Source organism: Aeromonas popoffii (assembly GCF_000820025.1).
GTDB classification, from domain to species: Bacteria; Pseudomonadota; Gammaproteobacteria; order Enterobacterales; family Aeromonadaceae; genus Aeromonas; species Aeromonas popoffii.
Window position 1 is genome coordinate 4,462 of the sequence record NZ_CDBI01000062.1, and the last position, 57,671, is coordinate 62,132.

The 57,671-nt window shown below is 57.9% G+C and carries 52 protein-coding genes, 4 tRNA genes and 1 pseudogene (1 of these 57 running past the window's edge); 42 read left to right on the top strand and 15 right to left on the bottom strand.

Features of this window, described 5'->3' with window-relative positions; translation table 11 throughout:
- Positions 1–317: extracellular solute-binding protein (locus tag BN1129_RS13080; protein ID WP_244463060.1), on the bottom strand; the 317-nt coding region annotated here is incomplete at its 3' end.
- Between the two features lie 398 nt (positions 318–715).
- Between BN1129_RS13080 and BN1129_RS13085 the strand changes: the two genes are divergently transcribed.
- Both BN1129_RS13085 and pyk read left to right on the top strand, forming a co-directional pair.
- Positions 716–2,053: an MFS transporter gene (locus BN1129_RS13085; protein ID WP_042037103.1), complete on the top strand. Its 1,338-nt coding sequence runs from the start codon at positions 716–718 to the stop codon at positions 2,051–2,053.
- A gap of 67 nt (positions 2,054–2,120) precedes the next feature.
- Positions 2,121–3,599 (top strand): pyruvate kinase, encoded by a 1,479-nt coding sequence (pyk, locus tag BN1129_RS13090; RefSeq protein WP_042037105.1) that lies wholly within the window; start codon positions 2,121–2,123, stop codon positions 3,597–3,599.
- 28 nt (positions 3,600–3,627) lie between these two features.
- Here pyk and BN1129_RS13095 read toward each other — a convergent pair whose 3' ends face one another.
- The 5 genes from BN1129_RS13095 to BN1129_RS13115 all read right to left on the bottom strand — a co-directional run bounded on the left by BN1129_RS13095 (position 3,628) and on the right by BN1129_RS13115 (position 4,788).
- Positions 3,628–4,140, bottom strand: a complete 513-nt coding sequence (locus tag BN1129_RS13095) for an RICIN domain-containing protein (RefSeq protein ID WP_042037106.1) — start codon at positions 4,138–4,140, stop codon at positions 3,628–3,630.
- Positions 4,141–4,326: 186 nt separating this feature from the next.
- A tRNA-Pro gene (locus BN1129_RS13100) sits at positions 4,327–4,403 on the bottom strand.
- Positions 4,404–4,478: 75 nt separating this feature from the next.
- Positions 4,479–4,564, bottom strand: a tRNA-Leu gene (locus tag BN1129_RS13105).
- Positions 4,565–4,584: 20 nt separating this feature from the next.
- Positions 4,585–4,660 (bottom strand) — tRNA-His (locus BN1129_RS13110).
- 51 nt (positions 4,661–4,711) lie between these two features.
- Positions 4,712–4,788, bottom strand: a tRNA-Arg gene (locus BN1129_RS13115).
- 257 nt (positions 4,789–5,045) lie between these two features.
- Here BN1129_RS13115 and BN1129_RS13120 point away from each other — a divergent pair.
- The 5 genes from BN1129_RS13120 to gorA all read left to right on the top strand — a co-directional run bounded on the left by BN1129_RS13120 (position 5,046) and on the right by gorA (position 13,350).
- The gene (locus BN1129_RS13120) at positions 5,046–5,636 is read left to right on the top strand and encodes a TetR/AcrR family transcriptional regulator (protein ID WP_042037108.1); all 591 of its coding nucleotides are present in this window, start codon (positions 5,046–5,048) and stop codon (positions 5,634–5,636) included.
- Complete coding sequence (locus BN1129_RS13125) at positions 5,633–6,739, top strand: efflux RND transporter periplasmic adaptor subunit (RefSeq protein WP_042037110.1); 1,107 nt, start codon at positions 5,633–5,635, stop codon at positions 6,737–6,739. Before BN1129_RS13120 ends, BN1129_RS13125 begins: the two co-directional genes overlap by 4 nt.
- 15 nt (positions 6,740–6,754) lie before the next feature.
- On the top strand, positions 6,755–9,835 hold the full coding sequence (locus tag BN1129_RS13130) for a multidrug efflux RND transporter permease subunit (RefSeq protein WP_042037112.1): 3,081 nt from the start codon (positions 6,755–6,757) through the stop codon (positions 9,833–9,835).
- Between the two features lie 121 nt (positions 9,836–9,956).
- The gene (locus tag BN1129_RS13135; RefSeq protein WP_209418510.1) at positions 9,957–11,924 is read left to right on the top strand and encodes an ATP-binding protein; all 1,968 of its coding nucleotides are present in this window, start codon (positions 9,957–9,959) and stop codon (positions 11,922–11,924) included.
- Positions 11,925–12,000: 76 nt separating this feature from the next.
- Positions 12,001–13,350, top strand: coding sequence for a glutathione-disulfide reductase (gene gorA, locus BN1129_RS13140; RefSeq protein ID WP_042037115.1), 1,350 nt, complete (start codon positions 12,001–12,003; stop codon positions 13,348–13,350).
- A 500-nt stretch (positions 13,351–13,850) separates the two neighbouring features.
- Here the strand turns inward: gorA and BN1129_RS13150 are convergent, their stop codons facing one another.
- Positions 13,851–14,765: a LysR substrate-binding domain-containing protein gene (locus BN1129_RS13150; protein WP_042037119.1), complete on the bottom strand. Its 915-nt coding sequence runs from the start codon at positions 14,763–14,765 to the stop codon at positions 13,851–13,853.
- Positions 14,766–14,941: 176 nt separating this feature from the next.
- Between BN1129_RS13150 and BN1129_RS13155 the strand changes: the two genes are divergently transcribed.
- The 6 genes from BN1129_RS13155 to BN1129_RS13180 all read left to right on the top strand — a co-directional run bounded on the left by BN1129_RS13155 (position 14,942) and on the right by BN1129_RS13180 (position 24,289).
- Complete coding sequence (locus tag BN1129_RS13155; protein ID WP_042037121.1) at positions 14,942–15,718, top strand: SDR family NAD(P)-dependent oxidoreductase; 777 nt, start codon at positions 14,942–14,944, stop codon at positions 15,716–15,718.
- Between the two features lie 783 nt (positions 15,719–16,501).
- A complete protein-coding gene (gene kdpA, locus BN1129_RS13160; RefSeq protein WP_042037122.1) occupies positions 16,502–18,184 on the top strand; it encodes a potassium-transporting ATPase subunit KdpA in 1,683 nt (560 codons plus the stop codon).
- Positions 18,184–20,241 (top strand): potassium-transporting ATPase subunit KdpB, encoded by a 2,058-nt coding sequence (kdpB, locus tag BN1129_RS13165; protein ID WP_042037123.1) that lies wholly within the window; start codon positions 18,184–18,186, stop codon positions 20,239–20,241. Before kdpA ends, kdpB begins: the two co-directional genes overlap by 1 nt.
- 60 nt (positions 20,242–20,301) lie before the next feature.
- The gene (locus BN1129_RS13170; RefSeq protein WP_042037124.1) at positions 20,302–20,811 is read left to right on the top strand and encodes a potassium-transporting ATPase subunit C; all 510 of its coding nucleotides are present in this window, start codon (positions 20,302–20,304) and stop codon (positions 20,809–20,811) included.
- A gap of 119 nt (positions 20,812–20,930) precedes the next feature.
- Entirely contained in the window at positions 20,931–23,519 is a 2,589-nt protein-coding gene (locus BN1129_RS13175) for a sensor histidine kinase (RefSeq protein WP_042037126.1), read from the top strand.
- Between the two features lie 86 nt (positions 23,520–23,605).
- Positions 23,606–24,289, top strand: coding sequence for a response regulator (locus BN1129_RS13180; protein ID WP_042037128.1), 684 nt, complete (start codon positions 23,606–23,608; stop codon positions 24,287–24,289).
- A 4-nt stretch (positions 24,290–24,293) separates the two neighbouring features.
- Here the strand turns inward: BN1129_RS13180 and BN1129_RS13185 are convergent, their stop codons facing one another.
- Positions 24,294–25,421, bottom strand: a complete 1,128-nt coding sequence (locus BN1129_RS13185; RefSeq protein ID WP_042037129.1) for a multidrug effflux MFS transporter — start codon at positions 25,419–25,421, stop codon at positions 24,294–24,296.
- Positions 25,422–25,513: 92 nt separating this feature from the next.
- On the opposite strand from BN1129_RS13185, the gene BN1129_RS13190 reads away from it, so the two are divergent.
- Entirely contained in the window at positions 25,514–26,338 is an 825-nt protein-coding gene (locus BN1129_RS13190) for an AraC family transcriptional regulator (protein ID WP_042037131.1), read from the top strand.
- Here BN1129_RS13190 and BN1129_RS13195 read toward each other — a convergent pair.
- Positions 26,268–26,501, bottom strand: coding sequence for a hypothetical protein (locus BN1129_RS13195; protein WP_042037132.1), 234 nt, complete (start codon positions 26,499–26,501; stop codon positions 26,268–26,270). The two genes, BN1129_RS13190 and BN1129_RS13195, sit on opposite strands and share 71 nt — an antisense overlap.
- Positions 26,502–26,793: 292 nt before the next feature.
- Between BN1129_RS13195 and BN1129_RS13200 the strand changes: the two genes are divergently transcribed.
- Complete coding sequence (locus tag BN1129_RS13200) at positions 26,794–28,047, top strand: valine--pyruvate transaminase (RefSeq protein WP_042037133.1); 1,254 nt, start codon at positions 26,794–26,796, stop codon at positions 28,045–28,047.
- 56 nt (positions 28,048–28,103) lie between these two features.
- Here BN1129_RS13200 and BN1129_RS13205 read toward each other — a convergent pair whose 3' ends face one another.
- Together BN1129_RS13205 and BN1129_RS13210 are read right to left on the bottom strand one after the other, a co-directional pair.
- Positions 28,104–28,541 carry an Hsp20 family protein gene (locus BN1129_RS13205; RefSeq protein ID WP_042037134.1) on the bottom strand — a complete coding sequence of 146 codons (438 nt, stop codon included), beginning with the start codon at positions 28,539–28,541 and terminating at the stop codon, positions 28,104–28,106.
- A 92-nt stretch (positions 28,542–28,633) separates the two neighbouring features.
- Positions 28,634–29,047 (bottom strand): Hsp20 family protein, encoded by a 414-nt coding sequence (locus BN1129_RS13210; RefSeq protein WP_042037136.1) that lies wholly within the window; start codon positions 29,045–29,047, stop codon positions 28,634–28,636.
- A 282-nt stretch (positions 29,048–29,329) separates the two neighbouring features.
- Between BN1129_RS13210 and BN1129_RS13215 the strand changes: the two genes are divergently transcribed.
- The 4 genes and pseudogenes from BN1129_RS13215 (at position 29,330) to BN1129_RS13230 (ending at position 31,616) form a co-directional block, all read left to right on the top strand.
- A complete protein-coding gene (locus BN1129_RS13215; protein WP_042037138.1) occupies positions 29,330–30,100 on the top strand; it encodes an MBL fold metallo-hydrolase in 771 nt (256 codons plus the stop codon).
- 179 nt (positions 30,101–30,279) lie between these two features.
- Positions 30,280–30,399 (top strand): annotated as a pseudogene (locus tag BN1129_RS24495) (GlxA family transcriptional regulator); the annotation flags it as partial.
- 65 nt (positions 30,400–30,464) lie between these two features.
- Positions 30,465–31,169, top strand: a complete 705-nt coding sequence (locus BN1129_RS13225; protein WP_042037141.1) for a helix-turn-helix transcriptional regulator — start codon at positions 30,465–30,467, stop codon at positions 31,167–31,169.
- 69 nt (positions 31,170–31,238) lie between these two features.
- Complete coding sequence (locus tag BN1129_RS13230) at positions 31,239–31,616, top strand: VOC family protein (RefSeq protein ID WP_157013391.1); 378 nt, start codon at positions 31,239–31,241, stop codon at positions 31,614–31,616.
- 119 nt (positions 31,617–31,735) lie between these two features.
- Here BN1129_RS13230 and gyrB read toward each other — a convergent pair whose 3' ends face one another.
- The 4 genes from gyrB to dnaA are packed head-to-tail and all read right to left on the bottom strand — an operon-like array spanning position 31,736 to position 37,745.
- Entirely contained in the window at positions 31,736–34,150 is a 2,415-nt protein-coding gene (gene gyrB, locus BN1129_RS13235; protein WP_042037145.1) for a DNA topoisomerase (ATP-hydrolyzing) subunit B, read from the bottom strand.
- Positions 34,147–35,250, bottom strand: coding sequence for a DNA replication/repair protein RecF (recF, locus tag BN1129_RS13240; protein ID WP_042037146.1), 1,104 nt, complete (start codon positions 35,248–35,250; stop codon positions 34,147–34,149). The genes gyrB and recF overlap by 4 nt, the downstream gene beginning before the upstream one ends.
- 2 nt (positions 35,251–35,252) lie before the next feature.
- Complete coding sequence (dnaN, locus tag BN1129_RS13245; RefSeq protein WP_005319542.1) at positions 35,253–36,356, bottom strand: DNA polymerase III subunit beta; 1,104 nt, start codon at positions 36,354–36,356, stop codon at positions 35,253–35,255.
- Between the two features lie 18 nt (positions 36,357–36,374).
- A complete protein-coding gene (gene dnaA, locus BN1129_RS13250; protein WP_042037147.1) occupies positions 36,375–37,745 on the bottom strand; it encodes a chromosomal replication initiator protein DnaA in 1,371 nt (456 codons plus the stop codon).
- Between the two features lie 311 nt (positions 37,746–38,056).
- Here dnaA and BN1129_RS13255 point away from each other — a divergent pair, with 311 nt between their 5' ends.
- The 23 genes from BN1129_RS13255 to glmU all read left to right on the top strand — a co-directional run.
- Entirely contained in the window at positions 38,057–38,815 is a 759-nt protein-coding gene (locus BN1129_RS13255) for an amino acid ABC transporter substrate-binding protein (RefSeq protein WP_042037148.1), read from the top strand.
- Positions 38,816–39,484, top strand: coding sequence for an amino acid ABC transporter permease (locus tag BN1129_RS13260; protein WP_157013389.1), 669 nt, complete (start codon positions 38,816–38,818; stop codon positions 39,482–39,484).
- Positions 39,485–39,496: 12 nt separating this feature from the next.
- Positions 39,497–40,231, top strand: coding sequence for an amino acid ABC transporter ATP-binding protein (locus BN1129_RS13265; RefSeq protein ID WP_042037150.1), 735 nt, complete (start codon positions 39,497–39,499; stop codon positions 40,229–40,231).
- A 270-nt stretch (positions 40,232–40,501) separates the two neighbouring features.
- The gene (gene rpmH / locus BN1129_RS13270) at positions 40,502–40,636 is read left to right on the top strand and encodes a 50S ribosomal protein L34 (RefSeq protein ID WP_005307156.1); all 135 of its coding nucleotides are present in this window, start codon (positions 40,502–40,504) and stop codon (positions 40,634–40,636) included.
- Positions 40,636–40,995, top strand: a complete 360-nt coding sequence (gene rnpA, locus BN1129_RS13275) for a ribonuclease P protein component (RefSeq protein ID WP_042037151.1) — start codon at positions 40,636–40,638, stop codon at positions 40,993–40,995. The genes rpmH and rnpA overlap by 1 nt, the downstream gene beginning before the upstream one ends.
- Entirely contained in the window at positions 40,962–41,210 is a 249-nt protein-coding gene (gene yidD, locus BN1129_RS22605) for a membrane protein insertion efficiency factor YidD (protein ID WP_010635605.1), read from the top strand. Before rnpA ends, yidD begins: the two co-directional genes overlap by 34 nt.
- Positions 41,211–41,215: 5 nt before the next feature.
- On the top strand, positions 41,216–42,862 hold the full coding sequence (gene yidC / locus BN1129_RS13280) for a membrane protein insertase YidC (RefSeq protein ID WP_042037152.1): 1,647 nt from the start codon (positions 41,216–41,218) through the stop codon (positions 42,860–42,862).
- 99 nt (positions 42,863–42,961) lie between these two features.
- Complete coding sequence (mnmE, locus tag BN1129_RS13285; protein WP_042037154.1) at positions 42,962–44,323, top strand: tRNA uridine-5-carboxymethylaminomethyl(34) synthesis GTPase MnmE; 1,362 nt, start codon at positions 42,962–42,964, stop codon at positions 44,321–44,323.
- A 540-nt stretch (positions 44,324–44,863) separates the two neighbouring features.
- On the top strand, positions 44,864–45,313 hold the full coding sequence (gene mioC, locus BN1129_RS13290; protein ID WP_042037155.1) for an FMN-binding protein MioC: 450 nt from the start codon (positions 44,864–44,866) through the stop codon (positions 45,311–45,313).
- A gap of 509 nt (positions 45,314–45,822) precedes the next feature.
- Positions 45,823–47,712, top strand: coding sequence for a tRNA uridine-5-carboxymethylaminomethyl(34) synthesis enzyme MnmG (gene mnmG, locus BN1129_RS13295; RefSeq protein WP_042037157.1), 1,890 nt, complete (start codon positions 45,823–45,825; stop codon positions 47,710–47,712).
- A gap of 21 nt (positions 47,713–47,733) precedes the next feature.
- On the top strand, positions 47,734–48,360 hold the full coding sequence (rsmG, locus tag BN1129_RS13300) for a 16S rRNA (guanine(527)-N(7))-methyltransferase RsmG (protein WP_042037192.1): 627 nt from the start codon (positions 47,734–47,736) through the stop codon (positions 48,358–48,360).
- A 26-nt stretch (positions 48,361–48,386) separates the two neighbouring features.
- Positions 48,387–49,190, top strand: coding sequence for a ParA family protein (locus BN1129_RS13305; RefSeq protein WP_042037160.1), 804 nt, complete (start codon positions 48,387–48,389; stop codon positions 49,188–49,190).
- A complete protein-coding gene (locus BN1129_RS13310) occupies positions 49,187–50,095 on the top strand; it encodes a ParB/RepB/Spo0J family partition protein (RefSeq protein ID WP_042037161.1) in 909 nt (302 codons plus the stop codon). Before BN1129_RS13305 ends, BN1129_RS13310 begins: the two co-directional genes overlap by 4 nt.
- Positions 50,096–50,285: 190 nt before the next feature.
- Positions 50,286–50,693 (top strand): ATP synthase subunit I, encoded by a 408-nt coding sequence (locus BN1129_RS13315; protein ID WP_042037162.1) that lies wholly within the window; start codon positions 50,286–50,288, stop codon positions 50,691–50,693.
- Positions 50,694–50,701: 8 nt separating this feature from the next.
- On the top strand, positions 50,702–51,481 hold the full coding sequence (gene atpB, locus BN1129_RS13320) for a F0F1 ATP synthase subunit A (protein ID WP_042037163.1): 780 nt from the start codon (positions 50,702–50,704) through the stop codon (positions 51,479–51,481).
- Positions 51,482–51,520: 39 nt separating this feature from the next.
- Positions 51,521–51,748: a F0F1 ATP synthase subunit C gene (atpE, locus tag BN1129_RS13325; protein ID WP_375134736.1), complete on the top strand. Its 228-nt coding sequence runs from the start codon at positions 51,521–51,523 to the stop codon at positions 51,746–51,748.
- 57 nt (positions 51,749–51,805) lie between these two features.
- Complete coding sequence (atpF, locus tag BN1129_RS13330) at positions 51,806–52,276, top strand: F0F1 ATP synthase subunit B (protein WP_042037194.1); 471 nt, start codon at positions 51,806–51,808, stop codon at positions 52,274–52,276.
- A gap of 13 nt (positions 52,277–52,289) precedes the next feature.
- Complete coding sequence (gene atpH, locus BN1129_RS13335) at positions 52,290–52,823, top strand: F0F1 ATP synthase subunit delta (RefSeq protein ID WP_042037165.1); 534 nt, start codon at positions 52,290–52,292, stop codon at positions 52,821–52,823.
- A 15-nt stretch (positions 52,824–52,838) separates the two neighbouring features.
- Positions 52,839–54,380 (top strand): F0F1 ATP synthase subunit alpha, encoded by a 1,542-nt coding sequence (gene atpA, locus BN1129_RS13340; RefSeq protein WP_042037166.1) that lies wholly within the window; start codon positions 52,839–52,841, stop codon positions 54,378–54,380.
- Positions 54,381–54,423: 43 nt separating this feature from the next.
- Positions 54,424–55,290, top strand: coding sequence for a F0F1 ATP synthase subunit gamma (gene atpG / locus BN1129_RS13345; protein WP_042037167.1), 867 nt, complete (start codon positions 54,424–54,426; stop codon positions 55,288–55,290).
- Positions 55,291–55,323: 33 nt separating this feature from the next.
- Positions 55,324–56,712 (top strand): F0F1 ATP synthase subunit beta, encoded by a 1,389-nt coding sequence (atpD, locus tag BN1129_RS13350; RefSeq protein ID WP_042037168.1) that lies wholly within the window; start codon positions 55,324–55,326, stop codon positions 56,710–56,712.
- Between the two features lie 18 nt (positions 56,713–56,730).
- A complete protein-coding gene (locus tag BN1129_RS13355) occupies positions 56,731–57,159 on the top strand; it encodes a F0F1 ATP synthase subunit epsilon (RefSeq protein ID WP_042037169.1) in 429 nt (142 codons plus the stop codon).
- 94 nt (positions 57,160–57,253) lie between these two features.
- On the top strand, positions 57,254–57,671 hold the start of the coding sequence (gene glmU, locus BN1129_RS13360; RefSeq protein WP_042037170.1) for a bifunctional UDP-N-acetylglucosamine diphosphorylase/glucosamine-1-phosphate N-acetyltransferase GlmU. Its footprint extends 944 nt past the window's final position; the window shows 418 of its 1,362 coding nt (coding positions 1–418); the start codon lies at positions 57,254–57,256; the stop codon falls past the right edge of the window.

Below are 57,671 nucleotides of genomic sequence, written 5' to 3' on the forward strand. Positions count from 1 at the left end.
CGGTTATACATGATACCGCTGCTGGAATATCCGACGACCGCCACTTTATTACTTAATCCCAGGGTATGCGGATTCAGCCAGTCTGGGGGAATAGTGGCGTTCGGCAAGGGGGCCAGCAAACCCGCCTTATCCAGCGTGTTAAAAAAAGTCGGCGACGATGACATGATAATATCAACGGGAGGCGCATCCGCCTCCGTTAATAATCGCAAGGATGGAGTGGTACGCCGATAAATAACCTCGACCCGGATTTCCGGATATTGTTCGGCAAAACCGTCGATCACCGCCCTGACCGGCGTCTCCGAGAAGGAGGTAAGCACGGTCAATGACGCGGCCTGAATGGATCTGAATGGCAACATCACCACGACCAAGCAGAGGGGAATCAGTCGGCAAAATAGTGGCATAGGGTGTCTGTCGGCTCGCTATCAATGTCAGATTATGTGCTGCACATCTAATATTCGGCACATGATAATATTTTATTAAATGGGGGGGTGAGCCAGTTCTGACTCATATCGCCCTGTCGGGATCACTATTGTTATTCATTGAATATCGATAGGACAGTCTGAATATGTCACTTTTGACTCATGACCCCCTTATGGTTGAGTCAGTGTTGACCCATATCTGACATTTTGCCGCCTGAAATTCTCCCTTCATATGATGGCAACCGCTATCAGAACTTCCTCTGAAACCATGCTGCCACATATAAACGGAGAACGACATGTTCAACTTTTTCAAGACGCGAGCAGACTTGCCGGTCATGGATGCCTCGCCCGATAAAATCCGCTCCATTTACCGCAAGTACCAGTGGCAGGTTTTCCTGGGACTGGTGCTGGGTTATGCCATGTTTTACGTGGTCAGAATGAGTCTTAATGTTGTCAAGAAACCCCTGCTGGATGCCGGCATAGTGACGCTGGAGGAACTGGGGGTCATAGGCTCCGCCTTCCTGTTCACCTACGCCGTCGGCAAGTTCTCCAATGGCTTCCTCTCCGATTACGCCAACATAGGCCGCTTCATGTCGGTCTCCCTGGGACTGTCATCCATCTGTACCATCCTGATGGGTATGAACACCGCGACCTTCTTTCTGGTACTGATGTGGGGTCTGAATGGCTGGTTCCAATCCGTTGGCTCGGCGCCTTCCTGCGTCTCCATCTTCCAGTGGTTCTCACCCAAGCAACGGGGTTCCGTCTATTCGATATGGGGTGGATCACGCAACATAGGGGAAGGTATCTCCTGGATCCTGACCGCCACCGTCGTCAGCTACTTCGGTTGGCAAGCAGGTTTTATCGGGGCAGGTATTGCCTCTCTGATTGCGGCTCTGTGCATGTTCCTGGTACTGAAGGATCGCCCACAGACTTATGCCCTGCCGGAGCCCGCTGTCGCCTTTGGTGAGCAGGCCGAAATCGCCAAGAAAGTGGAGCCGGCCGAGATCCGCCGCGCCCAGCTGTTCATCCTCAAGCAGCCCACCGTCTGGCTCATCGCCGCAGCCTGCGCCTGCATGTACATGTCCCGCTACGCCATGAGCTCCTGGGCCGTGCTCTACCTGCAAGAACAGAAAGGTTACAGCCTGATCGATGCCGGTTTCGCCATGTCGGCCTACCCCATCGCCGGCTTCCTCGGTGCCATCCTGGCCGGGGTTATCTCTGACAAGATCTTCAACGCCAACCGCCACATCCCGACTCTGCTGTACGGTCTGGCCAACATAGCCGGCATGTGCCTGATGTTCTGGGGCCCGCAGAGCCGCATGATGGACGCGGTCGCCCTCGCCCTGATCGGTTTTGCTATCGGTGGTCTGGTGGTGTTCCTGGCCGGCCTGACCGCCTGTGACCTGATGCCCAAAACGGCCGTGGGCGCCGTGAAGGGATTCATAGGCCTCTGTTCCTACATCGCCGCCTCCGGCCAAGAGCTGGTCTCCTCCGCGCTGATCAAGACCAGCGTGATCGATGGCGTAACCCACTATGACTTCAGCAGTGCCCAGTACTTCTGGCTGGGAGCCTCGGTGGTCTCCATGCTGCTAGCGCTGACGGTGTGGAACGCCAAGAAAGTTGTCAACTACTGATACATGCCCAAGAAAAGGGTGGTCTGGTGACCACCCTTTTACTTTGTTGTCACAACAGGAGAACCCCATGCGCAAGACCAAAATCATCGCCACCCTGGGCCCGTCAAGCTCCTCCGCCACCATGGTGGAGCAGCTGATCCTGGCGGGAGCCAACGTCTTTAGGCTGAACTTTTCCCACGGCAGTCCGGCGCAACACCTGGCACTGGCAGCACTGATCCGCACCACGGCGGCGCGCCTCAATACCCACATCGGCATTCTCGTGGATCTGCAGGGCCCCAAGATCCGCATAGCCAGCTTCACCGCGGGCAGCATCCAGCTGCAGACGGGAGAATCCTTCGTACTCGATGCCGAGCTCAATGACAGGCAGGGCGACCAATATCGGGTCGGGATCGACTACCCGGCGCTGGTGAACGAGGTGTACCCGAGTAATATCCTGCTGTTGGACGATGGCCGTATCCAGCTCAGGGTGGAACAGATCGAGGGGATGCACATCACGACCCGCGTGCTGGTAGGCGGCATATTGTCGAATCGCAAAGGCATCAATGTGCTGGGCGGCGGCCTCAGCGCCCCGGCGCTGACCGCCAAGGATAGGGAAGATATCCTGACTGCCCGTCAACTCGACGCCGACTTCGTGGCCATCTCGTTTCCCCGCTGTGCCGCCGATCTCGACGAGGCCAGGGCACTCATTCGTGCCACCGGCAGCAAGGCGGCCATCGTCGCCAAGGTCGAGCGGGCAGAGGTGGTCGCCTCGGTCGAGGCCATGGACGAGATCATCCACGCCGCCGACATCATCATGGTGGCCCGTGGCGATCTGGGGGTGGAGATCGGGGATGCCAGACTGCCCGGCGTACAAAAGAAGCTGATCAAGCGCTGCCGCGCGCTCGGTCGCCCCGTCATCACAGCGACCCAGATGCTGGAGTCGATGATCGGCAACCCCATGCCCACCCGGGCCGAAGTACTGGATGTGGCCAACGCGGTCATGGATGGGACGGATGCGGTGATGTTGTCGGCCGAGTCGGCGGCTGGGCTCTATCCGGTAGCAGCGGTCGAGGCCATGGCCCGCATCGCACTGGGAGCCGAACAGGAGATGGAGCCCATACCACCACGCTGGCGCAGGGGCACCAGCCAGACAGAGCAGTCCGGCCACTGTATGGCACTGGCCGCCATGACCTCCGCCTTCAGCCAGGACAGCGCCTGTGGTATCGCCGTACTGACCCGCCGGGGAGATGCGGTCATCGCCATCTCACGGGGCGGTCTCAACAACCCTATCTGGGCACTGTCAGACAACGGCCAGCTGCTCAATCAAATGGCGATTTTGCGCGGCGTCAGGCCGATCCACTATCTGGATAGCGACCCCCAGCACCATCACAGCCAGCTGATAGACACATTGCACCGGGCCGATCAGCTGAAGGGGATCCACTCCCTGCTGATCAGTCGCCTCGACTCGCTCGAGGGGTCTGGCCATGAGGATGTCTGTCGCCTGGTGCCATTGCCCGTTACGATACACCGGCCAGAACACCCCATCACTGCCGCTCATTCACACTGAGGGGAGCCACTCTTCTACCTCAAAAGCCTCACCAGATGAGGCTTTTGAGGTTCAGCTGATCCAGAACACTTGTTTCACTCTTCCATTCGAAGCTCTGGTTGGCGCCGCCGTAACACTCCGCCAGCCGCAGCGGTGTGCCGGGCTTGTGACGGCGCCCGGCGACGTCCAGACATAGCTCGACCTTGCTGTTGAACAGGCGATCCGCCTGCCACTGCCATTGACGACTCTCGTCCTGACACTCCGTCATGACGAGATCATTCCCCTCTTTGGCCACCAGACAACGCTGCTGGAGCTGCAAGGCGCCGGCATCCCAGCTGAACTGCTGGCGGGCAGTCTGGTCGCAAGGCTGGGTGATCAGTTGATCCCGGGTATTTAATGCCACGCAGAAACCACCGCTGGTCACCAGGGTGGAGGGGGCATTGGCAGCCTGCCTGGGCACGGCGCCCATCAGGATCTCATCCGGCTTGGGTTTGAACGAACAACCGCAGAGGGTCACGACAACAAGCGCCAGCGTGCTGACGCGAACGAGATTAGGGTGCATATGACATGTTGGCCTGAAATGTGTTCAATGATGCCCACTTGCTGCGGGTCTGGGGCCCAGCATACCCGAAGCCGCGGCGAGAAAGTGCCAACAGAAGTGTAAACAGACGTGACAAGAAGTAACGAAAGGAGAGGTGGCAAACGCCAGAAAGCGAAAAACCCCGCCTAAGCGAGGTTTTTCTGAATATGGTCGGTGATAAAGGATTCGAACCTTTGACCCTCTGGTCCCAAACCAGATGCGCTACCGGGCTGCGCTAATCACCGAGACAATTTTCTTTACTTAAGTACTCTAAAGCACAAAGACAATCACGTTTGATCATCCTCGTCATACAGCAAGTATGGTGCGAAGAGAGGGACTCGAACCCTCACACCCGGGGGGCACTAACACCTGAAGCTAGCGCGTCTACCAATTCCGCCACCTTCGCATACCTGACAAGCTGTAAAATGGGGTGGCTGATGGGGCTCGAACCCACGACAACCGGAATCACAATCCGGGACTCTACCAACTGAGCTACAGCCACCACAGCTGTTTTCGTTCCACAACAACGCCCGTTTAACTGGCGCACGTTTTATGGTGCGCCCGACAGGATTCGAACCTGTGACCTCTGCCTCCGGAGGGCAGCGCTCTATCCAGCTGAGCTACGGGCGCTACGCTGTCGAACGGGGCGCATTATTGATGATGGGAGCATACTTGTCTACACTTTTTTTCCTGCCTTGAATCAACCGCTTGTTTTTCCATCGCTTATGACTGTTTTATGCCATTTTTCCTTCATTCAGGCTGGATCCAGTCCTCGACTGTTACTTTATCCCCCCACAAGAGTGGCCAAGCGCGCAGCAGCACTTGACTTGCCTCAAGGCAACCCTAAAATGAATGAACGTTCATTCAGCCGTTGCGATAATTGAGTCATGGACAAGAAAGAACGCATTTTCAATGCGGCGCATGAAATACTTGGCGAGCAGGGTTTCCACGGGCTATCCATTGCCATGGTGGCCAAGAAAGCCAAGGTCGCGGCGGGTACCATCTATCGCTACTTCAGCGACAAAGATGATCTGATCCGCCAGCTCTATCAGCACACCATACTCCAGTGTCATCCACTGGTCATGGAAGGGGTGCAGATAGAGGAGATGTCGTTTCAGCAATTTCGGCGATTGTGGCTCAACATCCACGCCATTTTTGCCGACGATCCCAACGCGCTCAAATGCAAGCTGCAGTATGAGAGCTCTCCACTGGGAGCCGAACTGGAGAAAGACCCGGTCATCATAGCCGCCTGGGCACCTCTGGATCGCTTCTTCGAACGGGGACGTGAACAAGGTCTGTTTATCGATCTACCCGTCCGGGCATTGCAGGTGCTGAGCCTGGATTGCGTGGGAAGTCTGGCGTTGCAACGCCAGGTTCATCACTTTGAACTAACGCAAGAACAGCTGGAAGCCGTCATCATGGCTAGCTGGAATGCCATTTTAAACCCCCATTTTTCGACCTCAGGAGCCTGTTCATGAAAAAGTGGATGGCCATCATGTTGCTGATAGCGCTTGCCCTGTTTGGCAGCGTCATCGGCTTCAATATGTTCAAGCAGAAGAAGATTGCAGAGTTCATGGCCAACCGGCCTGAACCCGAGTTCCCGGTGACCTCCATGGTGACCAAGGCGCAGGATTGGGTACCGACCATAGAAGCGATCGGCTTCATCGAACCGAACCAGGGGGTGACACTGTCCACCGAGCTGGCGGGCACCATCGATGCCATCACCTTCGAATCCGGCAAGCCGGTCAAGGCGGAGCAGCTGCTGCTGAGCCTGGACTCCAGTGTGGAGAAGGCCAATCTGCGAGCCTCCCAGGCCAAGCTGCCGGCGGCACGCGCCAAATACGAGCGCTTCCAGAACCTTTTCAAGAAGAGCTCCATCTCCAAGGATCAGCTGGATGATGCCGAAGCCAGCTACCGCTCGCTGGAAGCCGATATAGAGAGCCTGAAGGCGACCATAGCCCGCCGTGAAGTCCGCGCCCCCTTCAGCGGTGTGGTCGGCCTGCGCAACGTCTTCCTCGGCCAGTACCTGCAACCGGGTACCGATATAGTGCGGCTGGAAGACACCAAAGTGATGCGTTTGCGCTTTACCGTGCCCCAGACCGACATCTCGAACATCACCCTGGGCCAGATCATCAAGATCAACGTGGATGCCTATCCCCAGACCCAGTTTGACGGCTACATCACCGCCATCGAACCGGCCGTCAACTACCAGAGCGGCCTGATCCAGGTACAGGCTAACATCCCGAACAACGAGGGTCAGCTCCGTTCCGGCATGTTTGCCCGCGCCAGCATCATAATGCCCACGGTGAAAGAGCAGATTGTGATACCGCAATCGGCCATCACCTTTACTCTGTATGGCGAAAACGTCTATGTCATCCACGAGGTGGACGGCATGAGACGGGCCAAGCAGGTCGTGGTCAAGGCGGGAGAACGTCGCGGCAATGACGTACATGTGCTGTCCGGTATCAAGGCCGGGGACGAGATAGTGTTGTCGGGCCAGGTTCGCCTGAGCAACGACACCAAGGTGCGCGTTGTCGAAAATGATGCCCTGGCCGTTCCGGCACAAACCCCGATGCTGTAAGCGCGGAGATCTGCAATGCGATTTACTGACATATTCATAAAACGGCCTGTGCTGGCGATCTCGCTCAGCTTCCTGATCGCCCTGCTGGGCTTTCAGGCCATCTTCAAGATGCAGGTGCGGGAATACCCCGAGGTCACCAATACGGTGATCACGGTCAGCACCAGCTACTACGGTGCCAGTGCCAACCTGATCCAGGGCTTCATCACCCAACCGCTGGAGCAGGCGGTGGCGCAAGCCGACAACATCGACTTCATGACCTCCTCCAGCCAGCTGGGCAGCTCCACCGTGACGGCCTTCATGAAGCTGAACACGGATCCGAACGCCGCGCTGTCGGACATACTGGCCAAGGTCAACTCGGTGCGTTCCCAGTTGCCGAAAGAGGCGGAAGACCCCTCGGTTACCTCCTCCACCGGCTCCACCACGGCGGTGCTCTACCTCGGCTTCACCAGCCCGGAGCTGAACTCCAGCCAGATCACCGACTATCTGGAGCGAGTCATCAAGCCGCAGCTGTTTACCGTGGGCGGCGTGTCCAAGGTAGATCTCTACGGCGGTGTCGAGTTTGCCCTGCGGGTATGGCTGGATCCGGCCAAGATGGCGGCCTTCAACCTGACCTCAAGCGACGTGATGACGGTGCTCAACAGCAACAACTATCAGTCGGCCACCGGTCAGGCGACGGGTTACTTCACGCTGTTCAACGGCAATGCCGAGACCCAGGTCAGCAACATAGAGGAGCTCAGGCGACTGGTGGTTGCCACCCGTGATGGCAATGTGATCCGCCTCTCCGACATCGCCAAGGTGACGCTGGAGAAGAGCCACGACATCTACCGGGCCAGTGCCAACGGCCGCGAAGCCGTGGTCATGGCGGTCAACGCAGCCCCGACGGCCAACCCCATCAACATTGCCCACGATGTGCTGGCACTGCTGCCGAGCCTGAAGAGCAATATGCCGAGCACCATGCAGGTCAACGTGCTCTATGACTCCACCATTGCCATCAACGAGTCTATCCACGAGGTCATCAAGACCATACTGGAAGCGGCTGCCATCGTACTGGTGGTGATCACCCTGTTCCTCGGTTCGTTCCGGGCTGTCATCATCCCCATCATCACAATTCCGCTCAGTCTCATCGGCGTGGTGATGATGATGGACCTGTTCGGCTTCTCGATAAACCTGATGACCCTGCTGGCCATGGTGCTGGCGATCGGTCTGGTGGTGGATGACGCCATCGTGGTGCTGGAGAACGTCGACCGCCATATCAAGCAGGGGGAGGAACCCTTCCGGGCCGCCATCATAGGGACCCGCGAAATAGCCGTGCCGGTTATCGCCATGACGGCCACCCTGGCCGCCGTGTATGCGCCGATCGCCCTGATGGGAGGCATCACCGGCTCCCTGTTCAAGGAGTTCGCGCTGACCCTGGCGGGAGCGGTATTCATCTCCGGCATCATAGCGCTGACCCTGTCACCCATGATGTGCGCCAAGATGCTCAAAGCCAACGAGCAGCCGGGCAAGTTCGAGCGCACTGTGCACCACCTGCTGGATCGGATGACAGAACGCTACGGCACTATGCTGCACGCCGTAATGCAGAAGCGCATCGTGGTCCTGGTGTTCGCCGTCATCGTATTCGGCAGCCTGCCGCTGCTGTTCAAGTTCATCCCGAGTGAGCTGGCACCGGCGGAAGACAAGGGCGTCATGGCGGTGCTGGGTACTGCGCCCTCCAACGCCAACCTGGACTACATCGAAAACACCATGGCGGACGTGAACAAGATCCTGGATGAGCAGCCGGAAATCGCCTACTCCCAGGTCTTCTCCGGGGTATTCAACGCCAATCAGGCATTTGGTATCGCCTCTATGGTGCCCTGGAGCCAGCGTGAAGCGAGCCAGAAAGAGGTGCTGGATCGGGTCGCCGGACTGGTGAAGGACATCCCCGGGATGGCCATCACCACCTTCCAGTTCCCTGAACTGCCGGGTGCATCGAGCGGCTTGCCGATCCAGTTCGTCATCACCACCCCGAACAGCTTCGAGAGCCTGTTCCTGATCGCCAGCGAGATGCTGGCGGCCACCCAGGCCAATGGCCAGTTCGTCTATTCGAATCTCGATCTGAACTACGACTCCGCCACCATGAGGATCAAGATCGACAAGGACAAGGCAGGTGCCTACGGCATCACCATGCAGGACATAGGCATCACCATGGGCACCATGATGGCGGACGGTTACGTCAACCGCATCGACCTGGATGGCCGCTCCTACGAGGTGATCCCCCAGGTCGAGCGCAAATACCGTATGAACCCGGAATCCATGAAGGGTTACTACGTGCGTGCGGCCGACGGCAGATCCATCCCGCTGGGTAGCCTTATCAACATCGAAGTCGTGGGCGAGCCCCGTGCCCTGCCCCACTTCAACCAGCTGAACTCCGCCACCATCGGCGCCGTACCGGCACCGGGTGTGGCCATGGGGGACGCGATCAACTGGTTCAAGACCACAGCCGAAGAGAAGCTGCCGCAAGGCTATCGCTACGACTTCATGGGTGAGGCTCGCCAGTTCGTGACCGAAGGCAACGCCCTCTATGCCACCTTCGCACTGGCACTGGCCATCATCTTCCTGGTGCTGGCCATCCAGTTCGAATCGGTACGTGACCCGCTGGTGATCATGGTGTCGGTCCCGCTTGCCATCAGTGGCGCCTTGATTGCACTAGCATGGGGGTTGGCCACGATGAACATCTACTCCCAGGTGGGTCTGATCACGCTCGTAGGCTTGATTACCAAGCACGGGATCCTGATCTGTGAGGTAGCGAAGGAGGAGCAGCTACTGAACGGTCTGAACCGGACCCAAGCTGTGATGCAGGCGGCCAAGGTGCGGCTGCGCCCCATACTGATGACCACGGCGGCCATGATCGCGGGCCTGATCCCGCTGCTCTACGCGGCGGGCGCAGGCGCAGCCCAGCGCTTCAGCATAGGCATAGTGATAGTGGCCGGTCTGGCGATCGGTACCATCTTCACCCTGTTCGTGCTGCCGGTGATTTACACCTACCTGGCCTCCGAGCACAAACCCTTGCCTGTGTTTGATGAATCCATTCCGCCCAAGGCGAAAGGGAGTCATTGATTACCGACTTGAATGTAAAAGGCCCCGATTCGGGGTCTTTTTTTATCCCACTAACGACACACGACATAAGTACATGAAGCAGTTAAACTAAATGGCATTATTTCCAGACCGCAAGGACGCCATGTCAGGACTTTTCTCCAAGACCGCGAGGGCCATCGGCCGTAACGGGCTCTCATACCGCCTGCTCTCCTACATTCTGGTGTGCAGTACCGTATTGGCGATGATCATTACGGTGTTGCAACTTGCCTGGGATTACCGCAAGGACGTCGCCGTCATTGAGGACAGCATCGGCCAGATCGAAGCCTCCTTCCTGCAGCCCATCGCCGCCAGTCTGTGGAACCTGGACGAGGAGCAGGTCAAGGTACAGATAGAAGGCATCATGAACCTGCCCAACATGCAGTTCGTGATGGTCAAGGAGATGCTCGGCAACTCGGAAGTGCCGTTGCTGATCCAGGGGGTGGAGCGTGAAAGCTATGACATCTCCCGCGAATTCAATCTCACCTATCAGGGTGAAGTGGTCGGCAAGCTGTTCGTCGCCGCCTCCCTCGATCAGATCTACCAACGCCTGATCGAAAAATCCGTGATCATCATGGTCACCCAGACCATCAAGACGCTGGTGGTCTCGTTCTGTATCCTGCTCATCATTTACTATCTGGTGGTCCGTCACCTCAACCGCATCGCCACCTATGCCCAGAAATTCAATCTGGATCGGCTGGCCATCGAGCTGACGCTGGAGGGGCGCCCCCTGCCCCGCAAGAAACCCGATGAGCTGGATACCCTGGTCGCCACCCTCAACCAGATGCGAACACGGCTGAACGACGAATTTGCGGCGCGCCATCAGGCGGCGGAACAGCTGCAACAAGAGCGGGACTTCTCCGCCACCCTGATCAACTCGGCCAACATGCTCATCTGTTGCATGGAACCCAACCTCACCATCGCCAGCATCAACCCGGCCGCCATACTGCTGACCGGCTACCACCAACAGGAGATTTTGCAGCACAGCTGGCTGGATCTGTTCGTCAGCCAGGAACAGCGTGAAGAGCTGGCTCTGATCCTGGCCGATCATGGATCCATTGAGGACAAAGAGATCATCATGTATGACCAGCAGGGCCATGAGCTGGTGTTGCAGTGGACCTTTGCCCCCTTCTACGAGGGCCTCAACCTCAAGTACCTGATCGGGTTCGGCTATGACATCACCCGCCTCAAGAAGGTAGAGCGGGAGATCATCTCCCTCAACGAACAGCTGGAAGGCAAGGTGGTGGAGCGAACCCGCAGCCTGAGCGACGCCAACAATCAGCTGGGCAAGGCCTACGACGACCTGAAACAGGCGCAGCAGACCCTGGTGGAATCGGAGAAGATGGCCTCCCTCGGATCGCTGGTAGCCGGGGTGGCACACGAGATCAACACCCCCATTGGCATCAGTGTGACCGCCTCCTCCTATCTGCAGGAACGGGTGGCCGACTTCAAGCTGCACATCGACTCCAAGCAGCTCTCCCGCTCCTATCTCAACGAGTTCACCGTCAATCTCGACGAGTCCATGCAGCTGCTGCAGGGCAACCTGAGGCGCGCCTCGGAGCTGATTGCCAGCTTCAAGCAGGTGGCAGTCGATCAGTCGTCCGAGGCGCGTTACAACTTCAACCTCGCCGATAACCTGCATCAGGTGGTGGTTTCCCTCGGCCACAAGCTGAAGAAGGCCCAGTGCGAGGTGGACATCCAGTGCGATTCCAAGCTGTCGATCTTCTCCTTCCCCGGCAGCTTCACCCAGATCTATTCCAACCTGATCCTCAACTCCATCAACCATGGTTTTGATGACTGGGACAAGCCGAAGAAGATCACCATCAAGGTGGAGCAGCAAGGTGAGGATCTGATGATCGACTACAGCGACAATGGCCGCGGTATCCCGCCCGAAATACTGCCGCGCATCTTCGACCCCTTTGTTACCTCCAAGCGGGGCCAGGGCGGCAGCGGGCTCGGCACCCACATCATCTACAACCTGGTGGTACAACTGCTGCGTGGCCGCATCAACTGCGTCAGTGAGCCAGGCAACGGCGCCCAGTTCCATATCCGTATGCCGATCCAACATAACTGAACGCTGGCTCTTGTGAGCCAGCCGCTTTATCCCCATCATGCTGTGATTGCATTCTTAATGAGCGGAGAACCTCGCAATGGCACAGCATTTTGACTATATCGCCATCGGTGGCGGCAGCGGCGGCATCGCCTCGGCCAACCGGGCTGCCATGTACGGCAAGAAAGTCGCCCTGATTGAAGCAAAAGAGTTGGGTGGAACCTGCGTCAACGTAGGCTGCGTGCCGAAGAAGGCCATGTGGTATGCCGGCCAGATCGCCGATGCCCTGAAATATGGCGCCGACTACGGCTTCGACACCACACTCAACCACTTCAGCTGGGCCAAACTGGTCGAGTCCCGCCAGGCCTATATTGGCCGCATCCACCAGTCCTATCAGAACGTGCTGGGCAAGAATCAAATCACTGTCGTCAAAGGATTCGCCCGCTTCGTCAATAGCAACACGATCGAGGTCAATGGCGAGCAGTACACCGCAGATCATATCCTGATCGCCACCGGTGGTCGTCCCGAAATACCCGCCATTCCCGGTGCCGAACTGGGTATAGATTCCGATGGTTTCTTTGACCTGCAAAGCCAACCCAAGCGGGTTGCAGTGGTCGGTGCCGGCTACATAGCCGTAGAGATCGCCGGCGTGATGCAGGCACTTGGCTCCGAGACCCATCTGGTGGTGCGCAAGCACGCGCCGCTGCGCAACTTCGACCCCATGATCCACGAGACTCTGGTGGAAATCATGGCGCAGGAAGGGCCCAAACTGCACACCCACGCCATCCCCAAGGCGGTGGTCAAGAACGCCGATGACAGCCTGACCCTGCAGTTGGAAGATGGTCGCCACCTGACCGTCGATTGCCTGATTTGGGCCATAGGCCGCGTTCCGGCCACCGACAATCTCAACCTCTCTGCCGCCGGCATCGCGCTGGACGAGAAGGGCTTTATCCCAAGCGACAAGTTCCAGAACACCTCCGTCGCCAACATCTATGCGGTGGGTGACAACACGGGCCGTATCCAGCTCACCCCGGTGGCCGTGGCCGCCGGCCGTCGCCTCAGTGAGCGGCTGTTCAACAACAAACCGAACGAGCACCTCAACTACGATCTGGTGCCGACCGTGGTGTTCAGCCACCCACCCATAGGCACCATAGGGCTGACCGAACCGGAAGCCATCGCCGAGTATGGCGAGAGCCAGGTGAAGGTCTACCGCAGCCAGTTCACCGCCATGTATTCGGCCCTGACCCAACATCGCCAGCCTACCCGCATGAAGCTGGTGTGCATCGGGCCGGAAGAGAAAGTGGTCGGTCTGCACGGTATCGGCTTTGCCATGGACGAGATACTGCAAGGCTTCGGCGTGGCCATGAAGATGGGGGCCACCAAGGCCGACTTCGACAACTGCGTGGCCATTCATCCCACCAGCGCAGAAGAGTTTGTTACTCTCAGGTGATTGAGTCGAAAAGCCACCCTCACATGTCATGAAATGCTGGAAATAATCCAGTCTCTGGGAACTGTCAAAGCAAAGCCGGAAATCCTACTGCCAAGAAACAGGATCCTCCGGCTTTGCCACACGACAACCGCATCAGTCGAAAATAGGTAGAGTCGCCCAAGCCCAGTTCAATGCCTGCCCTTATCCCCGAACTGATCGCCATGGCCAACCAATAACCAGCCAGCTGGTGCAATAACGTCGGGAGGATTACCTTCCAATTTAGAAACATTGAGATCTCCGTTTATTTATCGCCTCAGAAGAAAAGGTTACATGACATCGTAAATACGTACGCCTTGTGTGCACTGTCTGGATAAGGCTTAAGCGCTTACCGTTCGATGGAGGTGATTATCAGAAGATCAACGGACTTCAACACCGCATACATTCTTGCGGCTCGAAGAAGAAATTCTATGTCGTATTTGCTGGCGTGCACGGCACGTGCGTGAAACCCGTTGGGAAAAAAATCACATGTTTTCGGAGAGTACATCTTGGATAAGCCAGTCATGAAATACTTTAACTTCGCTGCGTATGACAGATTTTTGTGGCGTCACCACGTAATAGGACCATTTTAATGGCCAGCGATGCTCTGGGTGTAGCTGGGCGAGCTGCCCCGTTTCAATAAGGCTTTTCACAAGCGCATGGCGGACAATAGCAACACCGCGGCCTCCAAGTGCTGATAAGATAACTGCAGACGTGGAGTTAATATGCAGCCCGCTGTCGCGCGCTTTGGGCGCATTCAATACACTCAGAACATCTCCCCAAGATGGAAAATCAGCGCCTGGATGTGAAGTATCATCGTGAATAAGCTTTTGTGTGGAGAGCCATTCACCGCATGTCATTTTTTCTGGCGACACGATATGCGGACTGCAGACCAGTACAGCCTCTTCATCCATCAACCAGGTTTTATTCACGCCCGCCCAGTCACCCTGCCCGCAACGAATACCAATGTCTGCCTCACCATGTTGGACATCCATCAGCTTTTCCGTCACGTTAAGCCGCAGATCGATGTTTGCGTGGGTTTCTGAGAACCGGTTTAGTCGATCCATCAGCCAGTTCATTACCAAAACCTGAGAAGCAGTAATCACAACAACTGAGCGAGCCTGACGGCCGCGTAGTTTGTTCAGGCCGGTTTCCAATTTGTCCAATCCCTGAGTGATGTCCTGCAGAGCATCCCGTGCTTCGTCAACCAGCGCCAGACGCTCTTTACCTGTGCGGGTACGGTGAAGTAGCGGGTACCCGACCCAGTCCTCTAGCGACCTGACAAGCTGACCTACTGCGGCGGACGTGACGCCCAGCTCTTGGGCTGCCCTCGTAAAGCTGCCATGACGGGCTGTGGCTTCAAAAGCATGTAGCCATTTCAGTCGGTTAAGCGATCTCATTACTGACTCCTTAATTCGTTATGTCAGCAAGTATACGCCACAAAGAAAGATTTTCTTTTCCGTGTCGCAATTTCTTCTCATTCGTTAATGGCGATTCGCAGTGGCATGCTGGCCTAACACGATAAGAGGAAGACTTTCTTATCAATACACATCAAATGATTTGAAAGAGGTTAGCGATGAACGCATCTTTTACTGGTAAAAAACTGTTAGTGGTCGGTGGTACAAGTGGTATGGGTTTCGAATCGGCGAAATTGGTACTGAAAAATGGCGGCAGCGTAGTATTGGTCGGTAATCGCCAGGACAAAGCCGAGCAGGCACATCAGGCACTGGCGGTAGACGGTCAGGTATCCATCATTGTTGCCGACCTGATGAAAGAGGAAGGCATGCAGCATGTAGTAGACACCATAAACGCTGAACATAAAGACATCAGTCTGATGGTGAATGCCGCAGGTGTGTTCTTTCCGAAACTATTTACCGAGCATGAAACTGCCGATTACGATATGTACATGAACCTTAACCGCGCGACCTTCTTCATTACCCGTGATGTGGTGCGCAATATGATTGATGCAGGTATTAAGGGCGCAATCGTCAATATAGGTTCCATGTGGGCGAAGCAGGCTGTTGGCGCAACACCATCTTCCGCTTACTCCATGGCGAAAGCAGGTCTGCACGCAATGACCAAAAATTTGGCTATTGAACTGGGCAGTAAAGGTATTCGTGTCAACGCAGTTTCGCCCGCAGTAGTGTATACGCCGATTTACGAAGGCTTCATTCCGAAAGACGATGTGAAAGATGTCATGAACAGCTTCGACAGTTTCCATCCAATTGGCCGTGTGGGCACGCCGGTTGATATCGCCGAAAGCGTAGCGTTCCTGCTCTCTGACAAGACGGACTGGGTCACTGGAGCCATCTGGGATATAGACGGTGGCGTGATGGCCGGCCGTAACACCTGATAACGATGCAGCATATGGAAAGGGTCATCCGCCGTAAGTATTGACACCGAGGCGCATAAAGGAGAACGGCTGGTAAAAAAGTGCAATTGAAGCCCGCTCTGGGTGGTATAAGGGCCAAAAAGAGAGGGAGGCGTAATGCCTCCCTCTCTCTATATTGGATGCCCGCATTGAGACAAACTAACGGTTTCACCTCTAAGCCTTTCTGGCCATGCAATGACATAAATACGCAGTAAAAAACGGCTTAACTGACTGCAACAAGGCATAGGGAAGCGCTTCTGATTGCACTCACCATACAGCACCACCAAATATCACTTTACGCCGATTTTACAAATCAATTCAGCACGAATTGCCCCGATAAAGGTCCATCTGCGTTGGTTAACCCTACAACGAAACCTCGCCCAGACTGAGCCACAACGCCCCTGATAGGAAAGACTGCTCGATAAGCAACCAGAAGTCACATTAGGTTGACCATTAACTATGTTAAAAGTTAATGTCGAAATGAGTTTCGATTGGAGCAGATAAGTAGGGAGGGCATTCTCAATCACCAAGCCACTATCTGAGTCCTGCCTGTTTTTGTGCTGGCGTAGCGAATCGTTGATTTTACGCCGATTTTACGCCTGCCCCATGGCGCTTTATGGCGCCTTTACGCCTGTTTTACATACCATTTCAGCGTCAATTACACCTATGGAGTCGATATGAATTGGCTATATCTGCTGCTGGTCCTCGCCCTGCTGGGTTATCTGTTGCGTGCGTTAACACGCAGCCACGAGTGAGGAACTGAATATGTGGCAAGAAGTGATTTATCCGGTGGCCTTTGTGCTGCTAATCCTGCTGCCGGCACCTCTGCTTGGCGGCTACCTGTATCGGGTATTCGAGGGGCAGAGCCGCTGGCTGTCGCCCATAGAGCGCGCCACCCTGGCCTGCTGCGGCACGGACGGACGGGAGCAAGACTGGAAGTCCTACGCCCTCAGCCTGCTGGCATTCAACGGGGCCGGTTTCGGCCTGCTGTTCCTGATCCTGATGGCGCAAGGCCTGCTGCCCCTCAACCCGCAGCAAATGCCGGGCATGAGCTGGCAACTCGCCTTCAACACCGCGGTCAGCTTTATGACCAACACCAACTGGCAAGCCTATTCCGGTGAAGCCAGTCTCTCCTACTTCAGTCAGATGGTAGGCCTGACCACCCAGAACTTCGTCTCCGCCGCCACTGGCGCCGCCGTTGCCGTCGCGCTGTTCCGTGGTATCGCCCGCCAACAGACCACCAACCTTGGCAACTTCTGGCAGGATCTGGTGCGTTTCTGTCTCTATGTGCTGCTGCCGATGGCGCTGATCATGGCGCTGCTGCTGGTATGGCAGGGCGTGCCCCAGACGCTGTCGGCCTATCTGCCGTTCCACAGCCTGGAAGGTCAGGAGCAGCTGCTGCCACTGGGCCCTGCCGCGTCCCAGATCGCCATCAAGCAGCTCGGCTCCAACGGCGGTGGCTTCTTCGGCATCAACTCGGCTCACCCGTTCGAGAACCCGACCGCCCTGACCAACTGGCTGGAGATGGTAGCCCTGCTCACCATAGCCGCCGCCATGGTCTGCACGCTGGGTCGCTACGTGAAGGACGTGGCCCATAGTCGCGCCATCCTCACCGCCATGACCATCATGCTGGTGTTGGGCCTCTCCCTCTCCCTCTCCCAGGAGATAAAGCCGGATCCCAACCTCGCTCACCTCACCACTCAGATGGGCAACTGGGAAGGCAAGGAGAGCCGCTTCGGCCCCGTGCTCTCCAGCATCTGGAAAGTGGCGACCACGGCCGCCTCCAACGGCTCGGTCAACTCCATGCACGACAGCGCTGCCCCCCTCGCCGGCATGGTCGCCATGATCAACATGCTGCTGGGTGAAGTGGTGTTCGGCGGCGTGGGTGCCGGTATCTACGGCATGATGCTGTTCGTGCTGCTGACCGTGTTCCTGTGTGGCCTCATGGTGGGTCGTACACCCACCTATCTGGGCAAACGCCTCGGCATCACTGAGATGAAGTGGGTGGTCGCCAGCATGCTGGTGATGCCCGTCGGGGTATTGGTGATCGGTGGCGTAACCCTGCTGATGCCGAATGCCGACACCGTCATAGGTCATGAAGGCCCGCATGGCCTGTCACGGCTGATCTATGCCTACGCCTCGGCTGCCGGCAACAACGGTTCCGCCTTCGCGGGCTTTGCCGCCGCCGATAGCTGGCAGTGCATCGCCATCGCGCTGGCCATGCTGCTCGGACGCTTCGGTTACATCATCCCGGTGCTGGCCATCGCCGGCCAGCTCGCCCGCGCTCCGCGCCAGGAAACGGGTGAAGGTGACTTCCCGATCCGGGGGCCACTGTTTATTACCTTGCTGATCATCACAGTCCTGCTGATTGGCGGCCTCTCCTTCCTGCCACTGCTGGCACTGGGACCCGTGGCCGAACATCTAAGCCTGATACAGGGAGCGTTCTAATGAGCAAATCCATCTCCATGACAGCCCGCACCGAGAAGGTGAAGGCCAAAAAACAGAAATCGCAAGTCATGCAGGCAATGATTGAAGCCCTTTATCGCTTCAATCCGAAGGCGTTGTTTGGCAGCCCCATACTGTTCACCCTCTGGCTGGCTGCCGTGATGGCGACCGTGGAATCGCTGCTGGGACAACCCTTCTCCGGGGTCGCCCCCAGCCTGGCCTGGCAGCTGACCGCCTGGCTCTGGCTGACCCTCTGGTTTGCCAACTTCGCCGAGACCCTGGCCGAAGGGCGCGGCAAAGCGAGGGCCGACAGCCTGAAGGCCGGCATGAGCCAGCTCAAGGCACGCCGGGTCACGGATGCCAAGGATGGGCAGGGTGAATGGGTGTCCGCCACCAGCCTGCGAAAAGGTGATCTGGTACTAGTGCGCAGCGGTGAAATGATCCCGGCCGATGGTGAAGTGGTGGCAGGCATTGCCTCGGTGAACGAGGCGGCCATCACGGGTGAATCCGCCCCCGTCATCCGCGAATCCGGTACCGACCGCAGTGGCGTGACCGGCAACACCACTGTGGTCTCGGACGAGATCTGGGTGCGCGTCAGCAACAATCCGGGTGAGAGCACGCTGGATCGGATGATCTCGCTGGTGGAAGGAGCCAAGCGCCAGAAGACCCCGAACGAGATGGCGCTCGATGCCCTGCTGGTGGGTCTGACCCTGATCTTCCTGCTGGTGGTGGCTACCCTGCCCTGGTTCCTCAACTACAACGGAACCCAGGTGCCCAGGATCTACCTGCTCGCCCTCTTCATCACCCTGATCCCGACCACCATAGGCGGGCTGCTCTCCGCCATCGGCATCGCCGGCATGGATCGGCTGGTGAAACTGAACGTGATTGCCAAGTCGGGCCGCGCAGTGGAGGCCGCCGGTGATGTGCGTACCCTGCTGCTGGACAAAACAGGCACCATCACCTTCGGCAACCGCATGGCCGACGAGCTGATCCCGGCCCCCGGTGTGGATCCCTCCCTGCTGGCCCAGGCGGCCATGCTGGCCTCCCTCGGTGACAATACGCCGGAAGGCAAGTCCATCCTGACCCTAGCAGGCAAGAGCATGGCCAAGCCGAGCCAGCTGGAGAGTGACAAACTGATCCCGTTCAGCGCCGAGACCCGGTTGAGCGGGCTGGATCGCAACGGTCATCAATATCGCAAGGGGGCTGTAGATGCTGTGCTCAACTATCTCTCCCTCGAGCGCAAGGCGGTGCCCGAGCTGATCCTCAAGTCGGTCGACAACATCGCCCGCCAGGGCGGTACTCCACTGCTGGTCTGTACCCACGAGAAGTTGATGGGGGTTGTGTTCCTCAAGGACATCATCAAGCCCGGCATCAAGGCCCGCTTCCAGATCCTGCGTCACATGGGGATCCGCACCGTGATGATCACCGGTGACAACCCGCTGACTGCCGCCGCCATCGCCGCCGAAGCCGGGGTGGATGACTTCATCGCCGAAGCCACCCCTGAGAAGAAGCTGGCCTACATCCGCCAGGAGCAGGCCGATGGCCGCCTGGTCGCCATGTGCGGTGACGGTGCCAACGACGCCCCGGCGCTGGCCCAGGCCGACGTGGGTCTGGCCATGAACGAGGGTACTCAGGCCGCCAAGGAGGCGGGCAACCTGGTGGATCTGGATTCCAACCCCACCAAGCTGCTGGACGTGGTGCTGGTCGGCAAACAGTTGCTGGTGACCCGGGGGGCACTGACCACCTTCTCCATCGCCAACGACGTGGCCAAGTACTTCGCCATACTGCCAGCCCTGTTCATCGCAGCCTATCCGCAGCTGGGTGCGCTGAACCTGATGCAGCTGGGCAGCCCGCAGAGCGCCATCCTGTCGGCCATCATCTTCAACGCCCTGATCATAGTGGCGCTGGTGCCGCTGGCCCTGCGCGGTGTCAGCCTGAAGGGATCCCCCGCCAGCCTGCTGCGCCGCAACCTGCTGATCTACGGTGTCGGTGGTCTGCTGGTGCCCTTCATTGGTATCAAGCTGATCGACCTGGTCATCACTGGCCTGGGTCTGGTGTAACGCCATTGCGGGGAGCAAGCCTGGCTTGCCCCCCATCAACCTGTTTGGAGCAAGAAAATCATGATAGCAATCAGAACCCTGCTGACCCTGACCCTGCTGCTGGGCGTCGGCTACCCACTGGCGGTGACCGGGCTGGCCCAGCTGATGTTCCCCTGGCAGGCCAACGGCAGCCAGCTGACCAACGGTAACCAACAGCTGATCGGCAGTGCCCTGCTGGCGCAGAAATTCGATCGGGCCGAGTACTTCCACTCCCGCCCCTCCGCCAGCGACTTCGCCACCATTGGCGGCAGTGCCAGCAATCTGGGGATGGGCTCACCACTGCGCAGAGAGTTCGCCGAGGCGCAGGGCAATGTTCAGTCCCCCACCATGCTGACCCGCTCCGCCTCCGGCCTGGACCCCCATCTGCCGGTAGATGCCGTGCTGGCTCAGGTAGAAAGAGTGGCCAAACAACGAGGGCTGGATCCCGCCTTGCTGACGGAGCAGGTCAAGTCCAGAGTGCAAGCTGGTATCCTTGGCCCGCAAGTGGTCAACATCCTCCAGCTCAACCTGCAGCTCGACAAGGACGCTTGATAGAGAGGACGGGGATCCCACATTTTCGAACTGAGCCAGCGGTTGCTCGATAAGGATCATAATGCGTGATGAGGTAAAGGCTGGTGCCCTGATGGCAAGCATGGAGCAGGAGTCCTGGGATGCGTGATGAGGTGCGGGCCGACGCCTTGCTGGCGAGTCTGGAGCAGGAACACAAAGGCAAGCTGAAGGTTTTTCTCGGCGCTGCGCCCGGCGTCGGCAAGACCTACGCCATGCTGCAAGCAGTACGGGAACAGGCGCGGGAAGGGGTCGACATCCTGATCGGCGTGGTGGAAACCCACGGCCGTCAGGAGACCCTGGCCCTGCTCGACAAGCTTGCCATCCAGCCGCGCAAGCTCCATCTCCATCGCCAGCAACGGCTCGAGGAGATGGACTTGGATGCTCTGCTCGAACGCAAACCCGCCATCGTCGTAGTGGATGAGCTGGCCCACAGCAATGCCCCGGGCAGCCGTCACGAAAAGCGCTGGCAGGATGTGGAGGAGTTGCTTGGTGCCGGCATCGATGTCTACTCCACCCTCAACGTGCAGCACCTGGAGAGCCTCAACGATCTGGTGTGGCAACTGACCGGGGTCAGGGTCAAGGAGACACTGCCAGATCAAGTGCTGCTGGAGGCGGACAGCATCATACTGATCGACCTGCCTCCCAAAGAGCTGCTCGGCCGGCTCAAGGAGGGCAAGGTCTATGTGCCCCATCAGGCCAAGGCCGCCCTGCAATCCTTCTTCTCCCTCAACAACCTGACCGCCCTGCGCGAGCTGGCAATGCAGACCGCCGCCAGCCACGTGGAGGGGGATCTGCAGTTGCAGTGGCAGGCTGCGGGCAAGACCACGCTGCCGCTGCGGGGCAAGCTGATGGTCTGCCTCGGCGATCAGCACGGCTCGGCGCTGGTACGCTACGGCCACCGCTTCGCCCAGCGCCGCCAGCTGCCCTGGCTGGTGGTGCACATCGACAGCAAGGGGCAACGCTCCGCCGAGCTGGAGCAGGCGCTGGCGCTGGCCTCTCACCTCGGTGCCAAGGTGCTGACCCTCTCCAGCCCGGCGGTAGCCAATACGCTGCTGGAAACCGCCGAGCAGCAACAGGTCTCGCAACTGCTGCTTGGCAAACCCCACAAAGCCCCCTGGCGCCGTTCCCTGGTCCAACACCTGCTCAAGCAGGCGCAGGGGCTCGAAATCACACTGGTGGATACAGAGAAGCGCAAACCCGGCCTGGGACTGCAACCACTCCACCCCAAGGACATACGCCAGAGCCTGCTGGCCATCACCATCATGGCGGTAACCTCGGCCACCGCCTGGGGACTCTCCCACTGGCTGCCGCCCGCGTCCCTGCCCCTGCTGTTCGTGCTGGGGGTGCTGGCGACGGCGCTCACCACCAGCCTGGTGCCCGCCATACTGGCGGCCGTACTGGGCTTCGTCGCTCACAATCTGCTGTTCACTGCCCCCTACTTCTCCCTGAGCGTGGCCAGCCACAGCGATCTGCTCACCCTGTTCGTGCTGCTTATCGTCGGCATGACGGCGGGACGACTCGCCTCCCGCCAGCGGCAACAGCTGATCGGCCTGCGCGAGACTCAGCAGCTCGGCAACGCCCTGCTCTCCCTCAGTCAGGGACTGGCCACCGCCAGCAGCCCGGAAGAGGTGCTCAGGCAAGGCACCCAGGCCATTTCACTGGCCTTGATCCAACCGGTCTTTGCCCTCGATCAGGATTATCAGCACAGGGCGGGATCGGCTCAGCACAAACCCGGACAGACCGACAAGGCGGCCATCGACTGGTGCCTGGCCCAGAAGCAGAGCGCGGGCGCCCACACAGCCACCCTCAATGCCGCCGAGGCGCAATATCACCATCTCACCGATGATCTGGTGCTCGGCATCCGGCTGGTCAATCCGCTCGCCTCTTCGGCTGAACACCAGTTGCAGGCCCTGCTCACCGACATCCGCGCCGCCCTGGCCCGGATCGACCTCAACGAGCGGCTGGCCGACAGCCAGCTGCAGGCAGAGACGGATCGGATGCGCGCAGCCCTGCTCTCGTCGGTTTCCCACGATCTGAAGACGCCGCTGGCAACCATCATGGGGGCTGGCAGCACCCTACTGGAATACGGTGATCGGATAAGCGCAGAGGATCGCAGCGAACTGCTCCATTCGGTGCAGGACGAGGCGCGCCGCCTGCACAGCTATGTGCAGAACCTGCTGGACATGACCCGCATAGGTTCGCCGGACTTCCAGTTGAAACGGGACTGGGTCGACCTGGCAGATCTGGTGGAGAGTGCCCGCAAGCGGTTGGACTCCTCCTGGCGCCAGCACAAACTGCTGGTGCACTTCGATCAGCAGATCCCCCAGCTCTATGTGCACGGCGCCCTGATCGAGCAGGTGCTGGTCAATATCTTCGACAACGCCTCCCGCTACTCGCCAGCCGGCACGCCCATCGAGTTCAAGGTAATGCTGGCAGACCCGGATCTCATCATCGATATCATCGACATCGGGGTCGGCATCGCCGAGTCGGATCGGGACAAGATCTTCAATCTCTTCTACACCCAGCCGGTCGGTGATTGCGGCAGTCGCGGCACCGGGCTTGGCCTCGCCATTTCCCGCGCTATGATAGAGGCTCATGGCGGTCGCATCTGGGCGTTTTCTGGCCCCAATGGCAACGGCACCTGCATGCGCATCTCCCTGCCGCTCACCCTCAACTCACCGGAGGTATGATGGATCCCATCCTTTGTCATAAGGGCTGTAGAGAGTTCATTCTGCCATAATATGTTCCCTACCCAACATTCGCCTCTGGAGGCTAGATGGCTCATATCCTGGTCATTGATGATGAAGCGGCGATCCGCCGCTTTCTGCGGATCAGCCTGATCGCCGAGGGGCATCAGGTCAGCGAGGCGGTGGGCGTCAATGAGGGACTGGAGCAATATCGCCACCTCAATCCCGATCTGGTGATCCTGGATCTCGGCCTGCCGGACGGAGACGGCATCCAGATTCTGCAGACGATTCGTGAGCACCATCAGCACCCGGTACTGGTGCTGTCGGCGCGGGATTCGGAGCAGGAGAAGGTACGGCTGCTGGACGCAGGCGCCAACGACTACATGAGCAAGCCGTTCGGCATTGGGGAGATGATGGCCCGCATCCGCGTCTTGCTGCGCCAGCGAGTCGGGGTCAGCAGCGGTGAATGTCGCCACTTCCCCCAATGCGGCCTGACCCTGGACGCCAGCAGCCACAAAGTGACCATGAGGGATGAAGAGATCCCCCTGTCTCGCAAGGAGTTCGCCCTGCTGCAGGCGCTGGTGTGCCACCCCGGCAAGCTGGTGATGCAGACCCAGCTGCTCAACGACATCTGGGGACCGAGCCACAAGGAAGACACCCACTACCTGCGCATCGTCATCGCCAGCCTGCGCAAGAAACTGGGGGATAATCCCCAACAACCCCGTCTGATCGAAACCGAATCCGGCATCGGCTACCGTTTTATCGGCAACTGATGTTTCACGTGGAACGCCGTCCGCTGCACAGTACGGCCACCAGGCCACAGCCAAGGAGCAGCATACCCAGATCCTGCAAAGTGGCCGCCAGCGCCAATCCCAGGCTGAGCAGCAGGTAGTAGGCCAGCCCGAACAGGGCACCGGCGCTGCCTGCTACCTCCCGATAGCCCAGCAAGGCCTGACTCAACACATTGGGGATGACAATCCCAAAAGCCACAACGACGCCCATCATGGGCAGCAGGAACCAAAGCGAATCCTGACTCGCCCAGACCAGCAGCCCGCCAACCAGCGCCAGCACGCAAGCCAGCCTGACCAGAGATGACGGCTGCCAACCTCTCCCCAGCAGATGCTTGTTCAGCAGGCTGCCGATCAGAGTCGCCAGCGCCAACACCAGGCCGGAATAGCCAAACTCGCTGGCACTCAATCCCAATTCGGCAAACAGGAAGGGGGCTAGGCTGTAGTAACCAAACAGCATGGTATTGAACAGGGCGACCAGCACAGCGCAGCACCATAGCCCACCATCCCGCACCATGCGACACGCCAATGGCCAGAGGGCAACCCGAGTGGTTATCGCAGGACGGGTTTCCGGCAGCCGCCAACGGGCGATCCCCCCCAGTATCAGGGCCAGCAACAGCAAGCCACTGAAGACACCGAGATAGCCAAACTGCTCGGCCAACAAGCCGCCGCTCACCAGCCCCAGCACCGGGCTCTGGGAGAGCGCTATGCCCATCACCGAGAAGACCCGCGCCAGCTCGCTCCCCTGATAGCAGTCACGCAGCATGGTCTGGGTCACCACAGATCCCACTGCAGCGCCAAAGGCAGAAATAACCCGGGCCAGCAGCAGCACCTCAAACCGATTGGCCAGCAGCGCCAGCAAGGTGCCGGCGCCATAGGTGAGCAGACCCGCCAGCATGGCGGGACGCCGCCCGATCAGATCGCAGAGCCGTCCCCAGCAGACAACACCCACCGCAAACGCCAGAAAATAGACCGACAAGGTCTGGGATGCCTGTCCGTCGCTCACCCGAAACTGGGTAGCGATCTGGGTCAGTACCGGGCTGTAGATGGTCTCCACGATCTGGGGAAACATCATCAATCCCACCACCAGCCAGAGCGGTGGCAACTTGTTGTTCATGACAAACCTCCTTCACAAGAGGTCGCCATTCTAGAGAGATGCCGATTGTCTGATTACAATAAGCAGGACTATAAACATCAAAAATCGGACATATGGCCTTTATTCTTCCCGATCACCCTTTTGACCCTGATCAGCTGACGGGCAGCGTGATCGGCATTGCCTCCGCGCTCGGTTGGCACGACTCGGGCCTGCATCAGCATCAACGCCATCAGCTGCTGTTTGCCCAATCCGGCTGCATGACCATGGAGCTGGAAGGTCGGATCTGCCTGCTGCCGCCCACCCGCGCCGCCTGGCTGCCAGCGGGCACCGCCCACCGGATATTGATGCGTGGTGTGGTGGCCTACCGCTCCCTCTATTTCCAGCCTTACCCCGAGTTGCCCGGCACGGTGGAGGTGCTGGCGGTCAATCCGCTGCTGCACGAACTGATCGAGCGGATGGCGCTCTGGCCATGGGACAAACCGCAAGCAGAGCAGCAGCGAACGATGGCGCTGTTTATGGAGGAGTTGGGGCTGGCGCCGCGGGAATCGTGGCAGTTGCCGCTACCGACAGATCCCAGACTGGGCGGCTGGCTACAGCAGTTGAAACGGGGAGATGCCCTGCCCGAGCGGCTCAACCGGCTGGCCGAACGGGTGGGTGCCAGTGACAAGACCATTGGCCGCATCTTCATACGGGAGACCGGCATGAGCTATCAGGCATGGCGTCAGCAGTGGCGGCTGTTGCGCGCCATGGAGTTGCTGGCAGAAAGCGAGCCCATCAGCCGGATTGCCGCCGCGCTGGAGTTCTCCAGCGACAGCGCCTTCATCAGCTTCTTCAAACAACATACGGGGCAGACTCCCCTGCGCTATCTCAGCTCTCGGGGTGAGTCGCCACCGCCTGACTCGCCTCCACCACCAGGGTATCCAGCGCCAGCGGCTTGAGGTTGTGCAGCGCATCCTGCACCACGGCCTGGGATGCCTGCTGCAGCTCGCGCTGCACATCTTGCTCCAGCTTGGCACTCTCCAGCTCGGGTCTCGGGTTGTCGTTGGCCATCACGTTCAGGCTCAGGGCACTCACAATCAGGGTGGCTATCAGGGTTTTCATCTGGTTTGCTCCGGTGTGGTTGAGATGACCAGCTAGCTCTTCCAATTGTTGTGCCAACCCTCAAAACATACATAACATGATGATTTTGTTTAAATTTACCCTCTATCGATACCAAAATGAGTCGCAAAATGCATCCTGCTCGGTCATTTTAAAACCAACAGTTGGTGCTTTTAACCACGCTTAAATTTTTGGCCATGTTCCACGTGGAACGTCCCGTTTTTTTGATCGACACCCGCTTTTAAACTGAGCTATGGTGCTACATCCCCGTAACTGACTCTGGATCCGTCACCGAATGGAATTTTCCTTGTTCGGCGAGAAGTTCACTCGCCACGCCGGTATTACCCAACTCATGGATGACCTCAATCAGGGGCTGACCAATCCGGACGCCATCATGCTGGGTGGCGGTAATCCGGCCCCCATCCCCGCCATGCTGGAGCGCTTTCAGGCCGAGGCCAAAACCCTGCTCGACAATGGTGAACTGGTCAAAGCCATGGCCAACTACGATGGCCCGCAAGGCAAAGACAGGTTCACCAAGGCGCTGGCAGCCCTGCTCAGCAAAGAGCTGGGTTGGGATATTTCGGCCCGCAATATCGCTCTGACCAACGGCAGCCAGAATGCCTTCTTCTATCTGTTCAACCTGCTGGCTGGCGAGTTCGCCGATGGCCGCAAGAAGAAAGTGCTGTTCCCGCTGGCCCCGGAATATATCGGCTACGCCGACTCGGCCCTCACCGATGACTACTTCGTGGCGTACAAACCCACCATGGAGAAGCTGCCCGATGGCCAGTTCAAATACCATGTGGATTTCGAAAGCCTGCAGGTGGGCGACGATATCGGGGTGATCTGCGTCTCCCGTCCAACCAACCCGACTGGCAACGTGCTGACCGATGACGAGATAGAGCACCTGGATCAGATCGCTCGCGACAAGGGCATTCCGCTGCTGATCGACAACGCCTACGGCGTGCCCTTCCCGGGCATCATCTTCAGCGAAGCCAAGCCGTTCTGGAACGCCAACACCATCCTCTGCATGAGCCTCTCCAAGCTGGGCTTGCCGGGCACCCGCTGCGGTATCGTCATCGCCGACGAGAAGATCATCCAGGCCATCACCAACCTGAGCGGCATCATCAACCTGGCGCCGGGCAGCCTGGGGCCAGCCATTACCATCCCCATGATCGAGAGCGGCGAGATCATCGCCCTGAGCGAGCAGGTAGTGAAACCCTTCTACCGGCAGAAGGCCGAGCTGGCGGTAGCGCTGCTGCGTGAAGCGATCCCGGATCCGCGCTTCCACATCCACAAGCCGGAAGGCGCCCTCTTCCTCTGGCTCTGGTTCGAAGACCTGCCCATTCACTGTCAGGAGCTTTACGAGCGACTGAAAGCGAAGAACCTGCTGATAGTGCCGGGTCACTACTTCTTCCCCGGCATCGACGACCCCGAGTGGCGCCACAGCCAGGAGTGCATACGCCTCAACTACTCCCAGAGCGAGGAGCTGGTGCGCCGTGGCATCGCCATACTGGCGGACGAGATCAACGACCTCTACGGCAGCAACTAACCTGCGAGCCAAAAACAAAAAGGCCTGCAATCGCAGGCCTTTTCATTTCCCATGGCTTAGTTTGGTAGCGCCAGTGGCTCGGCTTTGCCGATGGGGATGGCGCGAGGCTTGAGCGCCTCCGGCAGTTCGCGTGCCAGATCGATGGTCAGCAGACCATGCTCGAGCTTGGCCCCCTGCACCTCAACGTGCTGACTCAGCTTGAAGGCGAGCTCGAAGTCGCGCTCGGCAATACCCTGATGGAGGAACTGACGCTCACCGGCAGCTGCCTTGCGCCCCTTCACCTTGAGGGTGCCGTTTTCGGTTTCCAGCTCCAGCTCTTCGCGCTCGAAACCGGCCACCGCGACCGTGATGCGATAGCCGTCGTGATCGCGCTTTTCAATGTTGTAAGGGGGGTAAGCGGCGGTCTTCTGATCGAACAGACCTTCCAGCTCACGGGCCATCCGCTCGAAGCCGACGGCATTGGAATGGAGATGAGAAAAATCGAGGTTACGCATAATCCTATCCTTCTAACAAGCAACAGGTTTGGTTCTCCACAGGCCCGTCATCGGCACCCGGGAAATTTGAAAATCGCAGTGAATTCAGGCTATCAGCCGTTGATCTCGATCTTGCGCGGCTTCATCGCCTCGGGCACTTCACGCACCAGCTCGATATGCAGCAAGCCGTTTTTCAGGTCCGCCCCTTTTACCCGCACATAGTCGGCCAGCTGGAAGCGGCGCTCGAAACCCCGTTCGGCTATGCCCTGATACAGATAGTTGCGGTCGGTCTCGGCCTGCTTGTTACCCTTCACCGTCAGCAGATTTTCCTGGAAGCTCAGCTCCAGCTCTTCCTGGGTAAAACCCGCCACCGCCATGCTGATGCGGTAGTCGCTGTCACCCAGCTGCTCGATGTTGTAGGGGGGATATCCGGCATTGCCATTGCTGGCCGCAGACTCGATGAGATTGGCCAGACGATCGAAACCGATGGCAGAACGATAGAGCGGAGAAAAGTCGATAGAACGCATAGTATTACCCTCTTATGAGCGATAACGGATGGTTTGCCCTCCTGTCGGACGGGCGTATGGTCGAAACCTCTGTCGAGCGTTCCGGCCTTGTTACCTATATAGGGGCCCAGTTTTTTGCTTTCAAGGGGGATTCTTTCAGATTTTTTAAATGGCCGCGCCGACCTTTAGATCATCAGCCTATTGGCCCGATAGTGATGATAATCGACCCGTGGGCCACTGATGGCTGGCCGAACCATCCACCATACTTGGTTGCATATCCACCAACCAACATGGAGCCATCCCATGAAGATTACCCAGGTTCGCAACGCCACCCTGCTGCTCGACTATGCCGGCACCCGCTTTCTGATCGACCCCATGCTCTCTGCCAAAGGGGCCTTCCCCGGCTTTGAGGGCACCGCCAACAGCCAGCTGCGCAATCCGCTGGTCGAGCTACCGCTGCCGATCGATGAACTTGTCGATGTGGATGCTGTTATCGTCACCCACGATCACCCGGATCACTGGGATGATGCCGCCAGAGCCCTGATCCCCAAGCATCTGCCACTGTTTGTACAACATCAGAAAGATGCTGACACCATACGCGCCAGCGGCTTTAAAGATGTGCGCCTGCTGAGCGAGCAGGCCGAATTTGCCGGTATTCGCCTGCAGCAAACCGGTGGCCAGCACGGCAGCGATCAACTGATGGCGGTACTGGGCGAACGCATGGGAGAAGTGTGCGGCGTGGTCTTCTCCCACCCCTCCGAGAAATGCCTCTATCTGGCCGGTGATACGGTCTGGAATGCGCAGGTAGAGCACGCTCTGCAACAGCACCAGCCCGAAGTAGCCATCCTCAACTGCGGCGATGCCCAGGTGCCGGGGCTCGGCGCCATCATCATGGGCAAGGAGGATGTCGCCGCCGTTTATCAGGCCGCACCGCAAGCCACGCTGATCGCCAGCCATATGGAGGCAGTCAACCACGCCCTGCTGTCACGCAAGGAGCTGCGCGACTATCTGGCGAAACAGAGCATGACGGATCGGGTACGGGTGCCGGAAGATGGCGAGGCAATATCGCTGTGATCCGCAGGAGGGCGGAGGGCCATGCCAGACATGGCCCTTCGGCTTTCACTGCCGAACGCTTATGATGAGGGGTCTGCGCGCAGAGAGGAGCCAACACCATGCCCACCCCGATCATTGCCGTGGTGACCCTCGATCACTTTAGCCCTTTTCACTGCGCCATCCCCTGCCTTATCTTCGGCGATATCCTGGCCGAGCTGGTCGGCTTCAAGAGTGCCACCGCCCTGCGCAATCACTTCCGGGCCCGTTTTGCCATCTCCCCCAGCGAGTGGCGACGCTCTTTTCGTGGTAACAATATCTGATGGCGTCCGCTGTACCCGCCCACCCCGCTATGGCAGGCTAACCAGAGATCCCGAGGAGTCATACCATGTCCCGTTCCGAACGCCTGCTGGCCCTGCTCCAGCTGCTGCGTGGCCACCGTTACGCCATCACCGGCACAGAGCTGGCCAGCCAGCTTGGCATTAGCCTGCGCACCCTCTACCGGGATATGGCGACCCTGCAGGCGCAAGGTGCCCATATCGAGGGTGAGCCGGGTATCGGGTATGTGCTGCGCCCCGGCTTCATGCTGCCACCGCTGATGTTCAGTGAAGAGGAGCTGGAAGCCCTGGTGCTGGGTTCCCGCTGGGTGGCCAAACATACCGACAGCGCCCTGAGTGCCGGTGCCCGCAGTGCGTTGGCCAAGATAGAGGCCGTGCTGCCCGACGAGTACCGCCAGCAGCTCCACACCAATACCCTGCTGATCGGCTCATCCCGCCACGACGTCTGCACCGATGAAGCGCCCCTGCGCAGTGCCATTCGTCAGCAGCGCAAGATAACCCTGAGCTACCGCGACCTGAGGGAAGCGAGTTCCGAGCGCACCGTCTGGCCATTTGCCCTTGGCTACTTCGAGCAGGTGCGGGTACTGGTGGCCTGGTGCGAACTACGGCAGGATTTTCGCCACTTCCGGGTGGACCGCATCAGCCAGCTGACACTGGAGCAGACAGGCTATCCCAGGAGCCGGGCTATCTTGCTCAAGGAGTGGCGCGCCGCCCAGCAGATCCCGCAACCAACATTCATTGCTGACAGAAACTGACAGCAGGTAGCGCCATGCTGACGGGGTCGGCGCAGATGCGCCCTCCCCGAATCAAGGAGCGTCACCATGTTGTCAGTCCCGCCATTCACCATTCTCTATGTCGCCAATCCGGCTCTCAGCGCCCTCTTCTATCGCGAGCTGTTTGGTCGTCCGCCAGTAGAAGAATCCCCTACCTTTGCCATGTTCGTATTCGAATCGGGGGCAACACTGGCGCTCTGGTCCAGTGCCACGGTCGCACCCGCCGTTACCCAGAGTGCTGGTGCCATGGAGCTGGCCTTCCCGCTGCCAGATGAAGCCAGTGTTGATACTGGCTTGGCCGAGTGGCAGGCGCGCGGCCTGACCATCATCCAGCAGCCGAGCCGAATGGAGTTTGGCTATACCGGCATGGCGCTTGACCCCGATGGTCATCGCCTGCGCCTCTACTGCCTTGCTCCGGAACTGGGCTAAGTCGGTACCATCAACACCAAGGCGGTTTGACGTTTCACGTGGAACGTACGATTTCCCCGCCCCTTAAAACGAGAAAAGCCGCTCACAAGGAGCGGCTTTTTGCTGTCTGACTGCGTCGATTAGACGTCGAGGTTGGCGACCCGCAGGGCGTTGGTCTCGATAAAGTCACGGCGGGGCTCGACCGCATCACCCATCAGGGTGGAGAAGAGCTGGTCGGCACCGACGGCATCGTCTATGGTGACGCGCAGCATGCGACGCGCTTCCGGATCCATGGTGGTTTCCCACAGCTGGTCCGGGTTCATCTCGCCCAGCCCTTTATAGCGCTGGATGTAGATGCCGCGCTTGCCTTCGCCCATCAGCCAGTCGACCGCTTCCACGAAGTTGGCAACCGGCTTGACCTTCTCGCCACGCTTGATGAAACCGCCTTCCTCGATCAGGTTGGCGATCTCCTTGCCAAGTGAAACAAGCTGACGGTACTCACCGGACTGCAGGAAGTCGTAGCTGATCGCGTATTCACGGTCGACCCCGTGCTGACGCACCACAGCATGGGGGACGAACAGACGACGCTCTTCATCACGACGCACCTGGATCTGGTACTGGATACCGTGGTTGCTCTCGTTGAGCACGGCCTCCATGCCCTGACACCAGGCCAGCAGGTCGCTCTCGCTGGCCAGCAGGGTTTCGTTCAACTCAGGCTGATAGATCAGCTGGGTCAACACGGCATCCGGCGCCCGACGGGACATACGGGTGATCAGGTGAGACACGGCACGGTGCTGGTTGACCAGACGCTCCAGCGCCTCGCCACCGATGGCCGGGGCAGACTCGTTGACGTGCAGGGTTGCACCATCCAGCGCCATGGCGGTCTGGTACTGCAGCAGTGCATCTTCGTCTTTCAGATACTGCTCCTGCTTACCCTTCTTGACCTTGTACAACGGCGGCTGGGCTATGTAGATGTAGCCACGCTCGATGATCTCCGGCATCTGACGATAGAAGAAGGTGAGCAACAGGGTACGGATGTGCGCACCATCGACGTCAGCATCCGTCATGATGATGATGTTGTGGTAACGCAGCTTGTCCGGATTGTACTCGTCACGACCGATGCCGCAGCCCAGAGCGGTGATCAGGGTGCCCACCTCTTGCGAGGAGATCATCTTGTCGAAACGGGCCTTCTCCACGTTCAGGATCTTGCCCTTGAGCGGCAGAATAGCCTGGTTCTTGCGGTTGCGACCCTGCTTGGCGGAGCCGCCAGCAGAGTCCCCTTCCACTATGTAGAGTTCGGAGAGGGCCGGGTCTTTCTCCTGGCAGTCTGCCAGCTTGCCGGGCAGGCCGGCGATGTCCAGCGCACCCTTGCGGCGAGTCAGCTCGCGCGCCTTGCGGGCCGCTTCACGGGCACGGGCCGCATCGATGATCTTGTTGACCACAATCTTGGCATCGCCCGGGTTTTCCAGCAGGAACTCGCCAAGCTTCTCGCCCATCGCCTGTTCAACCGCAGTCTTCACTTCGGAAGAGACCAGCTTGTCCTTGGTCTGGGAGGAGAACTTGGGATCCGGTACCTTGACCGAGATGACCGCAATCAGACCTTCACGCACGTCGTCGCCGCTGGCGGCCGACTTGGCCTTCTTGCTGTAATCCTCTTTGTCCATATAGGTGTTGAGGGTGCGGGTCAGCGCGGTCCGGAACCCTACCAGGTGAGTACCACCATCCCGCTGCGGGATATTGTTGGTAAAGCAGTAAACCCCTTCCTGATAGGCATCGTTCCACTGCATGGCGACTTCGACGCCGATGCCGTCCTGCTCTATGGAAAAGTGGAACACCTTGGGGTGGATCGGGGTCTTGTTCTGGTTCAGGTATTCCACGAAGGCCTTGATACCGCCCTCGTAGCAGAAATGCACCTCGCGGCCATCCCGCTCGTCCTGCAGACGGATGGAAACACCGGAGTTAAGGAAAGAGAGCTCGCGCAGACGCTTGGCCAGGATCTCGTAGTGATACAGGGTATCGGTAAAGATGGTCGGGCTCGGCCAAAAGCGCACCTCGGTACCCGTGCCACTGCTGCTGTCGCCAATCTGCTTGAGCGGCGCCTGCGGCTCACCCAGGTGATAGGTCTGCTCGTAGACATGGCCGTTGCGACGAATGGTCAGCAACAGCTTGTCAGAGAGGGCGTTAACCACTGAGACGCCCACACCGTGCAGGCCACCTGACACCTTGTAGGAGTTGTCATCGAACTTACCGCCAGCGTGCAGCACGGTCATGATGACCTCTGCGGCGGAGCGGCCCTCCTCTTCGTGCATGTCTACCGGGATACCCCGGCCGTTGTCACGCACGGAAACGGAACCGTCGGAATGGATCTTGACCAGAATATCGGAGCAGTAGCCAGCAAGAGCCTCGTCAATGGAGTTATCGACGACCTCAAACACCATGTGGTGCAGACCTGAGCCATCATCCGTATCGCCGATGTACATCCCCGGGCGCTTGCGGACCGCATCCAGGCCCTTCAGTACCTTGATATTCGAGGAGTCGTAAGTATTTTCACTCATAGCTTACTCTCTGCCTTCTCTAACGTTTCGGAGATCTTGCCTTGTTCCACGTGGAACAACTTGCAGTCATTCGCATCCATCATGTCTGCGAGCTGACCGGTATCGATGGCGGTGATAAACACCTGGGACGCACACTGCTTCAGCCTTGCGGCCAGCAAGCGGCGCTTGTCGACATCCAGTTCAGAGGCAAAATCGTCAATTAAAAAAATACAGCCACGGCTGCTATGTTGATTCAAATAGAGCCCTTGGGCCAGTCGCATGGCACAGACCAGCAACTTCAGCTGACCCCTGGACAAAATATCCTGAGCGGGCACACCATTCGCCTTGAGTCGCACATCGGCCTTCTGTGGGCCTACCCCTGTGTAACCCAGCGAACGATCCCGCTCAAACCCCGCCTCCAGCAAGTCGCCGAGGGGAGTGTCTTTCTCCCAGCCCCGATAGAAACCGAGACTGATGTCGAATTCCGGCAGAAAATCTGCCGTCATCTCCTTGATCAGGGGCGTAATGGCCTGACAATAGCTCGCACGGAACATGGCCAGTTCCCCCCCGAGCCGCACCAGCTCCTGATCCCAGAACGCCAGCTGGCGATACTGGGTACTCTGGCGCAGCAGGGCGTTGCGCTGTTTCAACAACCGCCGCACTCGTCCCCACAGGGAGAAAAAGGTCGGTTCCTGATGGAAGACCCCCCAATCGAGCCAGGCCCGGCGAGCCTGGGGACCGCCCGTCAGCAGGTTGAAGCCATCAGGATGGATCAACTGCACCGGCAACAGCTCGGCCAGATCGGCCAGTCGCTGGGCCTGGGCCCCGGCGATCTTGAGCTGGGTCTCGCCACTCTTGTCCTTGGCGAGTCCAATGGGTACCTGACGCCCCTCCAGTTCGCACTGGGCAAACAGGGTAAAGGCCCGCTCCCCTTGGCGGATGACCCGCCCGGTCAGGTGAGTACGAAAGGAGCGACCAAGGCCAAGGTAGTGAATGGCTTCCAGTACGCTGGTCTTGCCACTGCCATTGCACCCGACCAGGATGTTGAGGCCGGGGGACAGCTTGAGACTGGCCTGCTGGATATTGCGAAAGTCGCTGAGCTGGAGTTTGACCAGGGCCACGACTAGATCCGCATCGGCATCACCACATACTGAGCATCCTGATGATCAAAATCCTCAATAATGGCACTGCTGATGGAATCGCTCAGGCTAATCCGAATTTGGTCACATTTTAACGTATTCAGCACGTCCAGCACATAAGAGACGTTGAAACCTATCTCCATCTCGCTGGCCTCGTATTGTACGTCAAGCAGCTCTTCGGCTTCTTCCTGTTCCGGATTGTTGGCGGTAATGCGCAGCAGGTTTTCCTGCAGATTGAGACGCACTCCACGGAATTTCTCGTTGGAGAGGATGGCCGCACGGGCAAATGCCTGACGCAGATCCTCACGACCGGCGATCAGGGCCTTGTCGCTGTTGCGCGGGATAACCCGGCGCCAATCCGGGAATCGGCCATCCACCAGCTTGGAAGTGAAGATGAAGCCGTCCAGCGCAGCGCGCAGGTTGCTGCGACCGATCTGCAGCCGTACCGGCTTGTCTTCCGCTTCCAGCAGACGCACCAGCTCCAGCACACCTTTACGGGGCAGGATAACCTGATGATCGGGCAGCGATTCTTCCACCACCTCGCGACGGCAGGTCGCCAGACGGTGGCCATCGGTCGCCACGGTGCGCAGGCCGTGGCCCTCGCTCTCGAACAGCATGCCGTTCAGGTAGTAACGCACGTCCTGGCTGGCCATGGAGAACTGGGTGGCATCGATCAGCTTCTTCAGCTCCAGCTGGCCGATGTCGAATTCGAGCACGGATTCCCAATCCTCGATATTCGGGTATTCGCTGGCCGGTAGAGTCGACAGGTTGAAACGAGAACGACCGGAACGGATGATCAGGCGCTCGCCTTCGGTGTTGAGGCGGATGTCCGCCCCTTCCGGCAGGCCGCGACAGATATCCAGCAGCTTGCGCGCCGGCACTGTGGTGCGGCCATCCTGGCTCTCATTATTGAGATAGACCTGACCTATCATCTCAACTTCCAGGTCAGTCCCGGTCAGCGACAGCAGACCCTGGCTGACATCAAGCAGCACATTGCCAAGGATCGGCAGGGTCGGCCGGCCACCCAGGGCACCGGACACCAGTTGCAGAGGACGTAACAGGGCCTCACGGCTAATTTCGAGCTGCATCTGTGCTCTCCGTTCTTATCAGGAGGAAAGGGTTCGGATCAGGTTGGAATAGTCTTCCTTGATGTCGTGGCTCTCCTCCTTCAGCTGCTCGATCTTGCGGCAGGCATGAAGAACGGTAGTGTGGTCACGGCCACCAAAGGCATCACCTATCTCCGGCAAACTGTGGTTGGTCAGCTCCTTGGCCAGTGCCATCGCCAGCTGGCGTGGACGGGCAACGGAGCGTGAGCGGCGTTTTGACAGCAGATCCGCCAGCTTGATCTTGTAGTACTCCGCCACCGTCTTCTGAATGTTGTCGATGGTGACCAGCTTCTCCTGCAGCGCCAGCAGATCGCGCAGCGCTTCGCGCACGAAATCGATGTTGATGGCACGACCGGTGAAGTTGGCATTGGCGATCACCCGGTTGAGGGCGCCTTCCAGTTCACGGACGTTGGATCGCAGACGCTTGGCAATGAAAAAGGCCACTTCGTCCGGCAGGTGGATCTGGTTCTCATCCGCCTTGCGCATCAGGATGGCGACGCGGGTCTCCAGCTCCGGTGGCTCGATCGCCACCGTCAGGCCCCAGCCGAAGCGGGACTTGAGGCGATCCTCGACACCATTGATCTCCTTCGGATAGCGATCCGAGGTCAGGATGATCTGCTGGTTACCTTCGAGCAATGCATTGAAGGTATGGAAGAACTCCTCCTGGGAGCGCTCCTTGTTGGCAAAGAACTGGATGTCATCGATGAGCAGGGCATCGACGCTACGGTAATAACGCTTGAACTCTTCAATGGCGTTATTCTGCAGCGCCTTCACCATGTCCTGCACAAACCGCTCGGAGTGCATGTAGATGACTTTGGCGTCTTTCTTGCGCTCCTTGATGGCGTTGCCAACGGCGTGCAGCAGGTGGGTCTTGCCCAGACCGGTACCGCCATAGAGGAACAGCGGGTTGTAAGCGCCACCCGGGTTGTCGGCTACCTGACGGGCAGCCGCACGGGCCAACTGGTTGGACTTACCCTCGACGAAGTTCTCAAAGGTATAGTTCACGTTGGTGTTGCTTTTGTGGTTCGGCTCAGGCTTGGCTTCAGCCTTGCTTTCCCAGCTCTTCTGCAAGTTATTCACAGGCGCAGTACCCCGCGCCGGCGCTCTTGCGACCGCGACAGGATGGGGACGATTACCTATATCAAAACGCAGGGTGGGGCCGTCGACCCCACAGAGTTCGTTGATGATGCCATTAACCCGGATGAGATACTTGTCTCGTACCCAGTCCAGAACAAAGCGATTCGGTGCATACAGGGTCAGAGTATTGTCACTCAACTCCGCTTGAAGCGGCCGGATCCACATGCTGAATTCTGCCGAGGGCAACTCATCTTGCAGCCGGTTAAGGCACTGCTGCCATAGCGAAGCAGTCACTCTAAACTCCCGTCAATTGATTAACTAAAGACCGGCTATTCTACGTTTTTAGCGGCTGGATCTCTAGCTGCCACCTAGCGGATCCAGCAAATAAGATCCTTGACTTTCAAGGATCCAGCACCGCTGGATCTGATTTCATCCCCAAAGTTACCCACAGCCTGATTCATCCTGAATGGCATCAAAGATCCAGACCTGAACCGGTTATTTTATATAACCAAATATCATTTATTCTTTGGCTTTTATTCCAATAACATCAGCGCACATTCAGTGATTACAACTAAAAATACAGAACAACAGAGAGAGGAATCCCCATGACATCATCCATCAAGCTGGTCTCCGGTGCCGCCATTCTGCTGGCAGCCTTGTCCGGTCAAGCCATCGCCCAGGAAACCATCAAGGTCGGCATGTCCGGCAAGTATTTCCCGTTCACCTTCGTCAAGCAGGACAAGCTGCAGGGCTTTGAGGTGGATATGTGGAACCAGATTAGTGAGCGCACCGGCTATAAAGTCGAGTTCGTGACCGCCAGCTTCTCCGGCCTGTTCGGCATGCTGGATACCGGCCGCATCGATACCATCTCCAACCAGATCACCATCACAGACGAGCGCAAGGCCAAGTACGCCTTCTCCCAGCCCTATGTCTATGACGGCGCCCAGATAGTGGTCCGCAAGGGCAACAGTACCATTCACGGCATCAAGGATCTGGAAGGCAAGAAGGTCGCTGTCAACCTTGGCTCCAACTTCGAAGAGCTGCTGCGCAAGAACGACCCGAACAAGAAGATCGATATCCGCACCTATGACTCCAACTTCGAACAAGATGTCGCCCTGGGTCGCATCGATGCCTTCGTGATGGACCGCGTCTCCACCGCCCAGCTGATCAAAGAGTCCAAGCTGCCGCTGCAACAGGCAGGCGCACCGTTCGAGACCATCGAGAACGCCCTGCCCTTCCTGAATACCCCGGAGAAGCAGGTGCTGCTGAAGAAGGTGGATGACGCCCTGACCGCCATGCGCAAAGATGGCACCCTGCGTCAAATCTCCGAGAAATGGTTCGCTTCCGACATCACCGACAAATAAATGATGGAATTTGACCTCGAGTACACACTAGGGCTGTTCCCCATCCTGCTCAAATACCTGGGCACCACGATGGAAATGGCCCTGTGGGGATTCGTCTTGGCACTCGTATTGTCGCTGACCCTGGCGATAGTACGGGTGTTTCGCATCCCTGTGATCCACTGGCTGGCAATGCTCTATATCTCGTTCTTTCGAGGTACTCCCCTGCTCGTCCAACTGTTCCTGCTCTATTACGGACTGCCGCAATTGTTCCCCATCTTCGTGGGGATGGATGCCTTTACCGCCGCCATCGTCGGACTGACCCTGCACTTCGCTGCCTACATGGCCGAGTCGATCCGCGCCGCTATTCTGGGCATTCACAAGAGCCAGATGGAAGCGGCTCTCAGTATCGGCATGAGCCGTTACCAAGCGATGCAGCGGATCATATTGCCGCAGGCGGCCCGCATAGCAACGCCGTCGCTGATGAACTACTTCATCGACATGATCAAGAGCACCTCGCTGGCATTCACCCTGGGCGTAGCAGAGATCATGGGCAAGGCGCAGATGGAAGCCTCCTCCTCCTTCAAGTTCTTCGAGAGTTTCATGGCGGTGGCCCTGGTCTACTGGGTGGTAGTCATCATCTTCACCCGCTTGCAGCACCTGCTGGAAGTTCACCTGAACCGAGCCTATTAAAGGAGGTCTGCGATGATCAAATTAACCGGCCTCTCCAAGGCATTTCACGGCAACAAGGTGCTCAACAGCATAGATCTGGAGGTCAGGAAGGGGGAGATAGTGGTCATCATAGGTCCCTCCGGGACCGGCAAATCGACCCTGCTGCGCTGCCTCAACCTGCTGGAAACCCCGGATGCAGGCTCCCTTGCCATCGATGATCTGCAGCTGGACCTGGCCAACGCCAGCGAGCAGCAAGCCATTGAGCTGCGCAAACGTGCCTCCTTCGTGTTCCAGAACTACGCGCTGTTCGCCAACAAAACGGCGCTGGACAACATAGCCGAGGGGCTGATCACCGTCTGGAAGCAGCCGAAGGCTGAGGCTCGCACCACAGCCCTCGGCATCCTCAAGGACATCGGGCTTGCCGACAAGCAGGATGCCTACCCGGCGTCTCTCTCCGGCGGCCAGCAGCAACGGGTCGGCATCGGCCGCGCCATGGCGGCTCACTCCAAGGTCATTCTGTTCGATGAGCCCACCTCGGCCCTCGATCCCGAGTGGGTCGACGAGGTACTTGGGTTGATGAAGGAACTCGCCCGCCAGCACCAGACCATGGTAGTGGTGACCCATGAGATTGAATTTGCTCGTGATGTTGCCGATCGGGTGATCTTCATGGAGGGGGGCCGGATCGTGGAACAGGGCCCGCCGGATCAGATATTGGTCGATCCCAAGGATCCCCGCACCCGGGAATTCTTGCGAAAAGTGCTTAAGTAGCTCTCTCTTTTGGCGGCTTTGCCGCCTTTTTTATTGGAGGATCCTTGTTTAACCCCGGGTTGCCAGTATAATCCGGAGCCCTTGATCCTCCGGATCCTGCCAGCTTCTCCTGCTTACTTATGAGTCAGGGCAAGATGAGAGGGAACGGCGGATTGACTAAAAGCCGAACTCTGTTTAGAATTCGGCCTCTTTTGCTAGTCGTCACACGCTATAGCTGGCGCGTCGGCTAAGTGTGACAATCAAAACTGTACAGAAATACGGAATCGAATCATGAAACGTACTTTTCAACCGTCCAACCTGAAGCGCAAGCGCTCTCACGGTTTCCGCGCCCGCATGGCAACTGCCAACGGTCGTAAAGTTCTGGCCGCTCGTCGTGCCAAGGGTCGTGCCCGTCTGGTAGTTTAATGCCAACGCCGCACACCTTCTCTCGGGAGTTACGTCTGTTAACTCCCGAACACTTCAAACGCGTTTTCGCCGAGCCTGTCCGGGCCGCTTCTCCGCAAATTACTCTTCTCGCCTGTCCCAACACCCTCGAACATCCCCGTCTTGGCCTCGCTGTGCCCAAAAAAGCACTCAAGCGTGCCGTCTGGCGTAATCGTGTCAAACGAGTGGTCCGGGAAAGTTTCCGCCTCAATCAAGCCAACCTGCCCGCTATCGACATCGTCGTGATCGCCAAGGGCGGCGTCAAAGAGATGGACAACGAGGAGCTGTTCAAGTTACTGGAAAAGCTATGGCGCACTCTGTCACGCCGTTGCAATGGGTAGCTGTCAAACTGATACGCCTGTATCAGCTAATCATTAGCCCTCTGCTCGGGCCGCGCTGCCGTTTCACGCCAACTTGTTCCCAATTTGCGATAGAAGCAATCCGACTTCACGGTTTCATAAAAGGCGTTTGGTTAGCCAGCAAACGTCTATTAAAATGCCATCCCTTATCCGAGGGTGGTTATGACCCGGTTCCGCAACCAAAGCGAAGAAACTGAAGACTATGGAATCACAACGCAATCTCATCCTGATCGGTTTGCTGTTCGTGAGCTTTCTGCTCTGGCAACAGTGGGAGTCTGACAAGGCTCCGAAGCTGGCCCCGACTACCGTGGCCCAAACCGAACATTTCGTACCTGAAGCCGGTCAGACCGGTGATATTCCTCAGGTTTCCGAGCAAACCAACACGAACGCCGCACGCAAGCTGATCACCGTCTCCTCCGACGTGCTCAAGCTGACCCTGGACACCCAGGGCGGTGACATAGTGTCTGCCGAGCTACTGGCCCACAAGCAGGAAGAAGGCCAGGATCAACCCTTCGTCCTGCTGACCAGTCAGCCTGACCGCCTCTATGTCGCCCAGAGCGGCCTGGTAGGTCGCGACGGTCCTCACAGCCAGGTCCAAGGTCGTCCTACCTATGAAGCCACCCAGACCAGCTACCAGCTGGCCGATGGTCAGGATCAAGTCGTCGTTCCGATGACCTGGACCGACAGCAAAGGTGTGGTCTTCACCAAAGAGTTCGTGCTCAAACGTGGTGACTATGCGATTGGTGTCGAATACAAGATCGACAACAAATCCACCGAGCCGGTCCAGGTACAGTTCTACGGTCAGCTGAAGCAGACCATGACCACACCCAAGGATCAGGAAGGTCACGCCATGGTAGCCAGTGCTTACCGTGGTGGCGCCTTCTCCAGCGAAGATAGCCGCTACAAGAAGTACACCTTCGGCGATATGAAGGATGCCGACCTGAACAAGACCACCAAAGGTGGTTGGGTCGCCATGCTGCAACACTACTTCGTCTCTGCCTGGGCACCGAATGCCGACGATATCAACAGCTTCTACAGCCGCGTGATCCCTGGTAAAGACCAGGCCATCATCGGCTTCAAGGCGCCGCTGGTAGACGTGGCTGCAGGCGAGCAGGCCGAAGTGACCAGCACGCTGTGGGTGGGTCCCAAGCTGCAAGACGAGATGTCCAAGGTGGCAAACCACCTCGACCTGACCGTCGACTACGGCTGGCTCTGGTTCATCGCCCAACCGCTGCACTGGTTGCTGACCGTGTTCCACGGTTTCGTCCAGAACTGGGGTCTGGCCATCATCATGCTGACCCTGCTGGTGCGCGGCATCATGTTCCCGCTGACCAAGGCCCAGTACACCTCCATGGCCAAGATGCGCATGCTGCAGCCCAAGCTGGCCGCACTGCGTGAGCGCTTCGGTGACGATCGCCAGAAGATGTCTCAGGGCATGATGGAGCTGTACAAGAAGGAGAAGGTCAACCCGCTGGGTGGCTGTCTGCCGATCCTGGTCCAGATGCCAATCTTCATCGCCCTTTACTGGGCCCTGATGGAATCTGTTGAGCTGCGTCATGCGCCATTCATCCTGTGGATCACCGACCTGTCGGTGAAGGACCCCTTCTTCGTGCTGCCAATCCTCATGGGTGCTTCCATGTGGTATTTGCAGAAGATGAGCCCGACCACGGTGACAGACCCGATGCAGCAGAAGGTGATGCAGTTCATGCCGATCATCTTCACCTTCATGTTCCTCTGGTTCCCGGCTGGCCTGACCCTGTACTGGTTGGTGAGCAACCTCATCTCCATTACCCAGCAGACCATCATCTATCGTCAGCTGGAGAAGAAAGGCCTGCACACTCGCAACTGATGCGCAGCTAATCTTCCCCCTGATAACAAAAGAGGCGGCCTTGGGGCCGCCTTTTTTATTACAATGTCCCCCAATTACCGAGCAAATGAGCCAAGCAAGATGACAACAGATACGATCGTGGCCCAGGCCACCGCGCCCGGCCGTGGCGGCGTTGGCATAGTCCGGGTCTCAGGCCCCGCCGCCGAACAGGTCGCCGAGATAGTGCTCGGCAAGCGCCCGCGGGTGCGCTACGCCGAATATCTGCCGTTCAAGGATGAGCAAGGCCAACCGCTGGATCAGGGCATTGCCCTGCTGTTCAAGGCCCCCAACAGCTTCACCGGCGAGGATGTGCTGGAGCTGCAGGGTCACGGCGGCCCCGTCATCATGGACATGCTGGTGCGCCGTATTCTGCAGATAAAGGGGCTGCGCCCTGCCCGTCCCGGCGAGTTCAGCGAGCGCGCTTTCATGAACGACAAGCTGGATCTGGCCCAGGCCGAGGCCATCGCTGATCTGATCGAAGCCTCCAGCGAACAGGCCGCCCGTAGCGCCATGCACTCCCTGCAGGGGCAGTTCTCCAGCAAAATCCAGCAACTGGTGGAGAGCCTGATCCGGCTGCGCATCTATGTCGAAGCCGCCATCGACTTCCCTGACGAGGAGATCGACTTCCTCTCCGACGGCAAGGTGGCTGGTGATCTCTACGCCATCATGGGGTCACTGGACGGTGTGCGCAGTGAGGCCAAGCAAGGCGCCCTGCTACGAGAAGGGATGAAGGTAGTGATCGCCGGTCGGCCCAACGCAGGTAAATCCAGCCTGCTAAATGCCCTGGCAGGGCGCGAGTCCGCCATCGTCACCGAGATAGCCGGCACCACCCGCGACGTGCTGCGCGAGCACATCCACCTGGATGGCATGCCGCTGCACATCATAGATACCGCCGGTCTGCGCGACACCCAAGATCAGGTGGAAAAGATCGGCATAGAGCGCGCCTGGGCCGAGATAGAACAGGCCGACCGTGTGCTCTTTATGGTGGATGGCACAACGACCGATGCGATCGACCCGCGAGAGATCTGGCCGGAATTTGTTGATCGGTTGCCAAAAAACATCGGCCTCACTGTGGTGCGCAACAAGGCCGACCTGACCGGCGAGGATCTGGCCCCTCGCAATGAGCTGGGTCACGCCGTCTACCGCATCTCCGCCAAGACAGAGCTGGGGCTGCCCGCCCTGCGCGAGCACCTGAAAGCCTGCATGGGCTTCCAGGGCAACACAGAGGGGGGCTTCATGGCTCGCCGCCGCCACCTGGATGCGCTGGAGCGCGCCGCCGAGCGGTTGCTGGTGGCCAAAGATCAGCTGGAAATCTATGTCGCCGGTGAACTGGTGGCCGAAGAGCTGCGTCTGGCGCAGGAGTCACTCTCGGAGATCACCGGCGAGTTCAGCTCCGACGATCTGCTGGGTCGCATCTTCTCCAGTTTCTGCATCGGCAAATAAGTCGGTACGGCAAACAGTAAAAAGCCCGGGTTCTTCCCGGGCTTTTTTTGTGCGTTTTTCATCCTAAAACCGAGAAGCGGCGCAGACACCACATGAAGTAAGCGCCCCCTAACAGGGTGGAAACCAACCCGACCGGCACCGCCTGCGGAAAGAGGATCTGCTGGCTGATACCATGAGCACAAACGGCCTACGATGGAGCAATCAGCACGCCTTTAATCAGCCAAACGGGGTTGTCTGATGCCAGCTCGGCCGCATGGATGATCGAAGACAATGAACAGCAGAGGCATTGTTTGTACATAAAACAACCCATGTAAAACCCAAACCATAAACCTGATTTCAGCAATAGTGCACGCGCCACAACATAAAGGGACTCGTAAGGTAACCACTATTTAGGAAGAAATTCAGAGAGGCTGCAGAAAGATCGCCGGGATTGATCCGGCAGCATTATCTGGCTGGATCCATTATCCCCAAGCTTTATCCATATTTATCCACACCCTTTGGCGGTAGAATCCGGGTTCCGCATTTTTCAGGATCCATTCCATGGCCAAACTCAATCTCGTCGTCGGCTCCATGCTGGGCGCCGCCGAATATGTCGCAGACCACGTCGCCCATCTGCTGGAACAAGCGGGCCATCAGGCCGAGATCCACAATCCGGCCAAGCTGGTCGAGGTGCTCGCCGAGCCGGACGCCATCCTGCTGGTGGTCACTTCCACCCACGGTGCCGGCGACATACCCGACAACCTGCAACCCTTCGCCAAGGATCTTGCCGAGCAGCATCCGGATCTTAATGCCTTGAAATATGGCGTGATCGCCCTCGGCGACAGCAGTTATGACACCTTTTGTCAGGGTGGCAAGACGCTGGATCGGCTACTGGCAGAGTGCGGCGCCAGCCGGATCGGGGATCGTCTCGACATCGATGTCACCCAACACGAGATCCCGGAAGATGCCGCCGAAGCCTGGATCCAGAGCTGGATGCCGTTGATCGCCTGATCAGGGCCAGGGAGATCCTGCAGAAAAGCCTTGATCTCCCCGTTTATCCCCCGATCGCTATCCACCAGGTTATTAACAGATTGATCCTGACAACTTGTTCTACATGTTTACCCACAACGACCGGGGGTAATGTGTATAACTACCGTGTAAAGCTCTGCAAAACCTATAGTTATCCATGTATGAGATCCAGCCCGCTAGCCGCCTGTGTATAAAAGCACTGGTTATCCCCCTGTTCACGGGGCCAGGATCCAAGCTTTTCCACAAGCTGGGATCGCCTTTAACCAGATGATCTTTATGATCAAAAAGCGCTTATCAACAGAAATGGTGGATCCTAATAAAAGATCCAATAAAAGATCGATCTAAAGATCCTTAAGATCTATTAAGTGGATCCTCCCTCCATACTGACCGTTAAGTAGACGTTCCCCTCAGGGCGCGAAACAGATAGAATGTTCCGCCCCTCAGCCCAGGCAAACAACGATCTTCAGACGTGCAGATCAAGGTGATCCCCAATGCAATACCATGAACAATTTGATGTGATCGTCGTCGGTGGCGGTCATGCAGGAACCGAAGCAGCAACAGCGGCAGCCCGTATGGGTCTGAATACCCTGTTGTTGACCCACAATATCGATACGTTGGGACACATGTCCTGTAATCCGGCGATCGGCGGGATCGGCAAGGGACACTTGGTCAAGGAAGTTGACGCCCTCGGCGGGATCATGGCGCGAGCCGTCGATCTTGGCGGGATCCAGTTCCGTACCCTGAACTCCTCCAAGGGGCCCGCGGTACGAGCCACCCGTGCTCAAGCGGATCGACTGCTCTACAAAGCCGTCGTACGTCAGATGCTGGAGAACTACCCGAACCTGAAGATCTTCCAGCAAGCCTGTGACGATCTGATCATGGACGGGGATCGTGTTGCCGGTGTAGTGACCCAGAGCGGGATCCGCATCAGCGGCAAGACGGTGGTGCTGACCGTAGGCACCTTCCTGAATGGCTTGATCCACATCGGGATGGAAAACTACAAGGGCGGCCGCGCCGGGGATCCTCCCTCGATCGCTCTGGCTCAACGGCTGCGCGAGATGCCGCTGCGCATCGATCGTCTCAAGACGGGTACACCGCCGCGGATCGATGCCCGCAGCGTCGATCTCTCCGTCATGCAGGCGCAGTACGGTGATGATCCGCGCCCTGTCTTCTCGTTTATCGGCGACGCCAGCCAGCACCCACGCCAGGTGCCCTGCTACGTCACCCACACCAACGAGCGTACCCACGATGTGATCCGCAACAATCTGGATCGCAGCCCCATGTACGCCGGGGTGATCGAAGGGATAGGCCCGCGCTACTGCCCGTCGATCGAAGACAAGATCACCCGCTTTGCGGACAAAACGGCGCACCAGATTTTTGTCGAGCCGGAAGGCCTGACCACCCACGAACTCTATCCGAACGGGATCTCCACCAGCCTGCCATTCGACGTGCAGGTGCAGATAGTGCGTTCCATTCGTGGTTTCGAAAATGCCCATATCACCCGCCCCGGCTATGCCATCGAATATGACTTCTTCGATCCACGGGATCTCAAGGCCAACATGGAGAGCAAGTGCATCGGCAACCTGTTCTTCGCTGGCCAGATCAACGGCACCACGGGTTACGAAGAGGCGGCAGCCCAGGGTCTGATGGCCGGTTTGAACGCCGGTCTGCGTGCCCAGGACAAGGATCCCTGGCATCCGCGCCGAGATCAGGCCTACATGGGCGTGATGATGGACGATCTCTCTACCTTGGGGACCCGCGAGCCCTACCGCATGTTCACCAGCCGCGCCGAATATCGCCTGCTGCTGCGGGAAGACAACGCTGACCTGCGTCTGACCGCCATCGGCCGTGAGCTGGGTCTGGTGGATGACGAGCGCTGGGGCAAGTTCAACGTCAAGATGGAACAGGTGGAGCTGGAGCAACAGCGCATGCGTTCGACCTGGATCCACCCGCAACATCCTTCGCTGGAGGCAGTCAACGCCCTGGTCAATGCCCCGCTGACCCGCGAGCAGAGTCTGGAAGAGTTGCTGCGTCGTCCCGAAGTGACCTACGATGCGCTGATGGCCATCGAGGGGGTGGGGCCGGCACTGAGCGATCGCGCCGCCGCCGATCAGGTGGAGATCCAGATCAAGTACGCCGGTTACATCGAACGTCAGCACGACGAGGTGGAGAAACAGCTGCGCAACGAGAACACCCTCTTGCCGCTGGACATGAACTACCGCGACGTCAACGGTCTCTCCAACGAGGTGATCGCCAAGCTGAGCGATGCCAGGCCGCAGACCATAGGTCAGGCTTCCCGTATCTCCGGCATCACCCCGGCTGCCATCTCCATCCTGCTGGTTCACCTGAAAAAACACGGCCTGCTGCGCAAAACCGCCTGAGGATTCTTACCGTTGGAAAACATGCTGGAAAGATTGAACGGCCTGCTCATGCAGGCCGGTATTGTTATCACCGACACCCAAAAGACCCAGTTGGTTCAGCTTGTCGAGTTGCTGCACAAGTGGAACAAGGCTTACAATCTCACCTCGGTGCGTGATCCGGACGCCATGCTGGTCAAGCATATCCTCGACAGTCTGGTGGTGAGTCCTCACCTGCATGGTGAACGTTTCATCGATGTGGGGACCGGTCCCGGGCTGCCTGGCTTGCCGCTGGCCATCATCAATCCGGACAAGCAGTTCGTGCTGTTGGACAGTCTGGGCAAGCGGATCAACTTCATCCGCCAGGTGATCCAGGAGCTGGGCTTGACCAATGTGATACCCGTCAAATCCCGTGTTGAAGAGTATCAACCCGACGTCGGGTTTGATGGTGTACTGAGTCGGGCCTTTGCCTCGCTGGAGGACATGCTGACCTGGTGTCATCATCTGCCGTCGGCCCAGGGCAGCTTCCTGGCGCTCAAGGGGCAATACCCCGGGCCCGAGCTGGCTCAACTGCCTGCCAACATACGTCTGGTCGCCTCCCATCAACTGGTGGTGCCGGAATTGGAAGGCGAACGTCATCTGCTGGAATTTAAACATGTCCAGCCCGAATAGGGTCGCAGTTTCATTTAGGGGATAGTGTGGGAAAAGTCATCGCCATAGCCAACCAGAAGGGTGGAGTGGGTAAAACCACCACCTGTGTGAATCTGGCCGCCTCCCTGGCCGCCACCCGGCGCAAGGTGCTGGTGATCGATCTGGATCCGCAGGGCAATGCCACCATGGGCAGCGGTGTCGACAAGTACGAAGTCGAACGGACTGCCTATGAGCTGCTGATCGAAGACGCCCCCATTGGCGAGGTGATCATCCCCGAAACCTCGGGGGGCTATCACCTCATCGCCGCCAACGCCGACGTGACTGCGGCCGAAATCCGCCTGATGGAATTCTTTGCCCGCGAAATCCGCCTGCGCAATGCGCTGGCCTCGGTACGGGACAAATACGATTACATCTTCATCGACTGCCCGCCTTCTCTCAACATGCTGACCGTGAACGCCATGGCCGCCGCCGATTCCGTGCTGGTGCCCATGCAGTGCGAATACTATGCACTGGAAGGGCTTACCGCCCTGGTCGACACCATCAGCAAGCTGGCAGCCGTGGTCAATCCGGAGCTGAAGATCGAAGGGGTGCTGCGCACCATGTTCGATCACCGCAACCGGCTGGCCAATGATGTGTCCGATCAGCTGAAACAGCATTTCGGGGACAAGGTCTATCGCACCATCATCCCCCGCAACGTAAGACTGGCGGAGGCACCGAGCTTCGGTGCTCCGGCCATGCACTATGACAAATCATCGGTGGGTGCCAAGGCCTATCTGGCGCTGGCGGGCGAGATGCTGCGCCGCCAGGAGCAGGAGCGTCAGGTGACCATCGCAGACCGAGAGAGCATATGACGCCGAAAAAACGTGGACTGGGCAAGGGGCTGGACGCCCTGCTCAGCACCAGCACTGCCGCGCGCCAGAAACAGGTGATGAGCGACCAGCGTACCGAGCAGGCTATGGCCCCCACCAATCAGGGTGAGCTGCGCAGGCTGCCGGTGGAGTGGTTACAGTCCGGCAAGTACCAGCCACGCAAGGACATGTCGCAGGATGCACTGGAAGATCTGGCCAATTCCATCCGCGCCCAAGGGGTGATCCAGCCGATCGTGGTGCGCCCCCTTGGCGAGCAATCCTTTGAAATCATCGCCGGCGAGCGACGTTGGCGTGCCTCCCAGCTGGCCCGGCTCGATGTAGTGCCCTGCATCGTCAAGGATGTGCCCGACGAGGCTGCTGTCGCCATCGCGCTGATTGAGAACATCCAGCGTGAAGATCTCAATGCCATCGAAGAGGCGGTCGCCCTGCAGCGGCTGCTGACCGAATTCGAGCTGACCCACCAGCAGGTGGCCGAGGCGGTAGGCAAGTCCCGCACCACTGTCACCAACCTGTTGCGTCTCAATCAGCTCAACGACGACGTCAAGCGTTTCGTCGAGCACGGTGATCTCGATATGGGTCATGCCCGCGCCCTGCTGGCTTTGAGTGGCCAGGCCCAGTCCGAACTGGCCAAGCTGGTTGCCCAGAAGGGGCTGACAGTGCGAGATACCGAGAAGCTGGTTCAAAAAACACTCGAACCGGCAAAAGCCAAGGTTGAACCTGTCCGTGATCCGCAGTTTGGTTACCTGGAGCGCCAGATTTCAGAAAAAATTGGTAATCAGGTACAACTTCAGCCGGGGAAGCAGGATAGCGGCAAGTTAGTAATAAGTTACGAGAACTTAGCCGGTTTGGACCGGGTATTGGGCTATTTTGGCCTGTCAGAAACGTGATTTTTACGCTTTTTGTAGTAATAAAACATCTATTCCTTTTGATATGAACGTAACCTTGATTCTGTACGGAAAGCCGCAAAAATTAAGGGTTTTTGTCATATTGCAATCACCGCCTTCAAGGGTATAATTTGACCGGCTTTTTGGGCTGTCATTTCGTGTGTGTCAACATGTCGATTTTTACAGTTCTGTAATGTTCAGGGGGCATTTGGTGGAGCAAAAATTAGCCTGGAAAGGTTTGACACTGGCCTTGGCTATACTTGCTTGCCAACTTACCCTGATCTTGGTTGTGAGTGCCGTTTGGGTTCACCTGAGAGGCATTCCTGCTGGATACGCGTCCCTCTATGGGGGAGGTGTATATCTGATTCCACAACTCCTGTTCAGTCTCTTTACGTTGAGCCGGAAGCTTGGCCCCGGGAGTGCGGGCTGGGTGTTGTGGGATTTTTGTGTTGGAGCAGGGATCAAGCTGGTAAGTACAGTCGCACTCTTCGTGACTGTACTCCTGTACGTCGAGGTGGAACATCTCCCCCTTTATGTCACCTATTCGCTATCCCTGTTTTTCCAATGGGTCATAACGATCGTTCTCAATAACCGCTACTAGGAAAACTCATGGCTGCAACCGGAGAAGCCCTGACTACTCAGGGATACATCTCCCACCACCTGCACCATCTGCAAGTGGGTTCGGGGTTCTGGACGGTAAATATCGACTCCATGATATTTTCCGTTATCCTCGGCGCTCTGTTTATCTGGATATTCCGCAAGGTGGCCGTGACGGCGACCAGCGGTGTGCCAGACAAGCTTCAGTGTTTTGTAGAAATGGTTGTCGAGTTTGTGGATGACACTGTCAAGGGTATCTTCCACGGTAAGAGCAAGCTGATCGCTCCGCTGGCACTGACCGTGTTCATCTGGGTTTTCCTGATGAACTTGATGGACCTCATCCCGGTTGACTACCTGCCCTACACAGCACAATTGCTGGGCGTCCCCAACTTGCGAGTAGTTCCTTCCGCCGATGTTAACATCACTATGTCCATGGCTCTGGGAGTCTTCGCCTTAATCATCATTTACAGTATCAAGATGAAAGGTGTCTCGGGCTTTGTGAAAGAGTTGACCCTCAGCCCTTTCAATCACTGGGCATTTATCCCTGTTAACATTGCGTTGGAGTTGGTTACCCTGCTGTCCAAACCCGTTTCTCAGGGTTTGCGTCTGTTTGGTAACATGTATGCCGGTGAACTGGTATTTATCCTGATCGCTGGTCTGCTACCGTGGTGGTCCCAATGGCTGCTTAGCGTGCCTTGGGCACTGTTCCACATTCTGGTAATTACTCTGCAAGCCTTTATCTTCATGGTGTTGACCATTGTCTATTTGTCGATGGCCAGTGAAGACCATTAATCCTGTTACGTTTACTCGCTCTGTTTGGAGAATATAAAGATGGAAATGATTTACTTTGCCGCTGCAATCATGCTGGGTATGGCCGCTGTCGGTGCCGCTATCGGTATCGCTCTGCTGGGTGGCAAGTTTCTGGAAGGCGCTGCGCGTCAGCCTGACCTGATGCCTATCCTGCGTACCAACTTCTTCATCGTAATGGGTCTGGTCGATGCAATCCCGATGATTGTGGTCGGTATGGCTCTGTACCTGATTTTCGGGGTTGCAGCCTGATAAGTGATGCTGTTGTTATCACTTTCTTTTTAAATTTCATATAGAGAGGTCTTGGTTGTGAGTATCAATGCCACCCTCCTCGGTCAGACAATTGCTTTCATCATTTTTGTCTGGTGCTGCATGAAGTTTGTATGGCCGCCCCTGATGGCTGCCATCGAGGCTCGTCAGAAAAAAATTGCTGATGGCCTCTCTTCCGCAGAGCGTGCCAAGAAAGATCTGGATTTGGCCAAGGCCAACGCCACCGATCAGCTGAAAGAAGCCAAGCTTCAGGCTGCAGAAATCATTGAGCAGGCTAACAAACGTAAAGCCCAGATCATTGATGATGCTGCTGTCGGAGCCCAGACTGAGCGGGAAAAAATCCTGGCTCAGGGCCGAGCCGAGCTCGAAGCTGAACGTCATCGTGCCAAAGAAGAACTGCGTAAGCAGGTTGCTGCTCTTGCCATTGCTGGTGCAGAGAAGATCCTGGCGCGTCACATCGACCAGGCTGCCAACAGCGACATCGTCGACAAACTGGTAGCAGAACTGTAACGGGAACGGGGCTATGTCTGAACTGACTACAATCGCTCGCCCCTACGCCAAGGCTGCTTTCGAGTTTGCCGTTGAGCACAAGGCGGTTGACCAGTGGCTGGGGATGCTCGGCTTCGCTGCACAAGTAGCGGAGAACGGGACAATTCACTCACTGGTACACGGCTCTGTGGCTGCCGAAGAGCTCGCAAACCTGTTTGTGGGCGTCTGCGGTGAGCAACTCGACGAGCATGGCCAGAACCTGATCCGGGTGATGGCCGAGAATGGTCGCTTGGGTGTGCTGCCGGCGGTCGTTGCTGAATTTGTAGCGTTCAAGGCTGAACTGGATAAAGAAGTTCAGGCTGACGTGATTTCGGCGACCGAACTGACCGACCAGCAGAAAGCCGCTATTCAGGCTTCTCTGGAACAACGTCTCGCGCGCAAAGTGAAGCTGAATTGCAGCATGGATGCGTCCTTGATGGCCGGGGTGCTCATCACGGCCGGAGATCTGGTAATCGACGGCTCTGTCCGCGGTAAGCTGGATCGCATGGCTGACGCGCTGCAATCTTGATTGGGGTATTAGAGCATGCAACTGAATTCCACTGAAATCGCCGAGCTTATCAAGCAGCGCATCGCGCAGTTTGATGTCAAAAGCGAAGCGCGTAACGAAGGTACCATCGTCTCTGTGAGCGACGGTATCATTCGTATTCACGGCCTGGCCGATGCCATGCAAGGTGAGATGATCGAGCTGCCGGGCAACCGCTTTGCTCTGGCATTGAACCTGGAGCGTGACTCCGTCGGTGCTGTGATCATGGGTTCCTATGACGGTCTGTCAGAAGGAATGAAAGTAAAAGGCACTGGCCGTATTCTGGAAGTGCCGGTCGGTCGTGGTTTGTTGGGCCGGGTGCTGAACACCTTGGGCCAGCCGATCGACGGTAAAGGTCCGGTCGACAACGACGGCTTCTCGCCGATCGAAGTGATCGCCCCGGGCGTTATCGAGCGCAAGTCTGTTGACCAGCCGGTTCAGACCGGTCTGAAAGCCATCGATGCCATGATCCCCATCGGTCGTGGCCAGCGTGAGCTGATCATCGGTGACCGTCAGGTGGGCAAGACCGCCATCGCGATCGACACCATCATCAACCAGAAAGACTCCGGCATTAAGTGTGTCTACGTTGCGATTGGCCAGAAGGCCTCCACCATCGCCAACGTGGTGCGCAAGCTGGAAGAGCACGGTGCCCTGGCCAACACCATAGTGGTGGTTGCCTCTGCCTCCGAAGCGGCGGCCCTGCAGTACCTGGCTCCGTATGCCGGTTGCTCCATGGGTGAGTACTTCCGTGACCGTGGTGAAGACGCGCTGATCATCTATGATGACCTGTCCAAGCAGGCCGTAGCTTATCGCCAGATCTCCCTGCTGCTGCGCCGTCCGCCAGGACGTGAAGCTTACCCGGGTGACGTTTTCTATCTGCACTCCCGTCTGCTTGAGCGTGCTGCTCGCGTCAACGCCGAGTACGTAGAGAAGTTCACCAAGGGTGAAGTGAAAGGCCAGACCGGTTCTTTGACCGCATTGCCGATCATCGAAACCCAGGCCGGTGACGTGTCTGCATTCGTACCGACCAACGTGATTTCCATCACCGATGGTCAGATCTTCCTGACGTCACAGCTGTTTAACTCCGGTATTCGTCCGGCGGTTGACCCGGGTATCTCCGTATCCCGTGTGGGCGGTGCCGCTCAGACCAAGATCGTCAAGAAGCTGTCCGGTGGTATCCGTACCGCATTGGCCCAGTATCGCGAGCTGGCGGCATTCGCCCAGTTCTCTTCCGATCTGGACGAGGCGACTCGCAAGCAGCTGGACCATGGTCAGAAAGTGACCGAGCTGATGAAGCAGAAACAGTACTCTCCGATGAGCGTGGCCCAGCAGTCGCTGGTGCTGTTCGCCGCCGAGAAAGGCTATCTCTCCGATGTCGAGCTGAACAAGATCGTCGACTTCGAAGCCGCTCTGCTCTCTTACGCCAATACCCAGCATGGTTCGCTGATGGCTGAAATCAATGCCAAAGCAGACTACAACGACGCGATCGTTGGCAAGCTGACTGCGTTGCTGGATGACTTCAAGGCAACCCAGACCTGGTAAGCGTGTGTGGCAGCGCGAGCTGCCACCTGATGGAGAGTAAGAGATGGCCGGCGCAAAAGAGATACGTAACAAGATCGGGAGTGTGAAAAACACTCAGAAGATCACCGGCGCTATGGAGATGGTGGCAGCAAGCAAGATGCGCCGTGCGCAGGAACGCATGTCTGCCAGCCGTCCGTACGCTCAAACCATGCGCAAGGTGATCGGCCATATCGCCCAGGGGAACTTGGAATACAAGCACCCCTACCTCATGGAACGTGAGGTCAAGCGAGTGGGTTACATCGTCGTCTCCACCGACCGTGGCCTGTGTGGTGGTTTGAACATTAACCTGTTCAAGGCTGCCCTCAATGATATGAAGCAATGGAGCGCGAAAGGTGCCAAGGTTGACCTGGCATTGATCGGTAACAAGGCCTCCAACTTCTTTGAACGGCACGGCGCCAAGGTGAAAGCTCATGTCGCAGGACTGGGTGACAACCCGAGCGTCAATGACCTGATTGGTTCAGTCAAAGTCATGCTGAAGGCTTACGACAACGGTGAGATTGACAAGCTGTACCTGGTGTACAACAAGTTCGTCAACACCATGGTGCAGCAACCACGAGTCGATCAACTGCTGCCTTTGCCCGTAACTGAAGACAGCAAGCTCGCCAAGCAGCAACCCTGGGATTACCTCTATGAGCCGGATCCCAAGCAACTGCTGGATACCCTGTTGATTCGCTACGTCGAATCCCAGGTGTACCAGGGGGTGGTAGAAAACTTGGCAAGTGAACAGGCAGCCCGAATGGTTGCCATGCAAGCCGCGACTGACAACGCCGGTAACCTGATTAACGATCTGCAACTGGTATACAACAAGGCCCGTCAGGCCAGTATTACTCAGGAGCTGACAGAGATCGTATCCGGTGCTGCTGCGGTGTAAGGCAAGGGTTATCAAAGGTTTAGAGGATTTGACATGAGTAACGGTTTCATCGTCCAAATCATCGGCGCTGTGGTGGACATCGAGTTCCCGCAGAATGCCGTGCCCCAGGTGTACGATGCACTGAAGGTCGTCAGCGAAGGTCAAGGCTTGGGTCTGGTGCTGGAAGTGCAGCAACAGATCGGCGGCGGCGTCGTTCGTTGCATCACCATGGGCTCCTCCGACGGTCTGCGTCGTGGGTTGGAAGTAATGAATAGCGGTAAATCCATCCAGGTGCCGGTCGGTGTATCGACTCTGGGTCGGATCATGAACGTACTGGGCGATCCGATCGACGAAAAAGGTCCGATCGGTGAAGAAGAGCGTTGGTCTATCCACCGCGCGGCCCCCAGCTACGAAGATCAGTCCAACAGCAACGACCTGCTGGAGACCGGCATCAAGGTTATCGACCTGGTATGCCCGTTCGCCAAGGGTGGTAAAGTCGGTCTGTTCGGTGGTGCCGGTGTCGGCAAGACCGTCAACATGATGGAGCTGATCCGTAACATCGCCATCGAACACAGCGGTTACTCTGTATTCGCCGGTGTGGGTGAGCGTACCCGTGAGGGTAACGACTTCTACCACGAGATGATGGAGTCCAACGTACTGGACAAAGTATCTCTGGTTTACGGTCAGATGAACGAGCCGCCCGGAAACCGTCTGCGCGTGGCGCTGACCGGCCTGACCATGGCCGAGAAGTTCCGTGACGAAGGTCGTGACGTGCTGTTCTTCGTGGACAACATCTACCGTTATACCCTGGCCGGTACCGAAGTATCCGCACTGCTTGGCCGTATGCCGTCTGCAGTAGGTTACCAGCCGACCCTGGCCGAGGAGATGGGTGTTCTGCAAGAGCGCATCACCTCCACCCGGACCGGTTCCATCACCTCAGTCCAGGCCGTTTACGTGCCTGCGGATGACTTGACCGACCCGTCTCCGGCGACCACCTTCGCCCACCTGGACGCCACCGTCGTTCTGTCCCGTCAGATCGCGGCACTGGGTATCTACCCGGCCGTTGACCCGCTGGACTCCACCTCCCGTCAGCTGGATCCGCTGGTGGTAGGCAAGGAGCACTACGAGACCGCTCGTGGTGTACAGACCGTACTGCAGCGCTACAAAGAGCTGAAGGACATCATCGCCATCCTGGGTATGGATGAACTGTCAGAAGAAGACAAACTGACCGTAGCCCGTGCCCGTAAGATCGAGCGTTTCCTGTCCCAGCCGTTCTTCGTGGCAGAAGTGTTTACCGGTTCTCCGGGCAAATACGTGCCGCTGAAAGAGACCATCCGTGGTTTCCAGGGCATCCTGAAAGGCGAGTACGACGATCTGCCTGAGCAGGCGTTTTACATGGTTGGCAGCATCGACGAAGTCGTCGAGAAATCCAAGAAACTGTAAGCCTCGATAGGAGGGCCCATGGCTGAGATGATCTCCTTTCACCTGGATGTGGTGAGCGCCGAAGGGAAACTTTTTTCCGGTCGGGTGCAATCTGCTCAGGTATCAGGCTCCGAAGGTGAGCTGGGTCTCCGTCACGGTCATGCTCCGTTGCTGACTGCCATCAAGCCGGGCCTGGTCCGCTTGATCAAGCAAAATGGTAGCGAAGAGGTGTTGTATATTTCCGGCGGCATGCTGGAAGTGCAACCCGAATCCGTGACCGTGCTGGCGGACACTGCGATTCGTGCTGACGACTTGGATGAGGCGAAAGCCCAGGAAGCCAAGCGCGCAGCCGAAGAGCGGATCCACAGCTCCCATGGTGATATCGACTACGCCCAGGCCGCCACCGAGCTGGCCAAGGCGATGGCCCAATTGCGGGTTATCGATATCGTCAAAAAGAATTACCGCTAATAACGGTGATGTAAAAAGCGACCTTCGGGTCGCTTTTTTTTTACTCGTTGGATAGACTCCGCCGAGTATTTATTCATGTTCCAAAGGTCGAGTTATGTCCCTCAATGTCGTGATCCTGGCGGCGGGTAAAGGTACCCGCATGCGCTCAGTCCTGCCCAAGGTGCTGCACCCGGTAGCCAATAAACCCATGGTTTCCCATGTGATTGACACCGCCCGCAAGGTGGGTGCCGAGCAACTGCATCTGGTGTATGGCCACGGTGCCGAGCTGTTGAAGGAGCGGATCCTTGCGCCCGACCTGAACTGGGTGCTGCAGGCGCAGCAACTGGGTACCGGCCATGCCGTTGCCCAGGCAATCCCGTTCTGGAAAGATGAAGATGACGTGCTGGTGCTGTACGGCGATACCCCGCTGATCCAGCCGGAGACCCTGCAACGGCTGCTGGCCGCCAAGGCTGACAACGGCATGGCGCTGCTGACTGTGGTGCTGGACAACCCGACCGGTTACGGCCGCATAG

Coding starts and splice junctions, on each gene's coding strand:
- BN1129_RS13255 (WP_042037148.1), top strand. CDS start 38,057: ATGACATCATCCATCAAGCTGGTCTCCGGTGCCGCCATTCTGCTGGCA.
- BN1129_RS13310 (WP_042037161.1), top strand. CDS start 49,187: ATGACGCCGAAAAAACGTGGACTGGGCAAGGGGCTGGACGCCCTGCTC.
- BN1129_RS13225 (WP_042037141.1), top strand. CDS start 30,465: ATGTCCCGTTCCGAACGCCTGCTGGCCCTGCTCCAGCTGCTGCGTGGC.
- mnmE (WP_042037154.1), top strand. CDS start 42,962: ATGACAACAGATACGATCGTGGCCCAGGCCACCGCGCCCGGCCGTGGC.
- BN1129_RS13150 (WP_042037119.1), bottom strand. CDS start 14,765: ATGAGATCGCTTAACCGACTGAAATGGCTACATGCTTTTGAAGCCACA.
- kdpB (WP_042037123.1), top strand. CDS start 18,184: ATGAGCAAATCCATCTCCATGACAGCCCGCACCGAGAAGGTGAAGGCC.
- BN1129_RS13180 (WP_042037128.1), top strand. CDS start 23,606: ATGGCTCATATCCTGGTCATTGATGATGAAGCGGCGATCCGCCGCTTT.
- BN1129_RS13175 (WP_042037126.1), top strand. CDS start 20,931: ATGCGTGATGAGGTGCGGGCCGACGCCTTGCTGGCGAGTCTGGAGCAG.
- BN1129_RS13195 (WP_042037132.1), bottom strand. CDS start 26,501: ATGAAAACCCTGATAGCCACCCTGATTGTGAGTGCCCTGAGCCTGAAC.
- atpB (WP_042037163.1), top strand. CDS start 50,702: ATGGCTGCAACCGGAGAAGCCCTGACTACTCAGGGATACATCTCCCAC.
- pyk (WP_042037105.1), top strand. CDS start 2,121: ATGCGCAAGACCAAAATCATCGCCACCCTGGGCCCGTCAAGCTCCTCC.
- yidC (WP_042037152.1), top strand. CDS start 41,216: ATGGAATCACAACGCAATCTCATCCTGATCGGTTTGCTGTTCGTGAGC.
- dnaN (WP_005319542.1), bottom strand. CDS start 36,356: ATGCAGCTCGAAATTAGCCGTGAGGCCCTGTTACGTCCTCTGCAACTG.
- BN1129_RS13315 (WP_042037162.1), top strand. CDS start 50,286: ATGTTCAGGGGGCATTTGGTGGAGCAAAAATTAGCCTGGAAAGGTTTG.
- rpmH (WP_005307156.1), top strand. CDS start 40,502: ATGAAACGTACTTTTCAACCGTCCAACCTGAAGCGCAAGCGCTCTCAC.
- yidD (WP_010635605.1), top strand. CDS start 40,962: ATGGCGCACTCTGTCACGCCGTTGCAATGGGTAGCTGTCAAACTGATA.
- mnmG (WP_042037157.1), top strand. CDS start 45,823: ATGCAATACCATGAACAATTTGATGTGATCGTCGTCGGTGGCGGTCAT.
- gyrB (WP_042037145.1), bottom strand. CDS start 34,150: ATGAGTGAAAATACTTACGACTCCTCGAATATCAAGGTACTGAAGGGC.
- BN1129_RS13215 (WP_042037138.1), top strand. CDS start 29,330: ATGAAGATTACCCAGGTTCGCAACGCCACCCTGCTGCTCGACTATGCC.
- BN1129_RS13120 (WP_042037108.1), top strand. CDS start 5,046: ATGGACAAGAAAGAACGCATTTTCAATGCGGCGCATGAAATACTTGGC.
- mioC (WP_042037155.1), top strand. CDS start 44,864: ATGGCCAAACTCAATCTCGTCGTCGGCTCCATGCTGGGCGCCGCCGAA.
- BN1129_RS13205 (WP_042037134.1), bottom strand. CDS start 28,541: ATGCGTAACCTCGATTTTTCTCATCTCCATTCCAATGCCGTCGGCTTC.
- rsmG (WP_042037192.1), top strand. CDS start 47,734: ATGCTGGAAAGATTGAACGGCCTGCTCATGCAGGCCGGTATTGTTATC.
- rnpA (WP_042037151.1), top strand. CDS start 40,636: ATGCCAACGCCGCACACCTTCTCTCGGGAGTTACGTCTGTTAACTCCC.
- atpE (WP_375134736.1), top strand. CDS start 51,521: ATGGAAATGATTTACTTTGCCGCTGCAATCATGCTGGGTATGGCCGCT.
- BN1129_RS13185 (WP_042037129.1), bottom strand. CDS start 25,421: ATGAACAACAAGTTGCCACCGCTCTGGCTGGTGGTGGGATTGATGATG.
- BN1129_RS13200 (WP_042037133.1), top strand. CDS start 26,794: ATGGAATTTTCCTTGTTCGGCGAGAAGTTCACTCGCCACGCCGGTATT.
- BN1129_RS13085 (WP_042037103.1), top strand. CDS start 716: ATGTTCAACTTTTTCAAGACGCGAGCAGACTTGCCGGTCATGGATGCC.
- BN1129_RS13190 (WP_042037131.1), top strand. CDS start 25,514: ATGGCCTTTATTCTTCCCGATCACCCTTTTGACCCTGATCAGCTGACG.
- atpD (WP_042037168.1), top strand. CDS start 55,324: ATGAGTAACGGTTTCATCGTCCAAATCATCGGCGCTGTGGTGGACATC.
- BN1129_RS13170 (WP_042037124.1), top strand. CDS start 20,302: ATGATAGCAATCAGAACCCTGCTGACCCTGACCCTGCTGCTGGGCGTC.
- gorA (WP_042037115.1), top strand. CDS start 12,001: ATGGCACAGCATTTTGACTATATCGCCATCGGTGGCGGCAGCGGCGGC.
- atpH (WP_042037165.1), top strand. CDS start 52,290: ATGTCTGAACTGACTACAATCGCTCGCCCCTACGCCAAGGCTGCTTTC.
- kdpA (WP_042037122.1), top strand. CDS start 16,502: ATGTGGCAAGAAGTGATTTATCCGGTGGCCTTTGTGCTGCTAATCCTG.
- BN1129_RS13125 (WP_042037110.1), top strand. CDS start 5,633: ATGAAAAAGTGGATGGCCATCATGTTGCTGATAGCGCTTGCCCTGTTT.
- BN1129_RS13355 (WP_042037169.1), top strand. CDS start 56,731: ATGGCTGAGATGATCTCCTTTCACCTGGATGTGGTGAGCGCCGAAGGG.
- atpA (WP_042037166.1), top strand. CDS start 52,839: ATGCAACTGAATTCCACTGAAATCGCCGAGCTTATCAAGCAGCGCATC.
- atpG (WP_042037167.1), top strand. CDS start 54,424: ATGGCCGGCGCAAAAGAGATACGTAACAAGATCGGGAGTGTGAAAAAC.
- BN1129_RS13260 (WP_157013389.1), top strand. CDS start 38,816: ATGATGGAATTTGACCTCGAGTACACACTAGGGCTGTTCCCCATCCTG.
- BN1129_RS13135 (WP_209418510.1), top strand. CDS start 9,957: ATGTCAGGACTTTTCTCCAAGACCGCGAGGGCCATCGGCCGTAACGGG.
- BN1129_RS13095 (WP_042037106.1), bottom strand. CDS start 4,140: ATGCACCCTAATCTCGTTCGCGTCAGCACGCTGGCGCTTGTTGTCGTG.
- BN1129_RS13155 (WP_042037121.1), top strand. CDS start 14,942: ATGAACGCATCTTTTACTGGTAAAAAACTGTTAGTGGTCGGTGGTACA.
- BN1129_RS13265 (WP_042037150.1), top strand. CDS start 39,497: ATGATCAAATTAACCGGCCTCTCCAAGGCATTTCACGGCAACAAGGTG.
- BN1129_RS13130 (WP_042037112.1), top strand. CDS start 6,755: ATGCGATTTACTGACATATTCATAAAACGGCCTGTGCTGGCGATCTCG.
- BN1129_RS13210 (WP_042037136.1), bottom strand. CDS start 29,047: ATGCGTTCTATCGACTTTTCTCCGCTCTATCGTTCTGCCATCGGTTTC.